Origin of the sequence: Proteus sp. fly-1008 (assembly GCF_040140305.1) — a bacterium.
Classification (GTDB): domain Bacteria; phylum Pseudomonadota; class Gammaproteobacteria; order Enterobacterales; family Enterobacteriaceae; genus Proteus; species Proteus vulgaris_B.
In genome coordinates this window covers 356,288-413,958 of the sequence record NZ_JBEEWH010000003.1, presented here as the reverse complement: position 1 = coordinate 413,958, position 57,671 = coordinate 356,288, and the positions used below count along the sequence as shown (strand labels likewise).

The 57,671-nt window shown below is 36.8% G+C and carries 50 protein-coding genes and 4 pseudogenes (2 of these 54 running past the window's edge); 19 read left to right on the top strand and 35 right to left on the bottom strand.

The features are described from left to right. From ABN256_RS08315 to ABN256_RS08230, 18 genes are all read left to right on the top strand, one after another. Positions 1 to 540 carry the end of a phage portal protein gene (locus ABN256_RS08315; protein WP_197269971.1) on the top strand. It extends 729 nt beyond the left edge of the window, so the window shows 540 of its 1,269 coding nt (coding positions 730-1,269); its start codon lies beyond the left edge, outside the window; it ends in the stop codon at positions 538 to 540. A gap of 17 nt (positions 541 to 557) precedes the next feature. Continuing rightward, positions 558 to 1,226, top strand: coding sequence for an HK97 family phage prohead protease (locus ABN256_RS08310; protein ID WP_197269972.1), 669 nt, complete (start codon positions 558 to 560; stop codon positions 1,224 to 1,226). A 3-nt stretch (positions 1,227 to 1,229) separates the two neighbouring features. Next, positions 1,230 to 2,402: a phage major capsid protein gene (locus tag ABN256_RS08305; protein ID WP_197269973.1), complete on the top strand. Its 1,173-nt coding sequence runs from the start codon at positions 1,230 to 1,232 to the stop codon at positions 2,400 to 2,402. 39 nt (positions 2,403 to 2,441) lie between these two features. Continuing rightward, a complete protein-coding gene (locus ABN256_RS08300) occupies positions 2,442 to 2,744 on the top strand; it encodes a head-tail connector protein (protein WP_064720832.1) in 303 nt (100 codons plus the stop codon). Beyond that, positions 2,741 to 3,070 carry a phage head closure protein gene (locus ABN256_RS08295; RefSeq protein ID WP_197269974.1) on the top strand — a complete coding sequence of 110 codons (330 nt, stop codon included), beginning with the start codon at positions 2,741 to 2,743 and terminating at the stop codon, positions 3,068 to 3,070. Before ABN256_RS08300 ends, ABN256_RS08295 begins: the two co-directional genes overlap by 4 nt. Next, positions 3,063 to 3,533 (top strand): HK97-gp10 family putative phage morphogenesis protein, encoded by a 471-nt coding sequence (locus ABN256_RS08290; protein ID WP_231619363.1) that lies wholly within the window; start codon positions 3,063 to 3,065, stop codon positions 3,531 to 3,533. The genes ABN256_RS08295 and ABN256_RS08290 overlap by 8 nt, the downstream gene beginning before the upstream one ends. Before the next feature lie 4 nt (positions 3,534 to 3,537). Further along, the gene (gp17, locus tag ABN256_RS08285) at positions 3,538 to 3,879 is read left to right on the top strand and encodes a tail completion protein gp17 (protein ID WP_064720829.1); all 342 of its coding nucleotides are present in this window, start codon (positions 3,538 to 3,540) and stop codon (positions 3,877 to 3,879) included. Between the two features lie 9 nt (positions 3,880 to 3,888). Further along, entirely contained in the window at positions 3,889 to 4,590 is a 702-nt protein-coding gene (locus ABN256_RS08280) for a hypothetical protein (RefSeq protein ID WP_197269976.1), read from the top strand. Between the two features lie 8 nt (positions 4,591 to 4,598). Beyond that, positions 4,599 to 5,012 carry a hypothetical protein gene (locus ABN256_RS08275; protein WP_064720827.1) on the top strand — a complete coding sequence of 138 codons (414 nt, stop codon included), beginning with the start codon at positions 4,599 to 4,601 and terminating at the stop codon, positions 5,010 to 5,012. 2 nt (positions 5,013 to 5,014) lie between these two features. Further along, positions 5,015 to 5,287, top strand: coding sequence for a phage tail assembly protein T (locus tag ABN256_RS08270; protein ID WP_231619365.1), 273 nt, complete (start codon positions 5,015 to 5,017; stop codon positions 5,285 to 5,287). Positions 5,288 to 5,329: 42 nt separating this feature from the next. After that, positions 5,330 to 8,596, top strand: coding sequence for a phage tail tape measure protein (locus ABN256_RS08265; RefSeq protein WP_349439356.1), 3,267 nt, complete (start codon positions 5,330 to 5,332; stop codon positions 8,594 to 8,596). Beyond that, positions 8,597 to 9,193 carry a hypothetical protein gene (locus ABN256_RS08260; RefSeq protein WP_197268902.1) on the top strand — a complete coding sequence of 199 codons (597 nt, stop codon included), beginning with the start codon at positions 8,597 to 8,599 and terminating at the stop codon, positions 9,191 to 9,193. After that, complete coding sequence (locus tag ABN256_RS08255) at positions 9,193 to 9,774, top strand: hypothetical protein (protein WP_197268903.1); 582 nt, start codon at positions 9,193 to 9,195, stop codon at positions 9,772 to 9,774. Before ABN256_RS08260 ends, ABN256_RS08255 begins: the two co-directional genes overlap by 1 nt. Before the next feature lie 27 nt (positions 9,775 to 9,801). Then, positions 9,802 to 10,263: a YebO family protein gene (locus ABN256_RS08250; RefSeq protein WP_349439355.1), complete on the top strand. Its 462-nt coding sequence runs from the start codon at positions 9,802 to 9,804 to the stop codon at positions 10,261 to 10,263. 61 nt (positions 10,264 to 10,324) lie between these two features. Further along, complete coding sequence (locus ABN256_RS08245; protein WP_197268905.1) at positions 10,325 to 10,723, top strand: DUF6950 family protein; 399 nt, start codon at positions 10,325 to 10,327, stop codon at positions 10,721 to 10,723. Continuing rightward, complete coding sequence (locus tag ABN256_RS08240; protein ID WP_349439354.1) at positions 10,723 to 14,178, top strand: phage tail tip fiber protein; 3,456 nt, start codon at positions 10,723 to 10,725, stop codon at positions 14,176 to 14,178. Before ABN256_RS08245 ends, ABN256_RS08240 begins: the two co-directional genes overlap by 1 nt. A gap of 23 nt (positions 14,179 to 14,201) precedes the next feature. Continuing rightward, positions 14,202 to 15,554 (top strand): phage tail fiber protein, encoded by a 1,353-nt coding sequence (locus ABN256_RS08235; protein ID WP_349439353.1) that lies wholly within the window; start codon positions 14,202 to 14,204, stop codon positions 15,552 to 15,554. A gap of 54 nt (positions 15,555 to 15,608) precedes the next feature. After that, positions 15,609 to 16,022 carry a hypothetical protein gene (locus ABN256_RS08230; RefSeq protein ID WP_161737893.1) on the top strand — a complete coding sequence of 138 codons (414 nt, stop codon included), beginning with the start codon at positions 15,609 to 15,611 and terminating at the stop codon, positions 16,020 to 16,022. Positions 16,023 to 16,105: 83 nt separating this feature from the next. On the opposite strand, the gene ABN256_RS08225 is transcribed toward ABN256_RS08230, so the two are convergent. The 34 genes and pseudogenes from ABN256_RS08225 to ABN256_RS08070 form a co-directional block, all read right to left on the bottom strand. Beyond that, a complete protein-coding gene (locus ABN256_RS08225; protein WP_228407138.1) occupies positions 16,106 to 16,270 on the bottom strand; it encodes a DNA polymerase III subunit theta in 165 nt (54 codons plus the stop codon). After that, on the bottom strand, positions 16,260 to 16,397 hold the full coding sequence (locus ABN256_RS19215) for a YnfU family zinc-binding protein (protein ID WP_353853201.1): 138 nt from the start codon (positions 16,395 to 16,397) through the stop codon (positions 16,260 to 16,262). Before ABN256_RS19215 ends, ABN256_RS08225 begins: the two co-directional genes overlap by 11 nt. A gap of 231 nt (positions 16,398 to 16,628) precedes the next feature. Next, a complete protein-coding gene (locus ABN256_RS08220; protein ID WP_197268908.1) occupies positions 16,629 to 17,855 on the bottom strand; it encodes a tyrosine-type recombinase/integrase in 1,227 nt (408 codons plus the stop codon). A 214-nt stretch (positions 17,856 to 18,069) separates the two neighbouring features. Then, positions 18,070 to 18,210, bottom strand: a pseudogene (locus ABN256_RS08215) (integrase); the annotation flags it as partial. Between the two features lie 578 nt (positions 18,211 to 18,788). Further along, positions 18,789 to 19,097 (bottom strand): helix-turn-helix domain-containing protein, encoded by a 309-nt coding sequence (locus tag ABN256_RS08210; protein WP_072070819.1) that lies wholly within the window; start codon positions 19,095 to 19,097, stop codon positions 18,789 to 18,791. A 570-nt stretch (positions 19,098 to 19,667) separates the two neighbouring features. Next, a complete protein-coding gene (locus ABN256_RS08205) occupies positions 19,668 to 21,404 on the bottom strand; it encodes a type VI secretion system baseplate subunit TssF (protein ID WP_349439352.1) in 1,737 nt (578 codons plus the stop codon). A 59-nt stretch (positions 21,405 to 21,463) separates the two neighbouring features. After that, complete coding sequence (locus tag ABN256_RS08200) at positions 21,464 to 22,795, bottom strand: VasL domain-containing protein (protein ID WP_196553910.1); 1,332 nt, start codon at positions 22,793 to 22,795, stop codon at positions 21,464 to 21,466. Between the two features lie 39 nt (positions 22,796 to 22,834). Next, a complete protein-coding gene (gene tssM, locus ABN256_RS08195; protein WP_349439351.1) occupies positions 22,835 to 26,386 on the bottom strand; it encodes a type VI secretion system membrane subunit TssM in 3,552 nt (1,183 codons plus the stop codon). Between the two features lie 2 nt (positions 26,387 to 26,388). Further along, complete coding sequence (gene tssA / locus ABN256_RS08190) at positions 26,389 to 27,843, bottom strand: type VI secretion system protein TssA (RefSeq protein WP_340893582.1); 1,455 nt, start codon at positions 27,841 to 27,843, stop codon at positions 26,389 to 26,391. Positions 27,844 to 27,848: 5 nt separating this feature from the next. Further along, positions 27,849 to 28,499 carry a type VI secretion system-associated protein VasI gene (vasI, locus tag ABN256_RS08185; protein WP_197268916.1) on the bottom strand — a complete coding sequence of 217 codons (651 nt, stop codon included), beginning with the start codon at positions 28,497 to 28,499 and terminating at the stop codon, positions 27,849 to 27,851. Beyond that, a complete protein-coding gene (locus ABN256_RS08180; RefSeq protein ID WP_196553914.1) occupies positions 28,496 to 29,293 on the bottom strand; it encodes a Fis family transcriptional regulator in 798 nt (265 codons plus the stop codon). Before ABN256_RS08180 ends, vasI begins: the two co-directional genes overlap by 4 nt. After that, complete coding sequence (tssH, locus tag ABN256_RS08175; RefSeq protein ID WP_349439349.1) at positions 29,290 to 31,926, bottom strand: type VI secretion system ATPase TssH; 2,637 nt, start codon at positions 31,924 to 31,926, stop codon at positions 29,290 to 29,292. The genes ABN256_RS08180 and tssH overlap by 4 nt, the downstream gene beginning before the upstream one ends. Positions 31,927 to 31,935: 9 nt before the next feature. Then, a complete protein-coding gene (gene icmH / locus ABN256_RS08170; protein WP_196553916.1) occupies positions 31,936 to 32,691 on the bottom strand; it encodes a type IVB secretion system protein IcmH/DotU in 756 nt (251 codons plus the stop codon). Beyond that, the gene (tssK, locus tag ABN256_RS08165; protein ID WP_196553917.1) at positions 32,684 to 34,042 is read right to left on the bottom strand and encodes a type VI secretion system baseplate subunit TssK; all 1,359 of its coding nucleotides are present in this window, start codon (positions 34,040 to 34,042) and stop codon (positions 32,684 to 32,686) included. The genes icmH and tssK overlap by 8 nt, the downstream gene beginning before the upstream one ends. A 2-nt stretch (positions 34,043 to 34,044) precedes the next feature. After that, positions 34,045 to 34,599: a type VI secretion system lipoprotein TssJ gene (gene tssJ, locus ABN256_RS08160; protein WP_349439348.1), complete on the bottom strand. Its 555-nt coding sequence runs from the start codon at positions 34,597 to 34,599 to the stop codon at positions 34,045 to 34,047. 1 nt (position 34,600) lies between these two features. After that, positions 34,601 to 35,842: a type VI secretion system-associated FHA domain protein TagH gene (gene tagH, locus ABN256_RS08155; RefSeq protein ID WP_349439347.1), complete on the bottom strand. Its 1,242-nt coding sequence runs from the start codon at positions 35,840 to 35,842 to the stop codon at positions 34,601 to 34,603. 5 nt (positions 35,843 to 35,847) lie between these two features. Then, on the bottom strand, positions 35,848 to 36,897 hold the full coding sequence (tssG, locus tag ABN256_RS08150) for a type VI secretion system baseplate subunit TssG (RefSeq protein ID WP_196553920.1): 1,050 nt from the start codon (positions 36,895 to 36,897) through the stop codon (positions 35,848 to 35,850). Further along, positions 36,861 to 38,645 (bottom strand): type VI secretion system baseplate subunit TssF, encoded by a 1,785-nt coding sequence (gene tssF, locus ABN256_RS08145; RefSeq protein ID WP_196553921.1) that lies wholly within the window; start codon positions 38,643 to 38,645, stop codon positions 36,861 to 36,863. Before tssF ends, tssG begins: the two co-directional genes overlap by 37 nt. A 1-nt stretch (position 38,646) precedes the next feature. Then, positions 38,647 to 39,084, bottom strand: a complete 438-nt coding sequence (tssE, locus tag ABN256_RS08140; protein WP_196553922.1) for a type VI secretion system baseplate subunit TssE — start codon at positions 39,082 to 39,084, stop codon at positions 38,647 to 38,649. A gap of 5 nt (positions 39,085 to 39,089) precedes the next feature. After that, positions 39,090 to 40,568 carry a type VI secretion system contractile sheath large subunit gene (gene tssC / locus ABN256_RS08135; protein WP_196553923.1) on the bottom strand — a complete coding sequence of 493 codons (1,479 nt, stop codon included), beginning with the start codon at positions 40,566 to 40,568 and terminating at the stop codon, positions 39,090 to 39,092. Between the two features lie 20 nt (positions 40,569 to 40,588). After that, complete coding sequence (gene tssB, locus ABN256_RS08130) at positions 40,589 to 41,086, bottom strand: type VI secretion system contractile sheath small subunit (RefSeq protein WP_196553924.1); 498 nt, start codon at positions 41,084 to 41,086, stop codon at positions 40,589 to 40,591. Between the two features lie 744 nt (positions 41,087 to 41,830). Further along, positions 41,831 to 41,992, bottom strand: a pseudogene (locus tag ABN256_RS19210) (hypothetical protein); the annotation flags it as partial. A 74-nt stretch (positions 41,993 to 42,066) separates the two neighbouring features. Next, positions 42,067 to 42,423, bottom strand: a complete 357-nt coding sequence (locus ABN256_RS08125) for an RHS domain-containing protein (RefSeq protein ID WP_340893578.1) — start codon at positions 42,421 to 42,423, stop codon at positions 42,067 to 42,069. 267 nt (positions 42,424 to 42,690) lie between these two features. Next, positions 42,691 to 43,071: a hypothetical protein gene (locus ABN256_RS08115; protein WP_196553925.1), complete on the bottom strand. Its 381-nt coding sequence runs from the start codon at positions 43,069 to 43,071 to the stop codon at positions 42,691 to 42,693. 367 nt (positions 43,072 to 43,438) lie between these two features. Then, positions 43,439 to 43,915, bottom strand: a pseudogene (locus ABN256_RS08110) (RHS repeat-associated core domain-containing protein); the annotation flags it as partial. Positions 43,916 to 44,140: 225 nt separating this feature from the next. Continuing rightward, positions 44,141 to 45,226: an ankyrin repeat domain-containing protein gene (locus ABN256_RS08105; protein WP_349439344.1), complete on the bottom strand. Its 1,086-nt coding sequence runs from the start codon at positions 45,224 to 45,226 to the stop codon at positions 44,141 to 44,143. A 168-nt stretch (positions 45,227 to 45,394) separates the two neighbouring features. Next, the gene (locus tag ABN256_RS08100) at positions 45,395 to 45,919 is read right to left on the bottom strand and encodes an RHS repeat domain-containing protein (protein ID WP_349439360.1); all 525 of its coding nucleotides are present in this window, start codon (positions 45,917 to 45,919) and stop codon (positions 45,395 to 45,397) included. A 334-nt stretch (positions 45,920 to 46,253) separates the two neighbouring features. Next, entirely contained in the window at positions 46,254 to 46,736 is a 483-nt protein-coding gene (locus ABN256_RS08095; RefSeq protein WP_311754043.1) for a hypothetical protein, read from the bottom strand. Positions 46,737 to 46,744: 8 nt separating this feature from the next. Further along, entirely contained in the window at positions 46,745 to 47,164 is a 420-nt protein-coding gene (locus tag ABN256_RS19205) for a hypothetical protein (protein ID WP_502929692.1), read from the bottom strand. Next, positions 47,144 to 47,488: pseudogene (locus tag ABN256_RS19200) on the bottom strand (RHS repeat-associated core domain-containing protein); the annotation flags it as partial. The gene ABN256_RS19205 and the pseudogene ABN256_RS19200, both read right to left, overlap by 21 nt. Then, positions 47,425 to 51,159, bottom strand: coding sequence for a DUF6531 domain-containing protein (locus ABN256_RS08085; RefSeq protein ID WP_349439343.1), 3,735 nt, complete (start codon positions 51,157 to 51,159; stop codon positions 47,425 to 47,427). The pseudogene ABN256_RS19200 and the gene ABN256_RS08085, both read right to left, overlap by 64 nt. A gap of 29 nt (positions 51,160 to 51,188) precedes the next feature. Further along, positions 51,189 to 51,614, bottom strand: coding sequence for a DcrB-related protein (locus ABN256_RS08080; protein WP_349439342.1), 426 nt, complete (start codon positions 51,612 to 51,614; stop codon positions 51,189 to 51,191). Between the two features lie 5 nt (positions 51,615 to 51,619). Continuing rightward, positions 51,620 to 53,866 carry a type VI secretion system Vgr family protein gene (locus tag ABN256_RS08075; RefSeq protein WP_349439340.1) on the bottom strand — a complete coding sequence of 749 codons (2,247 nt, stop codon included), beginning with the start codon at positions 53,864 to 53,866 and terminating at the stop codon, positions 51,620 to 51,622. Positions 53,867 to 53,967: 101 nt separating this feature from the next. Beyond that, on the bottom strand, positions 53,968 to 54,486 hold the full coding sequence (locus ABN256_RS08070) for an Hcp family type VI secretion system effector (RefSeq protein WP_196553929.1): 519 nt from the start codon (positions 54,484 to 54,486) through the stop codon (positions 53,968 to 53,970). Positions 54,487 to 55,461: 975 nt separating this feature from the next. Here ABN256_RS08070 and ABN256_RS08065 point away from each other — a divergent pair. Then, the gene (locus ABN256_RS08065) at positions 55,462 to 56,877 is read left to right on the top strand and encodes an NAD(P)/FAD-dependent oxidoreductase (protein ID WP_115350733.1); all 1,416 of its coding nucleotides are present in this window, start codon (positions 55,462 to 55,464) and stop codon (positions 56,875 to 56,877) included. A 43-nt stretch (positions 56,878 to 56,920) separates the two neighbouring features. Here ABN256_RS08065 and ABN256_RS08060 read toward each other — a convergent pair whose 3' ends face one another. After that, positions 56,921 to 57,671 carry the 3' portion of a type I restriction endonuclease gene (locus ABN256_RS08060; protein WP_197268921.1) on the bottom strand. The gene runs 404 nt beyond the window's last position, so the window shows 751 of its 1,155 coding nt (coding positions 405-1,155); its start codon lies off the right edge, out of view; it ends in the stop codon at positions 56,921 to 56,923.

The following is a 57,671-nucleotide window of genomic DNA, read 5'->3' as shown; positions in this document are numbered from 1 at the left end:
GAAGAGAATTTCAAAGAAATCGCAGGTGGTCCCGTTAAAAAACGATTGTGGATATTGGAGGGAGGGCTTAAAGCCGAAGATATTGGTGTTAGCCCTCAAGATGCAGAAACAATGGCATCGCGTAAGTTTCAAGTCAGTGAGTTAGCTCGTTTCTTTGGTGTTCCCCCTCATTTAGTCGGTGATGTTGAAAAGTCAACGAGTTGGGGAACTGGCATTGAACAGCAAAACTTAGGGTTTCTTCAATATACCTTACAACCCTATATCTCTCGATGGGAAAATTGTGTTTCAAGATGGCTTTTAAAACCGAGTGATATTGGTAAATACCATGCAGAGCACAATCTTGATGGGCTATTGAGAGGGGATTCTGCTTCTCGCGCGACCTTCATGAAAGCGATGGGAGAATCAGGTCTAAGAACTATTAATGAAATGAGACGGCTCGATAACTACCCGCCACTTGAAGGAGGGGATGTTGCATACCGACAAGCGCAATATTTACCAATAAATCAACTTAGCAAAGAGCCTCACGAAAGTGGGGCTTAATTATTTATGGGGGCAAAATGTCCGACATTAGAAAAACACTCGCCTTTGATGATGCAGAGATTAAATTCACCGGTGATGGAACCCAAGGCATTTTTGAAGGGTATGCATCTGTATTCAGTAATACCGATTCAGATGGAGACATTATTTTGCCCGGTGCTTTTAAGGGGGTTTTAGCAAATCAGAAACGCAAAGTAGCTATGTTCTATAACCATCGAGCATGGGAGTTACCAGTAGGTAAATGGGAACACATGGAAGAGGACTCAAAAGGATTGCTTGTTCGAGGGCAACTCACGCCTGGTCATAGTGGCGCTCAAGATTTAAAAGCAGCAATGAAACACGGTACCGTGGAAGGTATGTCAGTTGGTTTTGGTTGCGTTCGTGAGGATTTTGATGTGACTTCCTCTGGACGTATTTTTAAAAATATTTCTATGCTACGGGAAATCAGTATTTGTACTTTCCCTGCAAATGAACAGGCTCAAGTTTCGTCACTAAAAAGTGTCGATGGCCTATCCACTATTCGTGATATTGAAGATTGGCTGAGAGAGTCAGTAGGCCTGTCAAAATCAGAAGCGATTGGCTTCATCTCCCGCTTCAAATCAGCTATTCGGAGTGAGTCCGATGGCACTCAAAAATCTCAAGTAGATTCCATTATTAACCAAATTAATTCATTTAATCTGAAAGGATAAATTATGTCTGATTTAACCCAAATTCAAAAAGCCATCGAAGACTCACAAAAGAAAGTACAAGAGTTGTTCGATGCTCAGAAGAAAGAAATTGAAACAACAGGGGTTGTTTCAAAACAATTACAAACTGATTTGTCAACAGTGCAAGAAGAACTAAAAAAAGCGGGCGAACGCTTGTTTGATTTAGAGCAAAAAAGTGCGACAGGCGCTGATGATCCTACTGTTAAGAAGGACTTTTCAGAACGAGCATCAGAAGAGCTGATTAAATCATGGAATGGCAGTACTGGAGCCTATGATGTTAAAACGTTTAATAAATCACTCGGTAGTGACTCTGGATCAGCTGGTGCATTAATTCAACCTATGCAAGTACCAGGTATTATTATGCCCGGTATGCGTCGTCTCGTTGTTCGTGATTTATTAGCGCAAGGTCGTATTTCTAGTAATTCACTAGAATATGTTCGCGAAAAACTATTTACCAATAACGCTGCTCCTGTGAAAGAAAAGGCTCAAAAGCCTGAATCTGACCTGACTTTTGAAAAGCAAACCACTAACGTGATCACTATCGCGCACTGGATCCAAGCGTCACGCCAAGTTATGGACGATGCGGCACAACTGCAGTCTTACCTGAACACTCGTTTATTATACGGTTTAGCATTAGTTGAAGAAAATCAACTACTTAATGGTGATGGTTCAGCTGATAACCTGACAGGTGTTAACCAAGTCGCAACTGCGTACGACATCACGCTAAATGCCACTGGGGACACGCAAGCTGACTTAATCGCCCACGCTATTTATCAGGTAACAGAATCTGAGTTTAGTGCATCAGGAATTATTTTAAACCCGCGTGACTGGCATACCATTGCATTAATGAAAGATAAAGAAGGGCGTTATATTTTTGGTGGCCCTCAGGCATTTACTTCAAATGTCATGTGGGGATTACCAGTTGTACCAACAAAAGCACAAACACAAGGTGAATTTACTGTTGGTGCATTCGATTTGGCCTCACAAGTTTGGGATCGTATGGATGCAACCATTGAAGTGAGTCGTGAAGATCGCGATAACTTTGTGAAAAATATGCTGACTATCTTATGTGAAGAACGTCTAGCATTAGCACACTATCGCCCACAAGCACTTATCAAAGGCTCTTTTGCAACAGCGGAAGGTAAGTCAACAAAATAAATAACAGGCAGGGGGAGGCAACTCTCCCTAATATTGCTTATGGATATCTTAGATGTAGTCTCACTTCCATTGTTAAAACAACATATTGAGTATGACGATAATGATCGCGATGAACAAATTACATTCTATGCTCAAAGTGCTCTCGATTATTGTTTGAGATGGTGTGATGAGCCAGCATGGAAATTACCTGAAGATATTCCTCATCCAGTTAAGTCGGCCATGCTCTTAGTGCTCGGAGATATGTTTGAACATAGAACTAGTCAAAGTGAAATTCAATTATATGAAAATAAAGCGGTAGAACGGTTGTTATTTCAATATCGGAATTGGCGAGGTGCTGAATGAATCCTGGTCGATTACGTCATAATATAAAAATACAAAAACCAACATTAGCACCCGATGCCATTAGCGGTAATGAAGTAATTTGGGCGGATTTCTTGCCTAAGGTACGCGCCTCTATTGCACCTTATCAGGGGCGTGAATACTTTCAGGCACAGCAAGTTCAAAGTGAAGCCAGCACACGTATTCTTATTCGTTATGTGTCAGGAATAAACACGTCAATGCGTGTCGTTTATGGTGAAAGGGTATTCGATATCATCTCAATTATTGATCCGAAAGAACAACATCGAGAACTACAACTGATGTGCAAGGAAGGAGTTAATGATGGGTGAGATTAAAATCAGTGGATTGCCTGAAATACAACGAAAAATGCAAGAAGTTGCGCGCAAAGTTAGAAACCGTAGCGCCCGCAAAGCAATGAATGCAGGGGCATCGACATTAAAAAAGGAAATTAAGAGCCGTGTCCCTATTTTAAAAGAAGAGGTTCCACATCGACGCAAGGGGACAATTAAACGTAACGTTCGCTCTAAAACAAAGGTACAGCGTAACGGGCAAACAAAAACACGTATCTGGGTAAAGTCTTTACCGGGTAAAAAAATCACTGCATTCAAACAAGCGACAGGAAAAAGTGCAGCATTGAACCCGAATGATCCCTTTTATTGGTGGTTTGTTGAGTTTGGTACTTCAAAGATGCCGGCTCAACCTTTTATGAGACCGGGTTTTGAAGCTAAAAAAGAAGCCACCGCAAAAGTGATTGTTCAAACGTTAAAAGAGGAAATTGAGAAAACAAGGTAATAATATGATTTATCAATTAAAGGAAGCCCTTTCACCGCTAGTCGATGAAAGGGTTTTTTTTCAGGTATTGCCTGAAGGTAAATTGGTTTACCCCGCTATAGTGATCCAATTTTCCAGTATCACACCGAATAACGCGCTTGCTGAGATGGATCTTGATGATTATCGCGTCCAGCTCGATGTGTACGACTCTAACCCAAAAAACCTCACCGTAATGCGTAAGAAAATAAACTCAGTTATGACTGAAAGCATTCCTTTTTCTCAACGCATTAACACGTTTTTCGAATACGAACCCGATGTCAAATTACATCGGCTCATTCTGGAATTTATTATCTCATCAGATAAATAGGATATTGATATGGCAAAGCAAAAAAGTCATAAAGCAACTCCCTTCCTTGGCACGAAGCTGTTTGTTCAAACAGGATTAGGTGAAGAGGTTAGCATTACTGCTGCGACACTCTCTCCTGCCACGCTCACCATTGAAGGAAGTAAATTAAAAGCTGATGACATGATTGTGTTATCAGGTTTAGGCGAACTCGATGGGCGTTTTCCTGTCGCCAGTGTTGAAGGTGATAAGGTGACGTTGTGTGATGAAGTGGATTGGAGCGAGAAAACATTACCCACCGATTTCACCGAAGCAAAAGCACAACGAATTCAATGGTCAAATAATTTCTGTGCCGTAAAAAGCTTCAGTAAAGATGGCTCAACAACTGAACAAATTGATGTGACGACAATTTGTAGTGACGGCAAAGAATATGAGTCGGGTGACACTGAATACGGCTCAATTAAATTAACGTTCTTCTTGCAGTATAGCTCTAGCGCTGTTCAGCGATTATTACGTAAGTATGAAAATAGCAAAGAAAAATTTGCTGTAAAAATGGTGCTCACTCGCGATGAAGGCGCCATGTTCTACTTCGGCTCAATAGAAACAGGGATGAACATTGAGGGGAGCGTTGGACAGATGATGGACTCAGGTGTGTCGATTAAATTGTCTGGTCGTGACTATTTAAATGTTCCTTTAGCTTCTGTACAAAAAACTAATCTTAGCAAAACGAAATAAGGGGCACTATGTCAAGCGCATTATTACGTGAGTTGGTGTTAAATCAAGCACTTAAAATTACTCCTTTTACTTATCTAGATAATACCTTTTATGTTAAAGAACTGGATGTTGGCACCATGAATTACATTCAGCGAAAATTACGTCAAATAAAGATTAAGCTTGCAGAAGAGCAAGATATTTATTTAGACGAAGAGGATTCGGATCAATTCAATGAAGCAGTGAACCGTGTTTATGACGAGTTTGATGTGGCACGTATGCTGGCCTTTAAACTCTGTGATGAAAAAGGAGAGTTACTTTTTGATGCTGAAAATGAAGAGGACCTAAAAGGCCTTAATCGCTTAGGGCAAGGGTTCTCTAATGCTGTTTTTAATGCGGAGGCAGGTAACGAAAAAAACTCACAGACCGACGACAATTCCAAATAATATTGTCGTTGGCATTAGGTAAAACCCTTTCTGAAATAGAACAAATGCCAGAAAGCCATTTGTGTGAATACGAAGCCTTTTATCGCAAACAGCCCTTTGGTTTATGGCGAGAGGATTACCGAATAGCACAAGTGGCTCATCTTTTAGCAATAGCGAATTGCGATCCGAAATCTACCCCGCCTCAACTAACTGACTTCATGCCCATGTGGCAGAAAAAGCCCACAGAAGCTGAAGAGTGGGATAGCGTGACTCAGAATGTTTTAGCTCATCGTTAGCCCCTTAGTGGGGCTTTTATTTTATCGTTTTAAGGAGTTTCTATGGCAGGCGCATTGGGAACATTAAATATTGACTTAACGCTGAACACGGCTAGTTTCACCAATGCGATTAACCGTAGTCAGCATCAAACAGAACGATTTAATCAAAGTGTTCGTGTGAGCCTGCAGTCTATTACTGTTCAACAAGAACGCATGGCATCACAAACAGCAAAATCAGCCTCGTCATTTGCTAACTTTGCTAAAGTAGTGACAGGCGCACTTTCTGTTCATCAGGTGATCAGTTATGCCGATGGTTGGACGGACTTACAAAACAGATTGAAGTTAGTTACAAAAAGCACTCAAGAATTAAATAAAGCAACCAATGACGTCTATACCATCGCTCAAAAAACTTACCAATCTTTGGATGCTACGGCACAGGTTTATCAGCGTTTTTCTGATAATGCAGAACGATTAGGTATTAACCAGCAAAAAGTCGCTGAACTGACTGAAACGGTATCTAAAGCCGTCTCTCTTTCTGGAACCAGCGCAGCAGCTGCAGCAACGGGTTTAACACAATTTGGTCAAGCATTGGCGGCAGGTCGGTTACGTGGGCAAGATTTAAACTCTGTTATCGAACAAATCCCCGGTTTAGCACAAGCTATTGCCGAAGGCATGGGGATCAGTATGGGAGAGTTAAAACAAAAAGCTCAAGATGGTGAAACCTCGATAGATAAAATTATTGAATCATTAGAACGAGTGAAAGCCTCTGTTGATCAAAAGTTTGCCACTAGCATTACTACTGTTAGCCAATCCTTTACTAATTTACAGTCTGCAATGACGAGGTTTGTTGGTGAAACAAATCAAAGTACTGGTGCAACTCAATTATTAAATATGGGGTTATCTGCATTATCTAATAATTTTTCTGAAGTAATGAAAGTAGTAGAAGCATTAGCGGTTACGGCTATTGTGATAAAAATAACAAAATGGACTCAAGCTACTTATGCGCAAACTACAGCAACAAAATTAAAAGTCCAACAAGACCTGATTGCAGCTAAAGCGACGCAAGCAAAAATGACAGCAGAGTTAGAATTGGCTCGTGTTGAGATGCGTTCTTTGCAAGCACAACTTCAATTAGCTCAGACAGAAGCTCAGCGCAGTAGTATTAGAATGCGAATGAAAGCGCAATCTTCAATTATTGTATCGGCTACAAATGCCGAAACGTTAGCAATACAACGACTGAATGCAGCACAAAGAGCCAGTTCAACATTAGGGCGTGGATTTGGAGGGGCGCTTGCTTTTCTTGGTGGTCCATTAGGGATCGCGACGGGCCTATTGACAGCAGGTGCAATGGCTTATTATGAGTGGCAACAGCAAGCTGAACAATCAAGGCAAAAGGCTCTTGAGTATGCCGAATCATTAGACGTTGCAACAGAGTCATTGAAGAAATTAAGTGACGCAGAGCGTCAGGCGTCAATAGGTAAATTGTTTGATAGTTTTGACGCACAAATTGAAAAAATAGAAGAGCTAAAGAGAAAACAAGAGGATTTAAAAAAATCATCAGATTTTGGTGGAGCAAATAAAGGCATCTCTTTTTATTATACAGGAGATTACGAGTCATTTTCAGCGGAAGCAGTTAAGGCAAGGAAGGACGAAATCCAAGTAACTGCTGATCTTGAAACAAAGAATAGAGAATTAGAAGTTATACGTAAAAAAATGGCATTATTGCTTGATGCTGAAGTTCAAAAAAATGGAATGGTTTCTAATGCCTATGCACTTTATGCAAGTCGTATTTATGATGCATCGGTTAGATCTGATGAATTAATTGGTAAACTTCATCTACAAGGTTCTGCTTTTGATAATTTAGCGCAATCTATTCGCTCAGCCACTCAAGAGCAACAACAGTTTTCAGCGAATTCTTTAATCATCGTATCTGCTGATGCTCAAAAATCAATAGATGCCTCTCTCCGAGCTATTGAAAAAGCTAAGGCTACTGGCGAAGCATTAGCTAAACTGAACGCTGAGGATGTTCTCGCTAGTAGAAAAGTAACGCCTGATATGCAAGGCTATGATAAAGCGTTACAGGCTGAAATTGACGCACAACTTGCCTCACAATCTAAAAAAATCAAACCACCTAAAACGCCAAAATCAAGCATTGATTATGCCAAACAGTACACAAAACTCCTTTCTGATTTACAAGAAAAACAAGCTTCATTAATTGCAGATGGACAGAGTATTCAACTGTATGGCACCACATCTTCATTTAATGAATATAATTCTGCACTTGCCGATATCAAAAAGAATAAAGAAAAATTCGACGAAATATTAAAGATTGACCCAAAGGCAATCGAAACTATTAAAGAGAAAGCTAAAGCCATTGATGATATGGCTCGTGCTAATTCTGTTGCGCAATTTGCTTATGATCGCGGTAAAGAAGTTGAGCAAATGCAGTTTGAAACCTCTCTAATAGGAAAATCAAGGGCGGAACAGGAACGATTAAATGCCTTGAGGCAGGTTGATTTGCTTTATCAACAAGCAAAAGTTGATTTAGGAGATAAAGAACTCGCAAACTTACAGCGCAATGTTGAACTTACAAAGCAAAAAATTGATGCCGAATTACAAAAACGGGAGTTAATGAAATTAGATCCAGTCGAAGGGCTAAATCAGGGACTTTCAGATTTTAGTGATTCTGCTACCAATGTGATGGAAAACGTTAAAAATGTAACCGCTAATGCTTTGAATAATATGTCTGACTCTTTAGCTGATTTTGCTTTAACTGGTAAAGACAATTTTAAAGACTTTGCGAATGCTGTGATATCTGACATTACTCGTATGGTGATGAAAATGCTGGTTTTCAAAGCGATTGAAGCAGGAACCAGCTTTTTTATGGGGGGCGCTTCTGGCGGTGATGCTGGTGGAGGACCCGGAGGGCTTTTTGCTTATGGTGGATATACGGGGCATGGTGGAAAGTTTGAGCCAAAAGGCGTTGTTCATGGTGGTGAGTTTGTCTTCACAAAAGAAGCGACAGCAAAATTAGGAATCGGCAATCTTTATCGCTTGATGAATTCGACACAGGGCTATGCTTCTGGTGGTTTTGTTGGTTCATTGGCTGGAAAGGTGCCGTCAACACCAGTCACAACATCATCTTCATTAGGAGTTAATATCACGGTGGTAAATCAAATTACAGTGACAGGTAATGGTGATGCTGTTCTTGCTCAAGCAATGAAAGAAGCGGCAGAGCAAGGCACCGAAGCTGGCGCACAAAAAGCAAGAGCAATTATATTGCAAGATTTTCAGAGTAATGGAACTGCACGTAGAACGTTAGGAGTGTAGATGAATATTTTAGCATGGCCAGAAGATGTATGCCCTATTAATGAAGATTGGCAATTACTCAGTAATAGTAAAACGTTCACCTCTCCGTTTAATGGCAGTAGTCAAACAGTTCGTTTTCCGGGGAGCCGTTGGCGCTGTGAGTTAACGTTTAGTAATTTAAGTGAAGAAAAATCACGTAAACTTGAAGCTCTTGTTGCCGCACTTGATGGTATGTCAGGAAGAGTGAGAATATCGAGCTGGATTAGAAAAGGGAAAGAAGGGTACGGCGCTCCTAAAATTTCCTCTGCGGGGCAGTCTGGTAGTATTTTGCAAACATCAGGTTGGAAGCGAAATATGCGCGTTTTACAGCAGGGTGACCGCCTCACGATTGGGAATGAGTTGAAAATGGTAGTAGCCGATGTTGTTAGCGATAACGAAGGACGAGCTGTCATTTCAATTTCTCCCATGCTCAGAACTCCACCTGCATTGAACGAAGAGGTGATCATTAAAGCCCCTTTTGGGGTTTTTCGATTATCAGACAATGAGCAAGGGAAGTTTCAACATCGCCGACTAGGATACTCTAATGTTACCCTTTCTTTTGAGGAGGTACTGTATTAATGCAATATCATCCATTTTCTGACAGCATGGTTAAAGCAATCAACGAAGGCGCTTATATCGTGCTTGCAGCTCGACTGGATTTAAAATCGGGTATAACTTCTGCGCATACTGGCGTTGGTCAACTTGTGATTGCTGGAGAGACTTATTTAGGTGTTGGAAGTCTTGGTGAAATCAGCCAACTTAATGAAAACAAGACAACAAGTCCGCCTCAATTACAGCTTAAACTAGCTGGTTTTGACAAGTCTCTTGTCGGTATGGTGATGAATGAACAAAGCCGAGGGAGAGAGGTACGATTAATGATGGTGGCAATTGGAGAAGATGGTAAGCCACTATTAGCGGAAATATTGTTTGTCGGGCAGATCTCATCAATTAGTGTTGTTTCTGGTGAAGAGAACGCTGTTTGTGTTAATGTTTCTAATCGATTTGAACGATGGTCAATCGGTTTGCCTGACAGGTTCACTGATGAATCATGGTCATCAAGAAAGGAGGGTGATCGCATCTTTCGGTATGTTGCTCAAATGGCTGAGCGGGCTATTTATTGGGGTAGTAAGAAAGACGCGCCTGCATTCATTTATAAGTAACATTTATTTTATTAATTAGGACAAGACATGGATCCATTCTTTATTGTGTACATCATTCTTTTAATAATCTCTATTGTGTTTTGGTTTTTCTTAAATAGAGCCAGTGTTAGAGCCGATAGAGTAGTGGAATTATTAGAAGCTATTGATAAAAAAAACCGCAGGCAAGTTGAGTTACTAACGTCGTTATTAGAGTCATCTTCAATTACACTTAGTAATGAAGAAAAAGAAAAATTGGTCATTGATTACTTTCGTGAAGCACAAGTTATCGGAGATAATATTATTTCAAGTGATGGTAAGTTAAATGAATCAATGATTATTAAATTTGCTAAATATGGTAATAAATATATTGAAAGACAAAAATCACAAGGTGATGAAATTAGTGAGGCTATTGATTTATTTACCATGTTGAAAAATGAAAAATTCTCATTATTACCACCTAAAAACAAGAAGATAGCTAACGAATTATTTAAGAAAAATATAAGTTTTTAATAGTATTCTACTTTTCTTACAAACCCACTTCGGTGGGTTTTTTGTTTTTTAAGAGGTCTTAATGAAACAACCAAACTGGACACTCCAGTTACCAGAAACCATAAGGGCGGCCATGAGTCGCCCTTTTTCATGGGGTGAATTTGACTGTTGTATTTTTGCCTCTGAATGTATTTACGCACAATGTGCTTTCTCGCCAATAAAACTCTTTCTTGGGCAATACAAAACCAAAGCGGAAGCCTTCAACCTTATTAAATCTAAATTTGGCTCACTTGATAAAGCGGTTTCCCACTACTTTAAATCTATTTCTGTTGATTCTGTACAGCGTGGGGATCTTGTCATGTTCAAGGGTGATGATGGGGACAGCATGGCCGTAGTATGGGCGGGTAATTATTGGGGAGTTACTTCTATTGGTGTTAGACCCGTGCAAATTAACCCTATCAAAGCGTGGAGAGTGGAATAATGGGCGGTAGTGGTGGATTACTTACAAAAGTGGTTGGCGCTGGGTTGATGATCGCAGGGTTGTTCAATGGTGGGATCACCGCGCCGTTAGGTATAGCATTAATGTCGGCAGGTATCGTAGTTCAAGTTGCCGGCTCTTTAATATTCAAACCGAAAATCCCCTCAATGAATTATCGTGACACTAGCGAACGAAAGCAAATGTTACGTTCTCCTTCTGCGTCAGAAACGGTCATTGTTGGCAAAACCGTTGCTTCTGGATTACTTTTCTTTGCTGAAGAAGAACCAGGAGAACAAGAGGAAAATGAAAAAATCACACTGGCGCTTGCTTTAGCTGGGCATTCTATCGATAGAGTGGGAAAAATTTGGCTTGGTGATGACCTCATTGAGACTTTTGGTGACAAAGCTTCGTGGGAACTACATAACGATAGGAAAGATGCTGACCCCTTTATGCTAAAAAACTGCCCGTCATGGAAAGAGGATATGATTGGGCGTGGTATGGCTTGGTTACGGGTGACGCTCACATTTGACCAAGAGAAATTCCCTTATGGTTTACCCAATGTGAAATGTGAAATTTGGGGCAAAAAACTCTTTGATCCACGTACAGGGAAAACAGAATGGTCGAATAATGGCGCGTTAGTTATTCTTGATTATTATAGAGATTATTTAAAGGTTCCTGATAGCGATATTGATTTTGAGAGCTTTAAGCAATCCGCAGATTTATGTGATGAAAGCGTAAGTGATGCTGAAAATGGCTCTGAGCGTCGATACACATTAAACGGTGCTTATGATCTAAATGAAAGCCCATCTAGTGTATTGGAAGCAATGCATAAATGTATTAATGCGGAGCCTACATTTACAGCAGGAAAACACGGCATTCAAGTTGGTGCATATTATGGGCCAGCATTGAAAACTATTACAGAATCACAACTTATTGATACCGTAACTTGTACTCCTGAAACGGGGCTAAAAGATGCCACTAATGCGGTGTACGGTACTTTCATTGACGCTGAGCAACTCTATGCCAAGACAGATTTTACGCCTGTTATTGTCAATGAATGGATAGAAGAGGATGGTTTAGAAATCAGGGAAAATGTTGATTACCGCTTTGTTACCAGTCCTTATCAAGCACAGCGACTAGCACGACAATACTTGCGCAAAAAGAAAGCCGGTAGACGTGTTCAACTGACAATGAATTTGGATGGTTATGCGTATCGCCCCGGTGAAGTTGTTTTATTAGATTTACCTTCTTTAAATATTAGTGGGCTTGAGTTTCGTATTGCTGAATGGACCTTTCATGCTTTAGAGGGTGTTTCTCTTACATTAGAAGAAGATGGCGCTTATTTATATGAGGATGTGATTGGTAAACCCTTTGTTAGACCTCCATTCACTAAACTACCTACAGGTGGTGTAGCAGCACCCATTAATCTGGCCTTTGTTCCACTTTCTGTCACAGACATTGTTCAGGGATATATCTCATGGCAGAACGTGGCATCTGATATTCGTTATAACACAGTTAATATTCTCCAGAATGGCAAGGTTATACAGTCTATTCAGGTACCGGGGGAGCGTGTTGATATAAACGGTTTAACTCGAGGCACTTATCGTGTCGAAGTGAGAGCAATTAATGTCGCTGGTGCTATGTCTGCGCCTGCTATTAGTGATTTTGCAATTCAGGCACCGCCAGCACCAATCAGTGTTGAAATAACGCCAGGTATGTTCAGTTTAACGGCATCACCAAGACAAGGCGATAGTACTGTCTTTGGTTATACCTTTGAGTTTTGGTTTAGCGAGAAAAAACTCGCCAATCTCTCTGAAAATGAGGTGATCACCAAAACAAACAAAGTTGGCCAAGGAAACTTCTGGACGCAAGAGAATTTAAAAGCAGGACATACGTATTATTTTTATGTTCGGACAATCAACAGCTATGGCAAATCATCGTTTGTGGAAGCTTCGGGTATTCCAGTTTCATTGCCAGACGACATATTTGATGATTTAGATAACACAGTTAGAGAAACGGACGCGTTTAAAGAGCTCGATAAAAAGCTTGATTGGAATGCTGAGACAGCGATTATTTTAAGTAATACGAGCCATCGTAATCTTAGACAGCTGTTAGTGAAACATGCCGAATCTCAGGCCGGCATTAGTGAGCTATGGCAAGCTAACGCAACTCAAGAAGAAGCATGGGCGCAGGAAGTCAAAGAAATTTACTCTGCGGTTGGTGATAACACGTCTGCAATTAAAGAAACTCAAACGTCAATTACTGAGCTAAATAAGGCGTTCGGTCAAACAACTACGGAGATCCGCACAGAGTTAAAAACGGCTAATGACACAACAAATAAACGCATTGATAGCACTAACCAAGATTTAGCTAACACTAATCAGAAGTTAGGCAACACAGATAAGGAAATGGGGCGTATAGCTGCGGATGTTGTGACAAATAAGGAGGCTATTAGTAAAACAAATGAGGCAATGGCTAAATCTGAAGAGCAGGTACAAGCTCAATTCGGTGAACAGCAGGGCATGATTAACCAGAAAATGCAGGCTGAATTTAGTCAGACAGGCGATGGTGTTGTCACGCACTCAATTAATATCACAATTATTCATGACAAAGTTAAATATAACGCAGCAGGACAAGTGATCAGCGCTCAAGTTAAGAATGGAAAGCTTGAAAGTTTCTTTGGTTATAACGCGAATAACTTTGCTTGGTATAACCCAGCAAATGGCAAGATGGAATTATTCATGTATGCCAAAAATGGGCAATTGTTTATTCGAGATTTATTTATTGAAGATGGTTCTATTACAAACGCAAAAATAGGGAATGTTATTCAATCAAATAATTATGTGATGGGAAAATCAGGTTGGATAATTAATAAAAATGGGTTTGCTGAGTTTCAGAATATAAAAGCAAGAGGGGAAATAGAGGCAACTTCTGGACGTTTAAAAAATGTTGTTATTGAGAAGAGTTGTGAAATACTCGGAACGTTAAATGTTGAGAACTTAGAAGGGAATATAGTTACAGTTACTCAAGATGTTTATCGTAGTCTCTCTTTCCCTCATAGTGAAATTGTTGAATTATTTAAAGTTAAACGAAGAACTCAAAAGTGTTTTATATGGGTGCAAGGTGCATTAAATCCATACGAAAGAATACCAAATAATGGTGTCAGGGTAGAGAACAGAGCGGCATTTGCATACCGCGCACCCGGCTACGGTTATAATGGAGGAGAAGCCGATATCTATATTGATGGGATCATTCAGCCCAAACCTAACACCTACAACATGGAGGGGCTAGCATCGCCTGATTTTTATGCTGTAAATGAGTTTGTGCTGGAATTAGGCCCGGGTGAAGGTGTTGCCAGTATAGGCATAAAAATCCCTCGACTCGACAATCAAACGACACGTTTTATTATGCGAGCCAGAATAATCGTATTTCCAGATAATCAAGATGTTATTTTTTAATTAAACCATGGAATAAATCAATTATGATATACACAACAGGCACTGTTAACACAGTGTCAGGGTCTGCTATTGTCCGCGGAACTGGCACTAAATTTAAAAATAATAATCCCGCCATTAATATTGGAATGACGATTTTAATTAAATCGGGAAACACGAATATTCCGTATATGATTAAATCCGTTAATTCCGATACTGAATTAGTATTAGCACAACCTGCATTAGCCACAGCAACTAACACCACATTCTCAATTCATATTACTGAGCCAGATAATAATAGTGATGCAGCAAGAACCATGGTTGCAATAAATGCATACACACAATATTTCCTTGATGCAATGAATACATGGATGAGTGAAACAGGGCAGACAAAAATTGAGATGCCAAATGGTGAAGTTATCACACTCGATAGCATTAAGAAGATGCAAGGGGATATTAGTAGTAAAGCAGATTTAACTTTATCAAAAACACAATCATTCATATCAGCGATAGAAGCAACAACGAAGCTAACTTCAAAATCAGCGGATGGTAAAACATCAATATCATTAACGACCAGCAATGCAGGTGGAACCAATATAGAATTAAATTCTGCATCGGGTTATAACGGGATACAGATACCAAAAAAATCAGGTACTCTTATGCTTGTTGGAGACTACGGTATCGGCAATAGGGAACCGACTCTAGCTGATGCTCTTGAGCCAACAAAAACTATAGATAAAACCCAGCTTATCCGCTCTTATGGAGGTGGTAACTTAAGGTGGGGGGTTGGAATGCTTGGGTTTTATGCAGGATCTAATCATTGGGGAGCGTTCACGTTTAATGATTTTACATTTAATGTTCATTGGGATATGAATGGAACAGTATCACAATATTATGCATGGACTAGTAAAAATACAACCACTGACCCACAAGGCTTCATCAAAAAAGCCTCCCCAGTTATTAACATCAACCCCGATGGCACATTTACCACTAACGATGAATCAGAAGGCGCTACGGTTACTCGAGTATCCCAGGGGGAATATCTTATCGAAGGCGTTTTGGGCTTTAACTCAGATGCAGGCTGGGGCGGTGTTGATGGCGGTATTGAAATTCCACTCGATGTAAATAAACAACCACTTATTTGGGTGGATTCTGAAGTTAATGAGGACGGTTCGATTCTCGTCAAAACGTATCACCGAACTCATCCTAATGCACCTAAATTCGCCCGAAATGATATTGACGGCTATAATGACGGCGACCCAATTGATATCCCTGATGGTCGTTTTATTTCCGTTCGTGTGCAGATGCCAGAGCAATCAATCTATAACGTGAGAATGCGTAAGATGGAAGAAGCGCAGAAAGCGGAAGAGGAACGTAGACAACAAGAAGAGGAAGTTTAATATAATAATTAGAGTGCTACACTAAAATATTATCATGTATAAGTTAGGTGTTTTATGAAGATTAGAGAAAATGATTTTTGGGTTTATTTTTCATCTAAAAATGAAAGTAATAACACAAATAATGACAAAATTGGTAAGTGGATGTATTTTTTTAATGATGCGGAATTCACAGATAAAATATGTCAAAAAGCAATTTTAAATAGCGTAGTCGAGCATTGTAAATATACGAATAATGCTGAATCTGGAGTTGCGTGTTTTTACTTAAATATTGATGACATTGAAGGGCATAAAAAAGTTATTAAGTTTTTTTTAGATAATAAATTAATTCCTATAAATAAATCAGGTAAATTTAAGAATATATCATTCAAATTAGACATGCAGACAATGAATCGGGAATATGGAGACAAGTTTGAAGGTAAGTTGTCATTAGAGCATTTTATTGATTTGAGTTCTGGTATTTTTAAGTGATATAAAATCAGGACACCAATAAGACACCAAAAATTGATAACTGATTGATTATATAACTCAGTTGGCCCAATCGAGCATCGGCGCTACTCCGTTTTCAAATACTGCACTGAATTACCATCTGGCAGTTTCTTGCTTCTCTCACGATAAAACGCTAATCGTTCATTAAAATACTCGCGCAAATGTGCTGGTTGTTGTCGTTCAACGTCTACGGCAACAACTGGCATATTGAGTTTAGTTTTATATTTTATTGAAATAAAACATGTAACCGCAATTCGGACACAATAAGATTAGGTTTTTCTTAAGTTTATGTTTGTTTTGTTTGGCAACATAAGAACAACTTGGGCAGGTAACTTCTACTAGTGCGTCTTGAAACATTCTTATCACATTAAAAGCTTTCATATCTTTCACCCATTATAGGGATATCGTGATTCAGTGTACGTTACTTTGTACTAAAATGCTCAATTTTTGTTCTTTTATTTGTAGAGTTCAATGTTGATAACTGATTTCTATGACAATGACAGGCATATAGAGCCATTCTCATTTTTAGCATTCCTTATTGTGGGTTACATCTATCCGACAATAAGGAATTTAAATGATATATAAATACTATGCTTCTTTTAGAGACGATAGTTTTTCACACCATGTATCAAGCGTTTCTCGTTTTTCTCTTAAATAATCATATCTATCATAATGCTTTTGAGAAACTCCTGGTCTTTTGTGGTTTTGCACCATATCCCTTAACTCAGAACTTATTCCCATTTCTCCAGCCAATGTTTTGAATGTTCTTCTCACATCTCTAGGTGTAAATTTCTCAAACTCATTTTTCTTACAAAATTTATTTAATTGTTTAGCGTATTCAGACGTTAGCAAGTGTCTTTCTTTAGTATCAGCAGGGAAAAGATAATTTGATGTTGGATACAATAGTTCTTGGATATTAAGAATATCAATAGCAGACTGTACCAGTGGAATGACATGATAATCGCCTGTTTTTGAAATATGAGGTGGAACCGTTAATGTATTGTTCTTTTTATCCCAATTGTCGCGAGTATTGGCCAGAATTTCCCATGGCCTTTGTCCTGCGGAATAAACGCAAAATAGAAATAGACGCGCATAATCTGAGTTAATAGGGCATTCGATGGTGGGCTTATTGAATAGCTCTAATAATAGCTTCAACTCATCCCATGATAAAAATCTATCTAACGCTTTATCTGCACCTTTTTGTCTAGGAACCACAGTGACAGGATTTCGTTCCAATCCATAAATAACGCGCTCGTTTATTTTTGCTGGATCATTATCGGCAAACAAACCGAAGTTGAATACCGCATGTAGATTTGCTCTTACTTTGTTCGAACCTGCCAAAGCACCTCGGGAGATAAACTCAGAAAGTATTCTTTTTATATGATCTGGAGTCACATCTTTTGCAGGCATAGAGGCATCAATATGCTTACTATCTAGAACCTGATTTAGTCTGTTTTGAGTTTTATCATATGAACGCTTGCCTTGTCGTTTTTGATCTTCAATGTAATCATCAAAAAGCTGTTTTACTGTGGCGTGTTCATATTTTATTCTCTCTGGGGATGATGATTCGGTAGCAGCTGCTACGGATTTTACTGCAGCATCTGCTAGTGATAAATTAGGGTAATCACCAAGCGATATAAATTTCTCTTTTCCATCTTTGAAGTAGCGGTAGACGAAAACTTTTCTTCCAGATGGATATGTTTTTACACCAAGGCGTCCGGTGCCTCTAGTCGCTGATGCTTGCCAAGTATAATACGCAGATTTCTTTGGTTTCAGTCCTCGTATTTTACTATCAGTCAGTAATACGCTAGCCATAACTAATTTCCATTGCGGGTCAAGTAACGGGTCAAGTAACGAAGAAATGATATGAAACTAGCTGAAATCATGCAAGGTATATAAATCCTTGTAAATCAAAAAGATGAAATCTCATGAAATTATATAAAACTCAATGAAATCAGTATATAACGCCCTTCTAAGCCGTAGGTCACAGGTTCGAATCCTGTAGGGCGTACCATTTAAAATCAACACCTTACGCTAATTTCAATCCAACTTGGTTTTTGCTTTGTGTCGTATTTGTGTCGTTATCATTAAAAACGCCATCGATTTTACGTGCATGTTCTGTCAGATTTGGTGCTAAATGAGCATACCTTCTTACCATTTCTATGCTTTCCTAGCTTCGTATCTCTTGTATAGATTAAATTAACATCTATTTAAGTAGGTAATATAACTATTTATTTAAAAATGTGGTGCTAATGGCATCGTCTCAAAATACACTACTTCTTCTTTTTAATGTAATAAAATCAATAGAGTAAATTGTAAAAATTAATTAGATCTATATTGCGTAATTAATACATCTGTTTTTTTACTTTTATTTATTACTGTTTTTGATGATTAAGATAAAGGGGATGATGTAAAAAACTATTAATTGTTACTGTGCTATTTTTATTTCTAGTTGGCTGGATGAGTATTTTAATATTGAAGAATTTGATAATTTATCATCAAAAGAAATAGCGGCTTATTTGGTGGGAGATTCCAATAAAAAATTATCTTTTATACCAGAAATTTTATTAAAACATTTAACTCCTAAAAAATTAACAATTTATTTTTTATTTTAACAACAAATCAATCGATTGATTGTGTAAGTGGATAATATTTTATTTAATATAACGAAAGTAAAAATTAAGGCTTTTATTTGTTAAAATAGCTTAGATGTTAAATCAGCTAATATTAGACAAATTTCTTTATTTTTTATTTAAGACTACGACGCTTTCTATTTCTTGAGACAACAATATCACTTGATGATAAGGCTGTTTGAGCCCATGTATTTATCATGGGAGACATTACTTCAGAATGAAGCAATAAGCTTTGTGGAGAAACTCCTAATATTAGGGCTATGGTAATTAATTGATCTACCGTTATTTTTATGTGGCCATTTTCTAAACGTGAATAGTGTTGCTGGCTTATTCCAATTTTTCGGCCCATTTCAACACCACTTATTTTTAATTGTTTTCTTTTCTGCTTAATTCGTTGACCTACCACAATACTAATTGTGTTCATATTTATTTCTCCTTTTTAAAAGATAGTATCGTAAAAATACCTAAAGATCGATATTAGCGATCAAAAATCAGTTATTGATAGCTAATAACTATTAATATTTGCTTATTAAAAGATTTAAACCGTTTTACCTAAATCAACTATTTAGATAAATTATGTCAGCATTTAATGGTTTTTTTGTTTGTTAATGGCGAAATAAGAGTGTTAAATAAGAATAATATGATTTAAGAAAATTTGGTATGAGAAGTGAAACTACTCTTTTATAGAGTTGTGGTGATGAGGTGGATCAATAAATATACGTATTTTGTGCCTATGCCTAATAAACCAGTTTTCAATGATTCGGATTTTTATTATAAAATTATATTTTTGATGTTTTTTATGTCCAACTATAAACTCTGTTAATTGGTTTTTTAAAACTATATTTATATTAAAGTAATAAGTTTTTTATAACATCATTGTTGAAATAAAGAGATGTATTAGTTTCAATAAAAAATAGATCTGATAATTTATTATATTCTTTGTTTACTTGGAAAATAAGATTAAAAAAAGAGCCCTATTGAAGGCTCTTTTTTATCACAATAACGACTTATAACCCTTTAATGGGGATGGTGATAAAAACCATTTTATTTTATCATCATTTTTAAATTTAACCTTCATTTCTAATAACATATTCTCTGACAAACAAAATGGAAAAAAATGATAAAGATGCGAAACGAAAATAAATGCATCTCCTTCATTTTCAAAACAATCAATATCAATGGTTAAGGTTAAAGATAGGCAACGGTGTGGCTTACCTTTTAAAATGTAATCATAAGTATAACTATTTAAATCAATACATCCTTCTAATGATTTTTTTATTTTTCTTGTGATCTGTTTATCTAGTTCTGCATAAATTAAATAGTCACTAAGCATATTTTTTATTGTTGAAATAGACATTAGCATAAATGCATTAGCACTATAATGTGATAATAAATGCCAATAACATTTATCGTCAACAATAGGAGGGAAACATTCTGATAATGGTGTGATATTTTTAATTAATAAATTATCAGGCATATTTTCACTATGCGCATTTAATACACCAATACGGTTATCCTTATATTTTTCAAAGCCAATATAGGTACAAGAAAAATGTAAACTAGGTGGTGAGATAAGTGCTTCACCTTTGTTATCATAAAAATGAATAATGTAAAATGTGCGTCCAGTAATATCTTTATCTATAGTTAATGAGTAAAAAAGAGAATTTTGATATTGAGGTAGTAGACGAGATGCTGAGGTTAACTCTGTTATTGAATAAAAATGACAATAAATACCTCGTTCTTTTTCATGAGGTTCAAGTGATAGCATGATTTCAGATAAATTTGAAAGGTAGTGGTTATCAGGGATTGGCAATAAATAAGATGACTTATTCTCTTGGAAATCAAGAATAACGGTATGTTCTTTCTCTTTATCAACGGTAGGAACGCAATTAAGTAAAAAACAGTTTTGACACTGTTCTTTTGTTAATGAAATTTGCTTATTTAAATAGATATTAATCGTAAATATAGTGCTTTTTTTCCAATCTAATTCCTTGAGAATATTTAGAATATCTAAGCTAATAAAGTGATGAACATGAGGAAGATACAATCCTTCAAGTAATTGTTGTGGTGCTTTTGGGGTATTTTCTGATTGCGAAAAAATAGGATAGTTTTTACCTATTTGAGTATTAAAGCAAAATGTTGCGTTATCACCATGATAATTTTTATCTGCGTGTTTTAATTCAATATAGTCAAAATGTTGAGTTAGTCCAAGCAATAAAATATCAGCAATATTTTTGATAGGACTAAGAAATAAATTAAGTGAGCAAGATTGTGTATGCTCAATATTACCAAGATATTTAAAAGTCAAAGAGATACAGCTTTTATTGGGTTGATGTGTCACTTTCTTCTTAATAAGAGAATAAGGCTCAATATATAAATCACGACAAGTTGAAAAACATGCATTATTATCACCTAATACACTACTATTTTTAGGAATAAAATAACTGTAATTAATCTCTTTTTCACAACTAATTTGAATAATTGATGTTGATGGTACACCTTTAATTGCTTGAGAGCCTAATCGTTGTAATAAAGGAAGTGTAATTTCAGGAAATGCATCATCAATTTTTTCTTGTAAATGAGCAGAAAGAAAAGCAAATCCCTCCATTAAATAACCTGTTTGTGGATCGTCTGGTTCTAAGACTTCTGCTAAGTGTGGTTTTTTTTGTGCGTAGGATTTTGCCAGTTTTTGTAGGTATTGCCTTTCTTTTAAATATTTAATTTCACTCATGTTAATGTAATATCTGCCTTTTAATAATAAATAATATCTATTGTGATTTTTTGTTATTTTTAATAAGAGTAAGGTTTTAATCCTAATTCTTCCGCTTCTTTTTGAAGGAAATAATATCGTGCTAATAACCCATTAACGTCTGCATCAAGATTATTAATTAATGCGGGTGAAATAATCTGCTCTTTATTTATTGTCTGTGAAAATTCATACAGCTTATTTTCAATTGGAATAGCTTTGTTATGACTTTTTTGTATTTCATAAACAGCTGTTTTTAAATAAGAAAGAGTGAAACTGCCTCGATTACGTTCTTGTTGAACAATTCTGTCAGAAAGTTGTTGGATTAATTTATTGGTATCAGACCAACTGCTGTCAATAGGTGCATTTTCTAATCGTGTAGTGAGGGTATTTTGCCATTGTCGTGTTGCGTAAGATTGATCAGCATTATTAGGCCAAAGCTTTTTAGCCACATCCAACATATGCTCCGATTTTCTTAGTGCAAATAGAGGAGACTGTTTTTCCATTAAAATAAGATTATTTGCGTATGAACTGATATTAGGTTGATATAACCACTGTGTAATAGCACCTTCAGGTTGAGCAGTAATTGCGGAGAGTTCTTTTTGCATTGGTAGATAAATAGCCACACTAATAGCAACAAAAATAGCACTGCTGCTTAATAATCCAATAAAAAAGCCTTTTTTTGCACTCATGGTTTTTTTCTCAATAGGCGGATCGTCATATAAAACAACTTCGGCGATAGGATTAGGTTTAGAAACGTTATTTTCTTTCAGTTCATCAGATGGGCTGATATAGACAATAGGGGGGATCTTAACCGTGGCATTATTATTTTTTTGTGTTGTACTTTTTGTTGTTTGCTCTAAGGTTTTTGCTGCATTTTGGAAAAACCAGAGTAAATTTTCTAGCTTTGGTAATTTAGGCCAATCTGTATGAGTAATTTGATCAATAATTAATTGTAGCGCTCTTTCTGAACGATAAATTAAACGTAAATCAGAAGGGGAAAAGGTTAATTGACGTAATAAAGTACCCGCTTTGGTATTAAACCAATTTAATACATCACATCGATGATTTGATTGGAAAGGCCAAAGATTATCCCATTGACTCACCACAATATTGGCGAGCAATTCACATCCTTCTGTAAAACCATTTAGCCCATTAAGATGAAGGCGAGCAAGCGTATAATAAACACCACTTTGCAAGTCGATACCGTGAGTTTTAAATAACGTTAATGAAAGAGACTCAATAAGTGTCCAACTGATCTCAGGCTGAGAAGGATGATTGAGTTTATTAAATTCCGCTTTTAATGCGATAAATTCAGGGATATCTAAAGGAGACCCCGCAATTTTTATCACAAATTTTTCTTTTGGCGTATTCATGAAATATCCTATCCCCCCATAAATATGAGGGGAAATCAGTTAATAAAGGGTTTCTGGTAATTTGAAGCGCGTAAATAATCCACCAAAGAAAGGATTATTAGATTCATCGATTGTGATCCGATATGTCATATCACCACCATCAAGAGTGAATTTCACATCGAAAGAATGTGGTTTTATGTTGGTAAGTCTGCCACCATTAATCAGTCGCATTTGTGCCCAAGGACCGCTAAATAAAATAGCGCGCGGTGATTTATCGCCAGAAATGGGTACTAAGGTGAGTTTGCTTTCAACATTTGAACGCATTGAATTGGGCCAAACCATATGTACGGTATGGCTTCTGCCGTGTGAATAATCAAGTAATTGACCATCAAGATTTAAAATACTACGACGCTTATTGCCTGTTAGTGATAGTGCTTCAATGGCAAATTGTGCTTCTAAATTGCCTTGTGCATTGAAGAATGTATTTCTAATTCGATTTGCTATTTCAAGTTGTTCTAATACATCCGGACGAATAAGTGACTGACCATCGCTATTTTCAATTAAGTTATTTTCAACAAAAAGGCGTAGATTTTGCTGGTAGAAGCTATCTAATGTACCGTTAGGTTTAAAAAAGCGTTCAAACTCACTTAAAGGTACATCTTGTGTAGTAGCTGTGTTAAACGGATAACGACCTATAATGTAGGTATGATATTGCTTAACGACGGTTTCATTCCACTCAACTTCCATATAGCGAATTGCTTCTTTTTGCACAACATTCCAAGCTTGATCCGCTAATTGACCTACCCAACGATTCATTGGTTCAGGCAATGTTTTAGCCGATTGAGATAATTCAAAGATAATGTCACGATTATTATCGTCAAGACGGGATGTCACCGCTTTTAATGCGGCTTTACCTGGTACAGGTGAATTATAAATACCTAATAAATAACGATGCAGTTCATTTAATTTTTGATTGAGGTTCTGTAAATTCTCACCATTATTGCTGACAAGAATTTCAGTTTGAGGTGCAAATTCTTTATCTAACCGTATGAGTAATTTGTATTTTAATTCATCCATTAATGCTTTTTGGTCAGCAATAGGCAGTGAACTATCTATTTTTGGTAATGTTGTGTTATCTCTTAATACTTGTAATGCTCGCCGTATTGGTTGCTCACCACTAATAATTTGTTCTAATGCATTAATCTCATCTTGTAGTGATTCAAACTCTCTTATTTCAAGGTTACTGATAGCGGCACGCCATTGAGCTGTATAATCATTAAGATATTGTTCCGTGATTTGGCGTTGGATCTCTTTTCGATCATTTTCACTATATTGAGTATTTATACTTAAATTCAAGACCCATGCATCTAAAAAGGTCAGATCCACTAGCTCATCATTATGTTGAGTAAAGTAGTTTGTTAACCCATACAGAGTAAGAAGCTGAGGCATTTGAAGTTTATCTTCATTTATGGCAGCAAAAATATTGTCAAAACTAGGGCCAACTTGATGACGTATATTTAATGGCGATGAAAGCATTTGGTTCGCTTTAAGGCGTAATGTTTGGTAAACACGTTGATAAAGAGGTAGACGGCTCAACTCTTTTTGCGCTGTATTAATAGATTGAGTAAAGGGCGCAAAAGCATTAATTGCCGTTGTTTCTCCAGCTTTACGTTGAGCTTGCCAATCGGTATGTTTTAATGCGTATTGCAAATGTGACATTAATTGAAATTGGATATCACGCTGGCCCGTAAATAAGTGACTCCAATAATTAGCCATAAAGTTTTCAACAATCTCATTATTGCGTCCACTTTTGTCTTCAAGCATGCGCATAATGCGTAATATCTCTAGTTTTTCTTCGCTTCCAGCTTTTGCTTTATTTAACTCAATAAGTAAAGAATTCATTATTGAAGGCAAATAATGTTCTGTTATTAATTGAAGATAAACATTTTCGACGTAAGGGCCGACATTCTTTCCTTGATATAACCCAAGATCAGAAAATAGGTTATTTTTCTCACGATAATTACCGTAAGCTAATGTGGCATCTAATAATGGATTTAATACAGCAAGTTGCTCTTTTCCTGCGGTATTTGTTGTTATTGTGGTATCCGACGCGCGAAAGGCTTTAACTTCATTAAGTACATTTTCACCAGATTGATAGTTCTTGCTGTAATAGTGGCTCCAGCCATTCCACAAAGCGATAATACCAACAAAACTGATAGCAGAAGCTAATAGAACTCTTCTACGATGCTTTTTAAGCCAAAATTGACTTTCAGCAGCCAGATTGGGCTCTGATAGCAAAACATCTTGAAAAAGTGATTGTGTAAAATAGCTGTGAGTCTCAGCAATTGGCCAAGTCGCTAAAGGTGCTGTTGGTAAATGATATTGCACCGATGCTGTTTGGCTAAAGATATTATCAACTTGCCCGACTTGTGTTGCAGATGTGAGATACACACCACGTAATTGAATATCCTGTTGCTTATCACTAGATGTTAGCGCATCAATTAGATTGATTACGTTACTTTTCAATCCTTGAATTTGTCTAATAAAGCTAAATAATTTAGTGCGTTGGCTTTCATCTACACGATTAATCATCATCTCAGGAAGGGCGCTATTCATTTGGCTTACCCATTGGTCCCAAAATGTATTTAGCTCTTTTTCCCAGCTATTTTTGTTATTTAATTGAAATGTCACACCCAAAATTTCATCACGTTGTTTCGTTTCTAATGATTGGAACATCGCATCAAATCCCTGTAATAAATCGAGTTTTGTAAATACGATATAAATAGGTAATTGACTATTAAATGTGATGCGAATTTCTTGTAACCGCATATGCAATGAGGCAATAAATTGGCTATTTTTCTCTTTGTCGTTTGTCAGAAGTTGTAATAAATCGATAGTAAGAATAATGCCATTCATTGGTTGACGTGTACGATGTTCATTTAACCAACCTAGTAACTCATTCCATAGTCGGTGATAAAGTTTTGGTTTTTCTAAAATGAGATTAGGCTGTGTAATTAACTTCCCTTCAGGTATTAATAATATCGCTTGATCGGCGAGTTGCATGTTTATATGTAAAGACAGTTTTTGCTGTTCGTTAACAATATTTTCAATAGGCGCAATATCTAAGGTATTTAGGCTATTTTTTAATAAGGTATTTTTGCCACTTTCGTCAGTACCTAAAACAAAATACCAAGGCTTTTGATAAAGCGCATTAGTGTGTCCATTTTGATGTTTAATAAACTGCGATTTCCAGTAATTTAAATAACGAGTTTGGTGTTCAATATCATTACGGACAGGATCAACAATGGCTAATTCTACTTCTAATTTCAGTCCTTCAAGTTTTTTTACCCGAAGCCATGTTGCAATTCCAATCCAACTGACAACCACTAAAATAGTGATAACAGTAGCTAACCAACGTGCGCTAAGTGAGCGTAATGGATAGCCACCTTTAAATTCATAGTTTGCTCCCCACCACCAGATCCAAATAACAAACAACGCAGGAATTAAAGCAACTAAAAGTAAAAATAGGGATTTAATTTTTGATTTATCAGAAAAGAAAATTTTTTTTATAAAATCTGCTATTTTTTTTCCAGAAAGAAATGACCAATTCATTATTATTCCCTATGAGAAAACGAGTTCTGTTGATGTTCCATTTTTGATGCCAATTGATTTAATAAATTGGGTTCCCACTCTGATAATGAATACCGAAGCGCATCATGATAAAGCTGATTAAAATAAACATTTGCGATGGAACTCATTTTTGATGCTTCAAAAAGTTGTGCAGAAAGTAACTGTAGATAAAACCGTTGACGGGGTTCAGTCGTTACTGAAATAGCGTTATCAATCATTAATAACGCGGCATTAAGACCTTCTTGTTCAAAGCAATCCATAATTTCTTGTTGCTCATTGTGTAGTGATAATGAAGGGCTTGCTTTATTGTTAGCTTGATTTTCTAAACTCCCCAGCCATTGATGAGTTTCTTCTGAAATAAAAGGAGTCATATCAGCGAAATAGAGATGATTAAGCTGAGGTAATCTTATTAAAAACAGTGAAAGCTCTTGAGCAATTGCTGATGAAACATCAATTAGCCCTAATAATTGTGCGGTTTGAGCAGCCATAAAATGCCCATCTAACCAATAAGGCGCTAGCGTTAAGCTTTGCTCAATATCATTGAGTAGTGAGATAGACGGCTGTGAGAGTTGCGCTTTGTAATCGGTCACTCTATCAATTGCTACTGCGGCTAAGGGGGTTTTGCCTTGCTTATCATTTATCGGAAGTGTTTGAATGTTGTGCCAGATAGCATATCGGCGTAGACGATAACCAACCGCATCATTAGGGGCTTGTTCACAAAGAATGCCAGCGACTTTTAATAGTGTCTGCTTCCATTGGCGATCATCACTTTGATTAATTTCAACGTGAGGTTGCTCTGTCTGTGAAGTTGCGCTTACTGGTGTTTGAGGTGTTTTTTTTATTTCATTAACTGGTTCTGCTTTTACACTTTCTTCAACCGTAATAGTCGATTCTTGTATATTTTCTATATGTTGATACGCTCGGCTTAATTCATCCACTTGTGTAGATAAATTAGTCTGACTGGAATGCCAAAATTGTGCTAAATAAGCAAATTCACCTAAGATCTCATCGCGCTGTTCGGGCGTGGCTTGCTGGCAAAAATTATTTTTTACGGTTTCAAAACGTTTAAGAATTTGTTGTGCTAAACGAAGTTTTAACCGAGAGTGACTAGGATAACTGGTATCCCAATAATGTTGCATATAGGTACTTGCAATTGTTGATGCAATCACAAGCTCTTCGGGAATACCTGCGTGTTGTAGCGTCCTTAAAAAATGTACAAGCAAGCGAAAATCTTTAGTTTGTGTGGCAAAGAGTTGTAATGCTCGACGCTGAATATCATCAATATCTAAAGTGCTGTGGCTGAGTGAGCCAAATTTTATCATTTCACTTTCGATATATTCCCAATCAGGGCTATTTTCATCAAGTTGGCTACTCACTTTGGCTTCATCCAAAGGTGCTAAAAGTTGTTCTCTCCATGTACAGAGCGTTTTTGTTGTCATTATTATCACCAATGACAGGCTGAACGCAGAGGTTTTATCTCTTCGTTAATGCCTGAAATATTAAAGGTTAGTTGCTCATCATTTGCTAATTTGATAGTTAATTTTGTGCTAGAGAGCAGTTGCTTGATTTCATCTATACCAGAAAGCCCGCGACTCGCCTCAAGCAGATAACCATCTTCCCGTAGAAACCATTCACTACTTAATTGGGTCTTATCTGTTATTAGTAGGATATTTCCTGCTGTTTGTTTTTTTGCTAGAGCAATTTGCATACGGGTGATGTTATCGATACAACTCAACATAAGAATGGGGCGAGGAGGCAAATATCCCATTGCTGGAATAGTCATAATAACGGGATAAGTGCCTTTATTATGAACAGTGACCATAAACCCAGCGGTGTGATTTTCACGTTTCATTTCATGCTCTACCGCTAAACGCCAAATATTGCCCATCGCACTTACATCAACAATAGAAACTGGTTTGTTCCCAATGTTAATTTGGTCATAGCAAGATAAACGAATAAGTTGAGATGTCTCTTCACGACACTCAAAGAGAGCTAGTTCAGTATGGTTGGTTTTATTTTCTTGCTCTTGTGCAAAAACGTGACTTATTGAAAAGAGAGCGAGAAAAATGAAATAAACTGGTCGTGAATAAGTCATTTAAGACACCCATATTTTTTTAATTTATATAAAAGTGATCGCTTTGAAATATTTAAGTTTTCAGCGATTAAATTGAGATCGTCATTGTTGTTTTCTTGTTGGTAACGCAGAATTGAGGCTTCATAACGTTCTGTGGCTAAAGTAAGATCGTTCACCTCAGCAAAAGAATGAATTGGAATTTGTGTTGGAGTTAAATTTGATACGGATAATGAAAGTAAGGTTTTATTTATTTTCTCTTCTTTTTCTTGTTGTAATTTCAATAAATATTGCAGATCGGCAATTTTCTGTTGTGATTGAGAAAATGCTAAAATACTTTTTAATTGATGATGAAATACATTGCAGTAAATAGAAAAAATACCTTGCTCATAAACCGTTTCATCGAGATTTTCCCCTAACATAATAATTAGCCCATAAGGTTTATTATTAAGATCAACAAAGGGAATACTAAACAGTCCGCAATGCACAGGTTGTTTGGCGATAAATTGCTGTAAAGCATGATCGCTAATATAACTGCCTTGTTTTAAATCATTCCAGAGAATAGGTTGTGGTTGTGATAGAAGCTGGATCAACGGGTGATCTGCTTCTGTAATATCGACATCCAAATGTTTTTTCTCTACTTTTTCACTAAGATCAATACTCCAGCTCTCTAAGCGGTTCTCTGATTTATTAATCATTGAAACAATGAGTGCGCTGAATGGACTACGAGGCATACTCAGCTCAAGAAATTGGCTGGTCAGTGAGTCCACATCTAAACAAGTTAAGAGAGAGAGCGCATTTTTCAGTCTGTGCTTCATAGTTCTACATTGACCTCTGCAATGAATTGGTTATCTTGTGTTGATAACCGTACCGTCCTGATGTCTTCATTTTTCGCACTGTGTTGCAATAGAAGAAGTGAAAGAGGGGGTAATAACGCACCATCAATAATGGATTCTAAAATTCTTGCACCATTTTCTGCTCGTGAAGCACGTTGTAATATTTCATCGGAAACGGTCTCTTCCAGCTTGATCTCTGCGTGAAAACGTTGTGTAAGCAATTGGGTCAAACGAGTTAGTTTGTGAGTAATAATTTCTTTGAGAATAACCTGCGTTAACGGTAAGAATGGGATCACTTCCATCCGCGCTAAAAGTGCGGGTTTAAAGAAGGTAGTTAATTCGGGATAGAGTGCATCATGTAATTCATCTGGTTTGTCAGCATTAGCCATAATGACGTGATCACCTAAATTAGATGTCAGGAAAAATGCAACGTTTTTACAGTCAATAACACGACCTTCACCGTCGGCTAATTCTCCTTTATCAAAGGCTTGATAAAAAAGATTTAAAACATCGGGGTGTGCTTTTTCTACTTCGTCCAGCAGGACAACGGAATAAGGCTTTTTGCGAATAGCTTCGGTTAATACTCCGCCTTCACCATAACCCACATAACCTGGTGGTGAACCAATAAGGCGAGAAACAGTATGTTTTTCTTGAAACTCTGACATGTTGATCGTGGTGAGATATTGTGTTCCACCAAACATCAACTGAGCAATTTGAATGACGGTTTCTGTTTTACCAACGCCACTTGGTCCTGCTAATAAGAATGCCCCCAATGGCCGGCCTGAACGGCGTAAATCGGCACGAGCTGTTAATAAATGCTTATGAAGATGTTTGATTGCAAGTGATTGACCTTTAATGCTTTGCTCAAGGTAGGCTGGTAGCTCTGTCACTACTTGTAATGCATCTTGTGATAAGCGATTAAGAGGTACGCCTGTCCATTCCGCAATCACGGCAGCAATTTGTTTTTTATCTACATGAGGAGAGACTAATAGAGAGTGTTGATGTAATTCATTTAACTCTTCATTTAGCGCGTTTAATCGAGATTTCAGCTCATCATTATTATTTTCAGTGCTGTCACTGTTTGCTTCTTCTTCAAATGGTTCAGCTAATGTTGATAGTAATGTTGAACGTAATTCGATAATTTCACGAACAATATTTTTCTGTTTTTCCCACGCTTGTTGCAAAATATCTATTTGTGGATCTATATCAACAGATTGTGTTTCTAATATCACTAAACGTTCTGAGTGATCTTTTAAACCTAATTGCTGTTCACGCATTAATACGTCAAATTCCATCTTGGTTTGGTGACGTTGTGTTTTTAAGGCTGATAATTGTTTAGGGGGTGTCGAAAGATTGATCGCTGCGCGAGCACATGCAGTATCAAGTACATCAATGGCTTTATCAGGAAGTTGGCGTCCTGAAAGATAGCGTTCACTTAATTGTGCTGATGCACAAAGTGCTTCATCATCAATAAAAACGTGATGTGCTTTTTCATAAATAGAGCGCAATCCACGCATAATAATAATGGCTTCGTCTGCGGTGGGTTCTTTGACTTGAACAAGTTGGAAACGGCGCGCTAATGCCGCATCTTTTTCAAAGTATTTTTTATACTCACTCCATGTGGTTGCGGCAATGGTACTTAATTCACCACGGGCTAATGCAGGTTTTAGCAAATTGGAGATATCTAAGCCTCCTTGCTGATTTCCAGCACCAATCAAGGTATGGGCTTCATCAATAAATAAGATAATAGGAGTAGGTGATTGTGCCACTTCTTGCATAATGCCTTTAAAGCGTTTTTCAAATTCACCTTTAACGGCGGCACCAGCTTGAAGAGCGCCTAAATCCAACGTTAATAACTCACATTCTTTGAGTTTTTCAGGAATTTCACCCGCGATAATACGTAAGGCTAACCCTTCAATTAAGGCACTTTTACCGACACCCGCTTCACCGACAACCACGGGGTTGTTTTTACGACGACGGCAGAGAATATCAATCATTAAGTCAATTTCATGATCACGACATAAAACCGGATCTAGCTGGTTATCTCTTGCTTGTTGCGTCATATTTTGTGTAAAACGCGCAAGCATAGAGTCCGATTGAACATGACTATTGGATGATTTATTAGCTTCTGCTATTGGTGCTTCTGCTGATGTCAGCGTCCACTCATCAAAGTTGAGTTTGAGTTGTTCTCGATTAATTTGCGATAGTAATTCCGCCACCACTTTTGAGAGATAACGATGGGGCATTTGTAATAAAGTGAGTAATAACGCGCCTGAACGTAATTCGTTATGACTAAGCTCTGCTGAAGCCAATAACCAACTATCTTTAAGCCATTCCACTAATAGTGGGGAAAAGCTTGGATAACTTTGTGTCACGCTTTGGTGCTGTACAGAGTTAAGATCTAAAAGCGCTGTTAATTCAGTTGGATTGATATCAACTTTATTAAAAATAGTGCGGATATCCGTTAGTGGTGTTTCCAGCAGTTGTTGTAAAAATTGGTCTACTGTAATTTCAAGTTGCTGGTGACTTACACAAAACGCAGCCACATTTTCTAAAGCGTGTTTAGCAATAGGGTGAAGTCTATTAACTAATGTTGAGAGATCAATCTGGATCATAAGGGCGTCCTAGCTAAGAAGTGTATTAAGCTGTTCCAAAATATTGAGAGTTTGATGTCTCAATCTAGAAGCATAAATTGCATAAATAATCGTGGCGAAGATCAGTGAGCCAATGGCGATATAACGAACACCAAAGCGTTGTCCTAAACGATATTGATGTGATTTAGTGCCATTTTCTTTGTATAAAACAACGGGTTGAGACTCACCTTTAAGTTGTTGGATCTGTTTTTGAAGTTGGCGAAGTAATTTATTAAAGTCATCTCCATAGCCATTGCTGACTTTATAGCGACCGCGATAACCAAGGCATAAACAGAGATAAATAAACTCTAATAAATCAAGGTAACGTTTAGGCTCACCTAATAAGCGTTCTATTAATACGAAAACCTTTTCACCACCCCATGATTCATTATGAAAATGAACTAACAGGGATTGTTTTACCCAATCGTTATCTTGATCCCAGCCTAACTCTAATGCTGCTTCATCAATAAATGTGCATAACACATAGCGGAATGAAACAATGGCGCCCGGCTCATAACCGTGAGTTTGAAGTTGTTGTTCAATGGCTTGAATGTCAGTGACCACTTGTTGAAAAAGCTTTTCTGATAGCGGAGTTGCTGACATTGATTTCATTCTGATCACCATACCCAGCAATGGTGTCGCAGCATCAATCATTGGATTGATGTTGTTACCGCGTAATGGTAATTGATATGATTTATGGCTCACTTTTTTTTCAGTAAGTTCTTGTATTAATGATAAATCACTCATGTTGAGTTCCACTTCTTATTGCCCAAAGTTGAATATCAAGTTCAGGGAATTGTCCTGATACGTGGAATGCAATATTTCCGTGTTTCTGTATATCAGCCCATGATTCACCTTGAGGATCTAAGCGGAAATAGGTATAGCCTGAGTGATATGGCAATTGACGAGGTGCAGTTGATAAAGCAATAAAACCAACACCAGGCATTTGAACACTGACTAAATCACGAATTTGATTCACTGATGTGACTTTTGCCTGTTGCGCGAATTGGCGACGCAATTGCTCTTGAGGTAACTGAGCGCGTACCGCAATAATAAATTCAGCACTTTGCAGAAGTTGTCTGTCATGAATTGTTGCAACACGAATACCATGTTCTTGTTTTTGCAATGGAATTGGCACCGCTCTTGGTGTGAGAACCACACTTAGCGCTTGTCGAATAGATTTAATTAGAGGTAAAAAGCCCGATGCCAAGTCATAGTGTCGATAAATCGGTAATTTATCAGGTAAACGAGAGCCATTAGTAAATGTTTGAATTTCGCCACTAAATTGCAATAGTTCCCTGAAAAGCTGTTCTGGATGAACCACTGTCTGTTTAGATAAATGTGAAAATTGAGGATAAGCGCGATTAAGTAGCTGTAACATCATAAATTCAGCCACATCGGCAATTCCTTGCTGACCGGGGGAGCCTATTCGTTCGGCTATTTGACGGCCTCGTTCAAATAATGCACCTTCAACTTCAGCTAAAAATTCCGATAAAATAGGGCAAATTCTTGAATTTAAGCAGGTAGGAATGAAGTTTTTATCGAGAATTAAACTACCATCAGCACTGATTTCTCTTATTTTACAAATCGGAAGCATTACATAAGCGTCTAACTCTGTTTTTCCTAATTTCAAGATAGGATTGAGTTTCGCAATATTAAGTTGGCTAATGTCTCCATTCTCAGTATGCAAATCACGTACTTGTGTTAACACATCGCTATAACGGGCTAACAAATGATTGCCATTATGGGAATGAGAAATTTCACTAACTGTGCTGTTTTGTAATGGCAATGCTAAATAGACAACATTGTCACTGCCTTCATGAAGTTGTGAAATATCAATAGGTGAAGGAAGATTATCTTGTTGTGGAATAGAAAATAGCGTGCCATCAGGCATAATGCCGGCGGCTTCTTTCAGTCCAATACGACCAAGACTTAATAATTCAGTATTTAGCGTTAGTTGGCCTAGGCCATAGTAATGAGCGTGATAGGTTTTTATCAGCGTTTCAATAATATAATCTTGATAACGTTGCTGTTGCTGAAAATGTTGAGGTTTAATAAACAACCCTTCATGCCATATCACTTTATTTTTTGTTGACACTGTTATTGTTCCTCTTCTTTTCTAAATTCAATTTCATTTTCTTTGATATGGACTAGTAGATTGTAATGACGACCAATTCCATTGATTTTCAATACTTTTTTCCATTGAGTAATATTGACATCAGAGTAATAAGCAATGATCCCGATATATTTATTTTTTTTATCTAATTCAATGAGATCGAGAGGCTTATATTGATCAGGCAAAAGAGTGTAATCTTGATGATCGATATAATTTCTTTTTAATAGCTTTTTCAGATCACAATCTTCTTCAATAATTTGGTCTTGATCTAAAGAGGCAAAGATCGAATCTTCATTCATATAAACAATTTGTAATTGAACAGGGGTTGCCTCTCCTTGATCGTTAGGATTAATTTCAGGCTCTGCTAATAATGTGAATGCAACGACTGATGGTTGTTCTTTTTCGGCTCCTACAGGCGTTGAAGGGTCCCACATGACTTTGCCTATTTTTGATATTGCTTCAATCGGGCCACTACACCCACTAAGTTGAGTGCTTACAAAAATAAGAAAGAGACAAGCCATGAGTGTTTTTATCGACATATCACACCTCATCAAGCCCTTTTCTTAAGGCTCGGTCATAAGCGTGGGTATAAACCTCGTAAAACAGCTTTTCAAAACCTTTTTGGCGGGATGATGCCAACTCATTGTAATAATTGGTATACATATCCCAAGCCCAAGCACTGTCATTTGGATTGTTATCGTAACTACGACGATAATGAGAAAAGCGTTTTAATAAATGCTCTGGAGAAAATGCATCTAAAAGGGTAGCTAATGCAGCTGAAATCGCCTCTTGATTGGCATGATAATGTAGTTGCACATTATGTAGGCTTTCTGCCACGGCTGAGGGTGCAGATAAATGCACTGGACTACGTTCATCCGTAAACATTAAGCGCATTACATGGTCATATTGGTTATTTAAACGAAGAGGGTTATCTTCGATTGGCCGCAGTTGTTTATCTTGTAAATTACCTTGCTGCTGTAATGCCAATAAGCCTTTAATTGCTGATTGTGTTGTTTTTCCTAATTCAATGAGAAAATCATTCGCTTGCTGAGAGTTTTGCAAGTTAAGGTGTACACCTAGCCCCTTCATTAATGGATTAATCGCAACATAATCAACGTCTGCATTTATCTCATTATCCTGATATGTCATTTCGGGTAAATCCATAAATTCTTGAACCATAAAAGCTCCCTGATTATCTGAATGAGGCGAAGAAAGCGAGTGGTGGTGTGAGTTAGAATAAGATGACTGAATAAGCTCAAGGCTTTCTCTTTCAAGGGCTTTTAATGGATCATGCGTCATTGCACCTGAAACTGTTGGGGCTAAAGGCATATAATTTTCTGCTTTATGAGCAGAGGACGTGTTTTTTTGTAGTAAGGGATCTAACGGATTATCATCAGTCACAATCAAAGATTGTGGTGTCATTGCCATAAGATCCGATTTATCGTTTTGCGTTAAATTAATATTAACAGACAAGACTAATTGACCAATCTTGACTTGATCGCTTTGAGATAAACAAACAGCGCCAATATCTATGGGGATCAGAGCATTATTAATATAAATAGGTTCTGAAAGCGTTTTTAAACAAAACTGCTTATCTTGCCAAACAATAGCGCATTGTGTGGCAGCAATAGAAGATTGAGTATCTTGTATTACCCAGTGAGATTGTTGACTACTACCAATTGTGCCACCAAGTTGAGTAAATTGACTATTCGGCACATAGCCACTTTCAAGCAGCTCACTATTGATTAAGCGAAAAGAGATTGTGGGTAAATAATTATCCATAAATATTATTCCAAAATAGTCATTGTCATACTGGGATTGGCTTCAGGTTTTCCTAGAAAGCTTTGCCAACCTAATTGGTTGTGTTGTGCTCTGCCTAGGCAAACTCCATTCGTTTGTTTGTCCGCAATACGTAGGCGTAAATCCCACGCAAGTTGCTCGTGCATGATGTAAGAAACAAAAGTAATGAGTGACAAAAAATCTTTGCCATTGGGAAGAAACGACATATAGCGTTCAATGGATAATTCACTGATTTCAATAGTGCATTTTCCATTGCAATCATAGATATGAGAGCCAATATTAAAATTCTCACCTAAAACCATTTTAGGTCGAGATTTCTGTCCTGAATGACGAGTAACAATGCCTAAACGATTTTGTTGATCTTCTGGAATAGGTACTTTGCGTATTTCCCATCCGATTAATTCAACTTTCTCTAAATCAAAACAGTGAGAAATTAAGCTACAAATAACATCAGGAGAACGACTTGGGCTAGCAAGTAATCCGGCATAAGCAAGCATTTTGCTGTGGTTGATATTCATCATGCCACGATTGGTTTCACTACCTAACCCCACAAGTGAAAACATATAACGAGAAAATGCATCATGGCCACCATCTTCAAAGCAAATGTAATAGCGATATTTACGCCATATACGATGAAGTAATGTGACTAAGCGATGATTAAATAAATTAAGATAATCCGTTAATTGATTTGCTTGCTGTGCTTCCTCCCATGCGAAATGATCAAGGTAATAACCTGGTAATGGTGATTGGCTACCATGTAATCCTAAAAAGGAAACTTCTAAATCAAACAGACCTTGTTCATCTTGGCGCAAGGAAACAACATCTCGAGTTGGAAATGCCGTATTAGCGCTTGATCTAAACTGAATAAAGCTTTCATTATTGAATGCTGTTTTTTGAGTATGAAATTTATTAAGCAACTCAACTAATTGATAAAAACTGTATTCAGTAACAGATTTGCCCGCTTTTTTATTTAGCCAGCTTTGTATTTTATCAATATCTGTTATTTGAGTATTTGCTGGTTTATTTTCGCTGGCCAAAGATAAACTTCCTTATTATCTAAATTAATCACTTCCAACTCATGAAACATATTAACGCTGGTATAAAGAGTAAAAAATTGTGCTAATACAGAACAAAATAGATACATGGCGCCTTCTGAAATAAACGCATTTTGGTGTATTGATAATGTTGTTTTTACGCCTCGGACAGGCAAACCTTTATATAAGTATTCGATAGATTCTGTTTTTAAATCAGTGATTGCATCAAGATACTTTTGGGACTGACGTGCAGATTGTTGATAAAAAGTCGCTTTAAAATCATATAACTGTAAAATTTGTTTAAGTGCCGTCAAACTTAATAAAGATTGATAATTAATGGATAAATTAGTCAATTCAGACCAATACAGCGTATTTCCTAATAAAGGATAAAGCGCTTTTGTTGGTTTAATAATATTGCTAGTAGATGAAATGCCAGAAATAGCGGTATGCTCATCAAACCTTATTGAATGGGACGACAATGAAGAGGTTAAAGTACGATTAGTGCAATTCATTGAGACAGAAATACTCTCTTCACAGTCGAGTAAATTTTCTTCATTATTTCGTACAAAAGATAAGGTATGTTGATAACCATAATGTGATTTGTGGTGTGCGATTTTTAAGCGATAATAGCCCGTTCTTTCTGGGTTCTCTTGATTATTTTGATGATGAAAGCTTTCAAAAGCAGTGTAACGAGTAATATAGGACTTCTGATTAGGAATATAGCGCCAACCTTGAATGGTATTTATTGAAAAAATATCATAGCAATCTTGTTTTTTATGGCTTTTATTCAGAACATATTCCGTTTCTTTTCCCGTTAAATTAATCGCCTCACTCTCAGATTTAAATAGATTAACTGCAGGTACGCAATTAATTTTGATGTTTTCTTCAGTGATAAGCATTGCTTCTGGAATATCATATTCAAATTGAATTGATAATGTAAAAGCATCTGATTTTAAGGCTGGAGGGAGATTGTCTAATCCCTTTATGGCTAGAGACAAAAATGCTTCAGGAAAACAAAAATACTCTTGTAATAAGCGATATCCTTCATAGCTATTTTTAGGATAAGGCAAAAGGGAGTCTTCGGCATGAAAGCCAATAGGCTCAACAGAAAAATGTTCTAATGTAATTTGATGTTTAACTGTGGTTATTTTTGCTTTTTTGATTTTGCTATTTAATAAATAAAATAATTGGGTCGTTGTATAAGAGAACCCATTAAGGTAAATACACAGTTTCTCTAAGCCAACTGCTGCTAGCGACTGTAATTGGTTTAGAGAAAAATGAATATCCAGCGTATCTTTATTTTGGGTAATATGTGTTATTTGTATTGGTAGAACCCATAAATTGCGACATTGTGTAAATTGACATTGATGCCAATTATCATCATCATTTTGAGCCAAGTCATTTTGAACATATAATGGGTGGCTTATAAACGGTTGCCCTTTGGTTATTTTAATAGCGTATTCTTGAGATGGCTCTGTGCGATATTCCATAACCGTCATACTAGGAAATGGACGAGCGTAAGCAGGCCATAACATATTCACTAAACTGTTTGTTAGTTCAGGAAATTGTCTATCTATTTGTTCTCGCAAATTGCCTGATAAATAAGCAATACCATCTAAAAGGCGTGCTGCATCAGGATCACGCACTTTTTCAGATATTTGATTAATAAGTTGCGGTTTTTCAGTTGCAACATATAGTTCAAGCTTATCGAGATAGCTTAATTCATTATCAAAATAGTGATTTGAAGACATATTAAAATTGCGTCAATTGGTATCTACGGTTACTGTCTAATTGCACGTTAAATTCAATAAGCTGCTTTTGATTTTCTAATAAAATAAAAGCAGTAATACTAAATTGCAGTGACAATGGTTCTGCTTCATTTTCTATAAAATGAACAGTGACATTAGTTATTCTTGGTTCATAAGTGGTAATGCAATTCGCAATAATATTGGATAAATGAACCTTGAAATCGACTCCTGTTAATGTCGCATCATTTAAATCAGGAACGCCTAAAGTGGGAGTACTTTGGCAACCCAAAGGTCTACTATTTAAAACCTGATTCAAATTTTGCTTAATTGACATGAGTAACGCTTGGATTTTTGCGCGTTGGGAAGAGCCTACGCTCTTCCCTTGTATGCGCTCAAATAAACTGGAAGTGGGATTATCTTCCAAGTTATACAGAGCTGTCATCGCACTTATTCCTTATCTAAGCGACCAACAAGAGATAATTCAAAGTTTGCACCCATATATTTAAAATGAGGGCGAACTTGAATAGCCACTTGATACCAACCCGGATCACCATCAACATCCAAAACTTGGATTTGTGCTGAGCGAAGAGGGCGTCTACTACGAACGTCTGCTGGTGGATTTTCCTGATCTGCAATATATTGTTTTAGCCAGATATTAAGCTCCCGCTCAAGATCTTGACGCTCTTTCCATGAGCCAATTTGTTCGCGTTGTAGCACTTTAATATAGTGAGCTAAACGATTGATAATAAACATGTAAGGAAGTTGTGTTCCTAACTTATAGTTAGTTTCTGCTAATTTTCCTTCACGCGTATTAGGGTAGTTTTTCGGTTTTTGTACTGAGTTTGCAGAGAAGAAAGCGGCATTATCGCTGCCTTTACGCATAGTTAAGGTGATAAAACCTTCTTCTGCTAACTCAAATTCACGTCTATCAGTAACTAAAACTTCTGTTGGGATCTTAGTTTGTAATTCACCCATCGCTTCAAAGTTATGAACAGGTAAATCGCCTACGGTTCCGCCACTTTGAGGGCCAATAATATTTGGGCACCAGCGATATTTTGCAAAGCTGTCATTAATACAACTTGCTAATAAGAAAGCGGTATTGCCCCATAAATAATGCTCATGATCTTGCTTCACATCTTCAGAGTAATTAAATAATTTAATGGGATTCTCTGTCGGCGAATAAGGTAAGCGCACTAAAAAACGAGGTGCTGTTAAACCTAAATAACGAGCATCTTCAGACTCGCGTAATGAACGCCATTTCGTATGAGCAGGGCCTTCAAAAACAGATTTAAGATCTTTAATAGCAGGCAGTTCAGCATAGCTATTAATACCTAAGAAATTAGGTGAAACGGATGAAATAAAGGGAGCATGAGCCATCGCACCCACAGCACTAACATATTGCATTAATTTTAAGTCAGGTGTGGTGTTATTAAATGCATAGTTACCAATGACTGTCGCGACAGGTTCACCACCAAATTGGCCATAGCCAGAAGAGTAAACATGTTGATAAAAACCGGATTGAACAATTTCTGGTGAGAATTCAAAATCTTCTAATAGTTCTTCTTTCGTTGCATGTAAAATATTGATTTTAATGTTTTCACGGAAGTCAGTACGATCAACGAGTAATTTTAATGAACGCCATGATGACTCAATTTCTTGAAATTTTGGTGCATGTAAAATTTGGTCAACTTGGGCACTTAATTGAGAGTCCAGCTCAACGAGCATTTTATCAATTAAAAGCTTATTAATAGACTCTTCTTCTGACGGATTAGCAAAAATATTACTAATAAAAGCAGCAACGCCTTGTTTAGCAATATCATAGGCTTCCGTTTCTGGCGACATTCTTGATTGCGCCATAATTTCGTCAAGTAAAGAACCGCCAGATATTGCCACTTGTTCTTGTTGAGCTTCATTAACTAAAGACATAGGGTCATCCTCTGTAAACATTATTTTTGGCTAGCAATATCAAGTTCTTTCAATAATTGTTCGCGCGTCGCTTCATTTTCCAGAAGTTCTTGCAGACGTTTTCTAAAAGCGGGGATATTGCCAAGAGGGCCTTTTAACGCAACGAGCGCTTCTCTTAGTTCTAATAGTTTTTTTAGCTCAGGAACTTGGCGTGCAATATTATCAGGAGAAAAATCTTGTAGTGATTTAATCTCTAAATTGACATTAAGATCAGATTCACTTTTTTCATCTAAGGTATTTGGAACCGCAATATTTAGGTTAATACCTGCGCTTTCCATAACTGAATTAAAGTTGTTCTGATTAATAGAAATAGTTTTACGATCTTCAATAGGTGTTTCTTCCGCCTTTCCTTTTATATCACCCACAATAAGCATATTTAAAGGCAATTCGACTTCAGATTGAACACCACCATCATTTGGGATGTATTTGATATTAATACGTTCTTTGGGGGCAACACTACCAAGAGTATTTTTACTCATTTAAACTAAGCTCCTTATTTAGCTTAAGTTCTTAATTAAATACTCAGCGTCTTGATGAATAATTTAAATTAAGAAATACCTATCCTAGGCAATAATATAATTACCTTATATGAGTTTAATTTTCCTGGTAGAAATAAAATAATAACTAAAAATAAAATAATAAGTAATTTTTTCTAATATATACATTTAGTTTTATATAAAACCGTCCTTGAGTCAATAAGAAATATTTAATGTTTTTTACTTTTCATTACATTTAATTAGTATCGTATTTAATTTAAATATAATGATTTAACTTTATAAGTAAGTTTTTTCATCTATTTTACTCATATTATGCAACTTGATAGGAATAAATTAATTTATATTTAATTTAAATTATAAATATGAAAAATAGAAATTTCATTATGAATTATTTATTTCAGCTCTACATATCTTACTGATATATAGCAGTAATTTGGTTTATAATGTGGTAATTTGATTTTTTTTATTTTTTTTAAATTAATATTTTTTTGATGAAAAATAGAACGGTACTATAAATAATAATAATGTTACATAGCGTTATTGTTATAACCTAAAATTAAAAATAATATAAAAAACAGCATTAAGTTAAATTATTTAATAAAAACAAGAAGGAAATCTTATGTCAATTTGAATATGATTGATAAAAATTAAAATAATATATTATTTATCTATAGCTTATAGAGGGAATGTTATTTTACTTAAGGTAAGATAATTTATTCGTTATTATTATTCTTTATTTCGTTTATGGAAATCTTTCCACTCGATATCATTATTGAAGTTTGAACGATAGTGGCAGACGATAGATCCTGAATAATTCCACGGATCGTAAGAGACACTGATATGCATTTGTTGACTTGCAATCGGGCGTTTTATTCCAGTCTCTAAGTGAAACCATTTTTTAGATCCTCAGTGACTTTTCCTTTCGGATTATTTTGTATTCCATTCATTAATTTTTCAGGTACTCATTGCCAAAAGCTTAACGTGCTAGTGTCATTATGAGATTGCCAAAACGCCATTTTCCCCCACGTATTTAACCGTCCTGCCCAGCTGACAATGCCTTTTTCGCTAAAGATTTCGCGTGGCGTGCCTTGATGGTCCGTGACGACATAATGCAGTTTTCCACGTTGATAACGTGCCGTTGGGGTGATTTCATTGGGTTGATAGAGCCACTGAATTTGAGCGTCATAAGCCAGTGTACCATCAGCATAAACTGGCGTTTCTTGCACCATCTGGTCGCCAGACCACAGGTAATCGACACGCTGAACGCGTTTATCTTTAAAGGGCGAGTTTAAAGGTGGCGCAGGGCGATTATCGACCACTTTGTGCTTACTAAGTCGTCGCCCAAAAGCATCATAGGTATAACGCCAACATTCTCCCTCGGGATTAAAACAGGCGATAAGTTGGTTAAGGGTATTCCATTGGTAATACCATTTTTTACGGTGAAGAATCAGAGCTATGAAGCAACATCACTAACAATGGCAAGATACGAGACTGATGGCAGAATATGCCAGCAGTTAAAAGGGAAATTGATCCATTTTTAAAGACAGTTCAGTCAGAAGATTTTAAGATCTTCTGACTATTCTTAATTACTTAATGAATACACTATCTCTAATTTTTCTAATTTCTGGAGTTAATTCAAAACAGTCTTCTAATGGCTCATCATCTAAAGACCAGTGTTCTATTAGTTGTAAATGAATCCGATTATTATCAGATAATAAAGTTAAAACTTTTATTATCAAATCATCATTCTTATTATTTTGAATCAATAAATCATTTACAATGTCAAGCATCAATTCCATTAATTCATTCTTTTCAAATGTATTATATTTATCATTCGAGTATGCTTGAATATATTTTTTTAGCCATTCTTTTGTACGATATGATTCTGATAATTCATAGCTCCAATCTTGAGTGTATTCATCCCCTACTGGTAATTCCAAGTCTATAGCTAATTGATTTATATTCATAAATAAGGGTCTCCGTTTAATTGGGATGAGATGAGTTGTATGGAAATGATGTTCTAATCGAGCCATCAGGCTTTACGACTACCCTGGCCATATCTGGTTTTATTTCCACTCCATTAGGTAAATAACCGCGACCATTTATATTATTGGGCAAAGGAACATCATGAACACCAGGTCCTTTTTTAGCAACATCAGAAATAAAATTAGCAGCCGCGTTATCATCTAAATATTGTCCTATCTGATGATTTTTAGCTCTGGCTCTATCCATAAGTTGCAGAGGTTTTAATTTTTGGCCATGATCAATAAATGTATGTCCATAAGTTGGTTTGCTTTTAGGGTTTCCCCATTTCAACTTATCACAATTCTCACCCGCCAACCCAAACGGATCAACCCATCCCGTTGGACAATGCACATACCCATACGGATTAAAGCCACCTAATAATCCGATAGGGTCTGGTGAAATATATTGCCCAGTGTCCTTATCATAGTAGCGAAAGCGATTGTAATACAAGCCACTTTCTTTATCTTCATATTGTCCGGCAAACCGAAAATGACATTCGGTGTATTCAGGGTCGTTATCGGCATGATCTTCATGAGATTGCCAAAACGCCATTTGTCCCCAGGTATTTAACCGTCCAGCCCAGCTAACAATGCCTTTTTCGCTAAAGATTTCGCGTGGCGTGCCTTGATGGTCAGTGACCACATAATGCAGTTTTCCGCATTGATAACGGGCGGTGGGAGTGATTTCATTGGGTTGATAGAGCCACTGAATTTGTGAATCATAAGCGGGGGTGCCATCGGCATAAATCGGGGTTTCTTGCACCATCTGGTTGCCCGACCACAGGTAATCCACACGCTGAACGAGTTTATCTTTAAAGGGATAATCTAAAAATAAAGAAGGGAAATAATAGTGTATTTATTTTTATTTAGTTATTGAATTATGAATATTATAGATAGTGTATTAACACTCATTTTTTATTATACTACTTAGTAGTTTTTATCGTATATCTTAATTACTAATCCTTATAAAAGCACTGTTAATACAATGCCTATCTTCTAAATAAGAAATAATCTATTTTTCTGAAAGCCAATCACTTTTAAATGAAATACTTTTCCATGATGCTGTTCTTTTTCTTTTTAGCCATTTTTCTAATTTTTCCCCACTTGGTTTTCCTGCTTTAGTATATTTCATTGGGATTAATAGTAATAAATTAACCTCTTCATCTTCAGGAAGAAATATTTCTTTTTCTTGATGGCCGAAAGCGTAATTAACAGTAACGAGTGCATCGATTTCGTCAGGCCAATGAAGGTGTTTCCATTGCTCGTCATTTTTATCTAAAATAAAACCTTCTTTAATAATTTCACTTTTTTTATAATATTCAGAGAGTGAGGAAAGTAATTTCATTGGAAAATTATCTTTATAATCACTTTGGAATATTGCCCGATTAATTGGCCAATTATAAGGCAAACAGATTAAAAATTCAGTGTGAGGTAATCTTTTAAAATTGCCGAAGGTAAAAAATAATTTATGGTAATTACCATTTCCTACCCATGATGTCATTAATCTAATGTTATCAGAATAATATTCATTAGTCAGAATAGGGCCAACATTTTTATAAATATGGGAGAGAATACCATCACCTTCAATGATGCCAGCTTGCATTTCTTCGAATGCTTTTCGTCCTCCCATCGATTGTAAATATTGAGCAACATCGGTATGTCCATAGGATATAGCGAGATCTAAAGCCGTACGATTGAAATTCATCTGTAAGCGGTTAATATCTGCACCAGATTTGATAAGTAATTTGACAATGTCTAAATGACCACCACATGATGCCTCAATTAATGGTGTTGTGATCCCTCGAGGATCTCCATCAACCCATGCTTTATTATTAAGCAAAAGAGCTAATATATTTATATATCCTTCAAATGCGACCTCAACAAGTGGTGTTAGATAGCTACTATCTATTACATTGGTATTGAAACCTTTTTTTATTATGAAGTCACATAATAAATATTTACCTTCTTCAGAAAATCTATGTAATAGTGATTTATCAAATTTAATTTCAGATAAGTTTAAATCTTTTAGATATTCTGATAATTTTTCTACATCTTCGTCTTTTATTATTTGATATATATCTATGTTATTTTCTTTCATAAAACTTACCTTTTATCATTTCTTTCCCTAAATCATTTAAAGCTTCCTTTACAGCATTTTTTCCTTGAGGTACCGCAGTTATTATTTTTTCGTGAATATGCCGTGCTGCTTTTATTGTATGAGCACCACCACCATTTCTAGCCCAAGTGAAATTTCTTAAATCCGTATTTAGATTAATGCCATAGTATTTAAGAACATCTTGTGCTGAAGTATATAATCTCGATTTTTTTTAGACCAATTTGAAGGTGCATTTTCTCGAACTTTATGGTGTCTATGTGAGTTTTTCATTCCGTCAGGTGCGGGTCCTAGTTTTTCTAGATCTTCTTTATATAAACGACATTTTTCCCAACCCCAAGGATCTACCCACACCAATCCATTAGGCGCATATTGATACAGATTTAACCCGCCAGCTAACCCAATAGGGTCATGTTGAGTAAATCGACCAATATCAGGATCATAATAGCGAAAGGTATTATAGTGTAAACCTGTTTCTCTATCGAGATATTGCCCCTGAAAACGTAAGTTTTGATCACGATTTTGGGGATAATAATGAAACTCCCCTAATTCAATTTCTGTTTTACCCCAAGAGGTAAAACGAGCTTGCCATTGAATATCACCGTTGTCATCAACTAACGCATCAGGTGAACCATTAGGTTGACAATGAAAATAAAAAACAGTTTGTTTATTTTTAATGTATCAACGCACGCTAAGGGTGAGTAACTGCCCACATCTTCATAGATATAGAGCATGTCAACGCCGTGTCGATATTCACTTAATAATCGCAAGCCTTCCCATAAAAAGGTCGTTGTACCACAAGTGTGCTTTTAAAGATAAACGTTGTTGTTCTTGTGGAAGTTGGATAATACTTCCAGCCATAATACGTTATTTTTTATGGTGATTAAATATTGATGGTACCAACCTTCAACATGTGTAATCGAAAGTGGGTGACCAACAATATTATATCCAATATAAGGAGATTTGTATTTTTCATTTTTTATTTCGATGAGTTTATTGCAAAAGTATTATATTAATTTTTTAATTCTCTTTGAGCTGATTTACCAAATATTTTGTGAGAAATCATGGAAGATAAAATATTTTTTGCTAAAGGTAATTTTTTATGTGAAGAAATTAAAGAGAATGCAGCTTCTTTTACTAAGATATAATCATTACCCATAATTATTTTTTGGGAAAGACTGAGAGTATCATCGTCCATGTCCAGTATTGATAACGTATTTATAGAATAAATTTTAATTTCTTCATCTTCATTAGTTGATAAGATAAGTAAGGTTAATTGTTTTTTTATTTCTGTATCATTATACTTTCCTTTGTATAGACCAACTATTTTTATAGCTTCAATTCTTACATCTATATCTTCAGACTTATCCATCGCTATACTTATAAAAAAAAGTGCTAAATCTAAATCTAAAGTTGAGCTAAAATCAAGGAGAGATTTTAACTTATCATTGTTATTCAATAGGTTAAATGATTTAATAATTTCATTTCTTTTCATTAAATAGCCTAATTAATTGATAATTTTGATGTTAATTTTATAATGTCATCAGACATATCATTTATTTGACGAGCAATACTAGGTGCATTGCCTCCAATAATTGAGTTTTCACGACTTAATCCCACTCGTGTTACATCTTTAGGCAAACCGCCTACTCGCATGTCTGGTTCATGTAACCAAACTTTTCCATCGCCTGCAGAATTGAGTGTTCTAATATAGTCTCTACCTTCTTTCTCTAAAGTAGCACTATAGTTATTAATTCTTTTTTTTAGCCCAATCATACCTTCTGTTTTTAATATTTTGTTAAATGCCCTTATTTGCCCTCTTATTTGGCGCTTAAGCTCTCTTGTATTTGTTGTTTTATTAGGCTTGGTTTTATGATTATATTTTATAATACCACATTTCCAACCCCAAGGATCTACCCACACCAATCCATTAGGCGCATATTGATACAGATTTAACCCGCCAGCTAACCCAATAGGGTCATGTTGAGTAAATCGACCAATATCAGGATCATAATAGCGAAAGGTATTATAGTGTAAACCTGTTTCTCTATCGAGATATTGCCCCTGAAAACGTAAGTTTTGATCACGATTTTGGGGATAATAATGAAACTCCCCTAATTCAATTTCTGTTTTACCCCAAGAGGTAAAACGAGCTTGCCATTGAATATCACCGTTGTCATCAACTAACGCATCAGGTGAACCATTAGGTTGACAATGAAAATAAAAAACAGTTTGTTTATTTTTAATGTATCAACGCACGCTAAGGGTGAGTAACTGCCCACATCTTCATAGATATAGAGCATGTCAACGCCGTGTCGATATTCACTTAATAATCGCAAGCCTTCCCATAAAAAGGTCGTTGTACCACAAGTGTGTGCCTTTAAAGGTAAACGTTGTTGTGCGTGTGGTAGTTGCAGAGCAGGAAGATATTCGACGGTTTTATGTAAACGACGTCCTAGTGGGTCGTAATCAAATTGGACAAAACATCGTTTTTCTTCTGGATTAACAGGATGATGAAGTACCGTTTTTAAACGATGCTCAGCATTATAGGAATAAGTCCAAGAGCCAGTATCGGTGCGTTTCTCAATCGTCCTACCATAAATATCATATTGATAATAAATGCCTTTATATTCAGTAAGGCGATTATGTTGACAAGGGGAGGTTGCTCTTTCTTGTAATAAGTTAGCCGCAGCATCGTAATAATAAGTTTCAGGCGAATAACGATCACTTTGACGCTGTGTTAAGTTATCGGTCGCATCATATTGATAATGCTTCCAGCCATAAGGGGCTGTTTCTTCTTGTGTGGTGGTTAAATTATGGCGTAAATCATAATCCCAACGAGTTTCATTGATAGGGCGTATATATTGCCCTTGATGATATTGAGCTTGTCGAGTTAAACGACCTAGGCGATCATAACTGCGCCAATTGACTCTTTTTCCTTGAGTTCGACTAATTTCTCGATGCAAATTATCACGAGTAAATTCAGTAATAACTGTGTCGTCAAGATTAATTTGTAGCGCATGTCCACTACCATAATAAAGTATTTTGAGTACTTTTCCGTCAGGCAGTATAGTGGATGTTTTATTACCTAATACATCATAGGTATAGTGAATTTTGCCGCTTAAAGTATGTTCTTTTGTGAGTTGCCCTAATTTGTCGTACTCGAAATGGGCAAATTGTGAATAGGGTGATTTACCTTGTGATGTAAAGCGAGAATGAGTTAGCTGCCCACCTAGAGTATATTGAAAATAGGTAATACCATCAGGTGTTTGTTTTGTAATAAGTTGGCTTAATGCATTATAACGAGCAGAATGAGCAAAGGCTTGTGGTGTATTAGCTGCGAATATTTGTTGGATCACGCGATCACACACATCATATTGGTACTCGGTTGCAACACCATCTAAACCTATTTCAGAAAGTAGGCGGTTATTTTCACCCCAGATAAAGTGATAAGGTTCATTATTTTCATTGTATAACGAGAGTAATCGACCGCGTTCATCATAGTGACGAACGATGGAACCTTGTTTAGGATTAATGGACTTATAAAGTAACCCGTAATCATTCCATTGATAACGAGAGATAGAACCATCAGCTTCTTTAAATTGATAAAGTCGTCCACAATTGTCCCAATAAAATTGATGGCACCAACCTTCAGCGCGTGTAATTGACTGTGGGCGACCTGCAATATCATATTCGATATAAGAAGATCCGTGTTCAGCATCTTCTGTTTCAATAAGTTGGTAGCGAGAGTTATAGCGATAATGGGTAATTTTATTGGAGCAATCTTGGTAACACGTCATTTGACCACGCGCATTATAGGCTATATGAACCTTTCCATTATTAGCATCAATTTGAGTTATAACTTGACCAAAAATATCTCGTTCAAATATGGTTGTTTGGTTTAACGCATCAGTTTCAGCAATTACCCCATGATGAATATCATAATGAAAAGAGGTTTTGCTACCGCTAGGTAAGGTGACACTACTAATTAAGTCACGAGTAGATAACCATGATGTCAGCGTCGTCTTACCATGGGGATCTGTTTCTTCTGTTAAACACCCGTTTTCATCATAATGGTATTGCCATTGTTCATTTAATGGTGAAATGGTTTTGCTGAGTAACCCAAGCTCGTTCCATTGATATTGCCATGTATTATTGGCTTCATCGATATACTCTGTGACTAAAAATTGCTCATTCCAAATATGGGTATGGGATAGACCATTAATATGAGTGACTTTTGTGGTTTTGCTATCGATTTGATAATCAATAACGCAGTGTTCGCCTGCGTTTGTTTTATAGTCAACAACGCGCCAATCATCAAATTTATCCCATTGATAATCACAAACTAACCCTTGTGGTTTGGCATGTTGTATTAATAAATTGTGGTCATTGTAGCGATATTCTCTGGTAATAATATTGCTCGCATCAATAACTTTGGTGAGTTGACCTTGTTTATTGTAATGGTAAGTTGCTAAGCAAATATTTTCACTTTCATTATTTTGTTCATAAATATGGGTAATACGCTGAGAATGTAAAGGATCTTGGTATTGAAAAATAACCAGAAGCGATTCTGCTGTATCTGTGATTGAACTTAGCTTTTGTTGTTCATCATAATGTAGTAATAATCCATTACCATATTCATCACTAATGGATAATAAAGAAAGCGTTGTACTATTTTCAGTTAAAGGACCAAATAAGCGCCAACAAGAGCCATCACTATCACCAAGAGTAAGATAGCCTTTTTCATTAGCGGCAATAATCAGACCTTCAGAAGGACTGAAATATTGAATTTCAGGCTCAATGGATGAAAAACGTAGCTCTCGTCCACCCATATCATGGTAACAATAGCCTTTATTTTCTCGTATAACACAGGTTTCAAACGCGGTACTCCAACCTTGTCCAAATAACCCATTATTTTTATTACGGCTATTATAAATTCTTTGCCAAATAAACGAATATCTAGACGGAAGAGTAAAGTCGAGTTCATCTTCATATAAAATCTTCGCCCCCGTTGCCGCATGAACAGGATTGAAGACCGCACTGACAGCATTAGTTAACCTATCAATTCCCATACCTATGCCTGACATCGCTAGCATACAAGGCATATTTTTGAAGATAGTCTTAGGTTTCCCTCTCAGCATTGAAGCTGCCATATACACCAATTCTAAACCGGGTAGTTTGCCACTTTTTATGGGACGAACAACAACCTTTCCCCCTCCGATGGCGACATTAGTTGAAACAATTTCTGAAACTTTTGCTTCACACGTTGATCTGTCATTAGCGCGTACTGCTGGTAGGTCGTTGATCGAGACTTTATCCGATCCTTCTGCCATATATTGTATTGGTGGATGTTTATCACAAAGGATACGGTCATTATCTGCTTCAGTGGTGGCACCTTTCGGTACATCAACTGTGGGTTGAATAAGTTCAGAAACGAAGGTTTTACCTGTATTAAGCACCATACTGGCATAATCTAAAAAAGAATCAGGTTCTTTTGCTGGAGGAATATTAGCCGTTTCTGTTTCTGTGAGTAAACGACCCGCAGCACGAGCGGCTCGTTTGTCGTTGATAAGAACATTATTTGAGCCTGTGGCAATTTTTCCTGCGGGTGAAGGTGGAAAAATTGCATTAGCAAAATTGGAGCAGCCTTGGGAAATAGAATCCCCTAATTTGCTTGCACTAATGATAGCTCCGGCAATAAAACCAGAAGCGATACAACTCCCACCAACAGCGGTCGCTACCGTGGCCGCTGATGCGCTAACAAGTCCTAGTGCAGGGGCTGCAACTACAGCAATTGCGGCAACAGCAGCACCTGCGGCAGCATAAACAACACCTTCAGCAACAATAGAAACAATATCAGCCCACACACTAGTATGAATAATTTCATCGTGCTCTCTGGCAGCGTTAGGAAGAGTCATAAAAGCATCCTTTCTTTTTTATTTAATGATTAATCCGTTAGTACTATTGAGTTTTTAAGTTTTACCCAATATTGTTCATCCTCATCATTAAAAGGTTGAGGTGATGTATAACTAAATAAAAGAATGCGATTATTATCTGCTAATAAAATGGCAAGTTGACGTTGATAAAATTTACTACCACTACGTAAGAAAGAAATATTAGTTTCTAATGCCTCAATATAATTAGTTTCGTTAAGAGTAATAATATTAAAAGGAGATATTGTTATATTAGTGGCAACTTGTTTTAGTTGTTCACATTGTATTTTTAATTCTTCTTTAAATGTTTTTCCTTTAGATAATTCACTTCTTGCTACAATTAATGAACATTGTGAGTGAGGTTCACGGAAAACATTCATACTAGAGTCTTTCCAAGTGGTGGAAGGTATAAGAAATTGTGCTTCATTGATTGTGTACATAGTGATTATTTCCCTTCACTTGAAAAAATATTGTTAACAGCGGTTTGTAAACTGGATTTATCACCAATACCATTAGCAGAGACACAAGGTGATGGCGTACTTGGATTTAACCCTAAGACCCCTCCAATCGTGTTAATTTCCCCTCCATTATCAACGGTGATATTGAAAGATTTTCCTTTTAAATTAATGGCACCAGAGGCGCTGAGTTCTAATACACTTTCTCCACATTCCAAACGAATGCATTCACCAGAACCAATAAAATATTGCCCTACTGCTTGATCGGTACGATATCCTCCGGTTAAAAGAGAGGAGTTTCCTTTTATTGCAATATCTTGTTTTATAACAACTTTTGTGTTTTCAACGCCTTCAATAGTGTTACTTTCATTACCACCAACGTTCTTGGTTTTATTTTGAAAAACAGTAAGAGATTGGTCATTTAAAACAGTGGTATTCATATCCTTCTGCGCATGAATAAAAATCTCCTGCTTACCGCCGGCATCTTCAAAGCGCAGTTCATTAAAACCGTCACCCTTATGGGTTTTGGTTTTGATTGTGGTGCGAGTCATATTTTCAGGAAATTTCAACGGTGGCGCGTTGCGACCGTTATAGGTGCAACCCGTGATAATCGGTCTATCAATATCGCCATTTAAATAAGAGACAATCACCTCTTGCCCGATACGCGGTACGGCAGAAAAACCATAGCCATTGCCGTTCCAACCCATCGCCACGCGCACCCAACACGAGGCACTGTGATCGGGTTTGCCATAGCGATCCCAATGAAAATAGACCTTCACCGCACCCACTTCGTTGACGTAAATCTCTTCACCCGGAGGACCTACCACAGTGGCAACTTCATCGCCATCGGCAGTGGGTTTATAATGATGTGGAGGACGCCATTCTTGCGTACCGGGAATAAATTCGACGCTATTAGACAGTTGAGTCCCTTCGCCACCACCGTTATCCGCTAACGGCTGAACACCATGATGCGAAACTTGAATGACTTGCCAGTTGTCATTCATCATTAAATTAGGGTGGTTGCTTAGCGAGAAAATCTTGCCCGGCATTAAGGCAAAACAGTTGGTGCTGGCGCGTCCCACTCGACTGCCGTTGCGCAGTTGTTCAAAACGTATGGCGGTGAGAGGTGCTGCTTGTGCATCTTCTTGAAAGCGTCCATAGCTTTCAAACACGCTATGCTGACCGCCTTTTTCTAATTTGGCTTGATGGGCTAACGGGTAAGAAGGGCGGATAAAGTTATTGTCTTTTTGAATGGTTTCATCAACACAGAGATATTCACCGTATTGCCATGTGGTTGCCGTGCTGTCGGTAATATCACTTTCCGCTTGCGGGTTATAGGTCAGGTGAATGCCAGCCGTCATCCCCATATGTTCATCGCTATAAAACAGTTGGTTCTCTTCAAACCAAAAGTTAATCCCTTCTTCAAAAGCTAAACGGCACCAAAACGCATAGGCGGATTCCCGTTTTTGTGTGATATAAGGGCGTTTTTGGTGTAAATCTTCACGGTAAAATTTGCTGTCTGCTTTGATATGGGCTTCTTCTAACAGCGTTTTTAAAATCTCAGGCACTTTTTTATGCTGAAAAATACGGCTGTCTTGATTCAGCGTCATTACCCACATTTCAGGGCGAATATCAAAGTGATACCACGTTTTTACACCATCAGTATTCCCTTGCACGGCGCCCGCTAATATTCCACGCACGGTGCGGACTTCTTTACCGTTGCGTTTAACGGTTAACGAGGACGCCACACCTAACAGCGACTGAAAATCGATAAAAGGCAAGGTAGTGACCGCGCTAATGGATAGCGAAAATAAACGTGATAACCCTTCGTTTAAATTAAATTCAGTGACTTGAAAAGTGCTTTCCGGTAAACCAGCAATTTGGCAGGTGAAGACCAAACCAGAAGGCGATACTGCGCCTAATAGCGAATCTAACAGTTGTGCATACGCTTTATTTTTCGCTAATCCTTCAGAGAAGGTGAGCCCTGGTACATCGTCATTATTTATTCCACTGGCAAAACCGCTGCCAGGAATAAGCGCTGAGGTTTGAGAGGCCATTGATGTGGCTTGCAAAAGCCCTTGTTGTGCAGTTTTTGCTGTGGTGAGGGCTTGCTGAGTGGAGGCCGAAAGTGTTGATGTTGCTTTAGCAATGGCTAATTCTTGCGCTTTATCGAGCGCTTTCTTCTTTAATCCACCAAGTTGAGAGGTTGAATTATTTTTTTTATCTTTCGCAAACATCATTCGCTCCAATATCCACTGAGCAAGCTACCGCTTGTTTTGTCCATTAAGAAAACGCAAAGAAACACCCACACACCTTGGTGTGCAGGTGAAAAAAAGGATTAACCTTCAAGAGGAGCGCGCCAGTCGTCAGAGCCAGACGTGCCTGCAACCGTGTGTTCCCAATCAATTTTTCGATAAGAAAGGGAGACTTCGATTAACTGTGTGAAGTCTGATTTTGCTGGATCTTGACAGTGAGGCATTTGGCAATCGATGTTGACGATAGTCGCATCGGTTAATGTGGTGGTGAAGAAATGCTCTTGTTTCCCTTCAACCGAAGTGCGATACCATTTTAATGTGGTTTTTGGCAGCATTTCGCCTGAGGCTAATGCGTTATACAGCAGAGGAACCGCTTTATTTAACGCCACAGTGAAACGGAATGGTTTATGGGCACGTTGGCCTGAAGGCTGACCGGATTGTGGATCAGTCGGCACTGTCACTACGTGAGAAAATGCTTGCACCAGCATTTCATCTTCGTGCCCTTGAACATAAATATTACCGACGGATCCCGCAGTAAATGCACCCGCAGTGATGTTACCTTGAGTTTTCCCTTCGATAGAGATATAGCATGGAGTTGGCATGGCAAGTCCTTAATTTACAGTGAGTAATCGTTTCTCAACAAAATCATTTTGTTGAAGTCCTTTCGATAAAAATCAGCCAGTGCGCACTGCGATTTGATAAGAGTAGCTTAAGTAATTTTGGAAGGAAGTAAAGAAAGGGGCAGAGAGAAAGGGCGTTGTATCCTCGTAGGATAAGTGACTTAGCGTAAAATAATTGTTCATACGATATTTACTGCTTTCGTTTATTATAATAAGTGTATTTACTTATACGATTCACTTTCGTAAATGTCCGAAATCTCGCTAAAGCCAGTCTGTTCTAATGTACATGGATTTTTAATATGTAACAAAATGTGTATTTTGTTTCAAATTGTAACGGCGTTGATTTATAAAGAAAAAATTAAGCTACTTTGATAAAAATAATCAAAAAAAGATTTTTTGCACTATTGGTTTAAAAATGAACACTTAAAATTTGGTTATGTATAGAGATAAATATAATCTTAAGTGTGGTCATTTTAACTATCTCCTTATTTTCCTCTGAATCACCATCAAATAACTAGTCCATTGTTATGTTTCTTATTCTTATCTCCTTCTTATGTGCTCAATTTATTGTCTTAATAACATTAGTTATCTTGTGGATTATTTGTTAATCAATTTATTTGATTTAGCTTATCTATTTGCAATTTGAATGTGTCATAAGCCCACGCTTAACAAATTGGTCGTAGATCTTTAATAGTGAAAAATTTTATATTTCGACGAAGAAACCAAGAAAAAAACTAGCTGAATATCATTTCGTTTTACTTAATGCGCTTAAATAATCGATAAAAAACAAAATGATGATTAATCCCCTTCTTTGCATAAGTAAATTAAATAGTACGGATTTTTAAGAAAAAAACAGACGAAAAGATTTACAAATACTTTACTAATAGTTTACAAATGAAATAAGATAACGTTATTGTTTTAATGCTAATAATTCATTGAGTAAAAGGAACGAGTAAAATGGCGATATCTAGAAGAAAATTTATCATTGGTGGAACAGTCGTAGCTGTAGCGGCTGGTGCGGGTATTTTAACACCAATGTTAACTCGCGAAGGGCGCTTTGTTCCGGGTACACCAAGACATGGTTTTGTTGAAGGTACGGAAGGGGCTTTACCAAAACAAGCTGATGTTGTTGTTATTGGTGCGGGTATTCTCGGTATTATGACCGCCATTAATCTTGTAGAACGTGGCTTATCTGTTGTGATTGTAGAAAAAGGTAATATCGCCGGTGAGCAATCTTCACGATTCTACGGTCAAGCAATTAGCTATAAAATGCCTGATGAAACGTTCTTATTACACCATTTAGGCAAGCATCGCTGGCGTGAAATGAATGCGAAAGTCGGTGTTGATACCACTTATCGTACACAAGGCCGTGTAGAAGTTCCTCTTGATGAAGAAGATTTAGTAAACGTAAGAAAATGGATTGACGAGAGAAGTAAAAATGTTGGCTCAGATATTCCATTTAAAACCAAAATTATTGAAGGCGCTGAATTAAAACAGCGTCTTCGTGGTGCGACAACCGATTGGAAAATTGCAGGATTTGAAGAAGATTCAGGAAGTTTCGATCCTGAAGTGGCAACATTCGTTATGGCAGAATACGCCAAAAAAATGGGCGTTCGAATTTACACCCAATGTGCGGCTCGTGGCTTAGAAACACAAGCTGGTGTGATTTCTGACGTTGTAACAGAGAAAGGCGCAATCAAAACTTCTCAAGTTGTTGTTGCTGGTGGTGTTTGGTCTCGTCTATTTATGCAAAATCTTAATGTTGATGTTCCAACATTACCTGCATATCAGTCTCAACAGTTAATTAGTGGTTCACCAACGGCACCGGGTGGTAACGTCGCTTTACCGGGCGGTATTTTCTTCCGTGAGCAAGCTGATGGTACTTATGCAACTTCTCCTCGTGTTATTGTGGCACCAGTAGTGAAAGAATCTTTCACTTATGGTTATAAATATTTGCCATTATTAGCACTGCCTGATTTCCCAGTGCATATTTCTTTAAATGAACAATTAATCAATTCATTTATGCAATCAACGCATTGGAACTTAGATGAAGTTTCTCCGTTTGAGCAATTTAGAAATATGACAGCACTGCCGGATTTACCTGAGCTAAATGCATCATTAGAAAAATTAAAAGCAGAATTCCCAGCCTTTAAAGAATCGAAATTAATTGATCAATGGAGTGGTGCAATGGCTATCGCACCAGATGAGAACCCAATTATCTCAGAAGTTAAAGAGTACCCTGGCTTAGTGATTAATACAGCAACAGGTTGGGGTATGACAGAAAGCCCTGTATCAGCAGAATTAACAGCTGATTTATTACTTGGTAAAAAACCTGTTTTAGATCCAAAACCATTTAGTCTTTATAGATTTTAATTAAATAGAAATAAAAGAAAGCCCTCATTATAGAGGGCTTATGTTAGCTGGTTTTTTTTCTAAAATTATCATCATTTTTTACATATTCAAATGAATCTAAAATAATTCCTGTTATTCTTAATATATCTTCTGGCTCATTAATATTTATTCTATTATTAACCAATGATAATCCAGCTCTAGATATTTCATTTTCTAAAATATTAGTAATTTCAATTGGAACTATAATATAAGGATTGTTTTTATCATAAAACCTAACAATCCATCTATTTGTTTTACCTTGATATAATATACCAAAATATGATTCGGTATCTTTATACTGAATATCATCATTGCCAATAATCAGTTTTATTTTTTCAAATAACATTAATTCATTTTTTGTTGTAATAATATTAGGGTTGTTTGGATCGATGATATCTACAATTTCAGTCGTTTTAATATTGGCAGTATTATCTTCTTTAACTTCAGTTGGATCATCAAAAGTCATTGCTTTATTGGATAACCCAGATACAACCATCGCACTAACAGAGCGTTCGACTGCTTGCTTTACCAATGGTGTTATGGAGTCTATGAATCTTTGGTTTAATTGTCTTTCAACATTAGAGCGGCTAGCAACATATCTTACAAATTCATTATCTACATCTCGTAAACTTGAGCTAATTGTTTTTGTAAAAGCCGATAAATAAACACTTTCTTCAGCTAAGGTTCTTAGTGCTTCCGGTTTAAATTTATCATGTCTAAATCTAAATAATTGACTGGCATCTGAATCACTTACCTCATCCATTCTTATTCTTAAG

What these genes read in the sequence shown, in the direction of transcription:
- ABN256_RS08310 (WP_197269972.1), top strand. Translation starts at nt 558, where the DNA reads ATGTCCGACATTAGAAAAACACTCGCCTTTGATGATGCAGAGATTAAA.
- ABN256_RS08305 (WP_197269973.1), top strand. Translation starts at nt 1,230, where the DNA reads ATGTCTGATTTAACCCAAATTCAAAAAGCCATCGAAGACTCACAAAAG.
- ABN256_RS08300 (WP_064720832.1), top strand. Translation starts at nt 2,442, where the DNA reads ATGGATATCTTAGATGTAGTCTCACTTCCATTGTTAAAACAACATATT.
- ABN256_RS08295 (WP_197269974.1), top strand. Translation starts at nt 2,741, where the DNA reads ATGAATCCTGGTCGATTACGTCATAATATAAAAATACAAAAACCAACA.
- ABN256_RS08290 (WP_231619363.1), top strand. Translation starts at nt 3,063, where the DNA reads ATGGGTGAGATTAAAATCAGTGGATTGCCTGAAATACAACGAAAAATG.
- gp17 (WP_064720829.1), top strand. Translation starts at nt 3,538, where the DNA reads ATGATTTATCAATTAAAGGAAGCCCTTTCACCGCTAGTCGATGAAAGG.
- ABN256_RS08280 (WP_197269976.1), top strand. Translation starts at nt 3,889, where the DNA reads ATGGCAAAGCAAAAAAGTCATAAAGCAACTCCCTTCCTTGGCACGAAG.
- ABN256_RS08275 (WP_064720827.1), top strand. Translation starts at nt 4,599, where the DNA reads ATGTCAAGCGCATTATTACGTGAGTTGGTGTTAAATCAAGCACTTAAA.
- ABN256_RS08265 (WP_349439356.1), top strand. Translation starts at nt 5,330, where the DNA reads ATGGCAGGCGCATTGGGAACATTAAATATTGACTTAACGCTGAACACG.
- ABN256_RS08260 (WP_197268902.1), top strand. Translation starts at nt 8,597, where the DNA reads ATGAATATTTTAGCATGGCCAGAAGATGTATGCCCTATTAATGAAGAT.
- ABN256_RS08255 (WP_197268903.1), top strand. Translation starts at nt 9,193, where the DNA reads ATGCAATATCATCCATTTTCTGACAGCATGGTTAAAGCAATCAACGAA.
- ABN256_RS08250 (WP_349439355.1), top strand. Translation starts at nt 9,802, where the DNA reads ATGGATCCATTCTTTATTGTGTACATCATTCTTTTAATAATCTCTATT.
- ABN256_RS08245 (WP_197268905.1), top strand. Translation starts at nt 10,325, where the DNA reads ATGAAACAACCAAACTGGACACTCCAGTTACCAGAAACCATAAGGGCG.
- ABN256_RS08240 (WP_349439354.1), top strand. Translation starts at nt 10,723, where the DNA reads ATGGGCGGTAGTGGTGGATTACTTACAAAAGTGGTTGGCGCTGGGTTG.
- ABN256_RS08235 (WP_349439353.1), top strand. Translation starts at nt 14,202, where the DNA reads ATGATATACACAACAGGCACTGTTAACACAGTGTCAGGGTCTGCTATT.
- ABN256_RS08230 (WP_161737893.1), top strand. Translation starts at nt 15,609, where the DNA reads ATGAAGATTAGAGAAAATGATTTTTGGGTTTATTTTTCATCTAAAAAT.
- ABN256_RS19215 (WP_353853201.1), bottom strand. Translation starts at nt 16,397, where the DNA reads ATGTTTCAAGACGCACTAGTAGAAGTTACCTGCCCAAGTTGTTCTTAT.
- ABN256_RS08220 (WP_197268908.1), bottom strand. Translation starts at nt 17,855, where the DNA reads ATGGCTAGCGTATTACTGACTGATAGTAAAATACGAGGACTGAAACCA.
- ABN256_RS08210 (WP_072070819.1), bottom strand. Translation starts at nt 19,097, where the DNA reads ATGAACACAATTAGTATTGTGGTAGGTCAACGAATTAAGCAGAAAAGA.
- ABN256_RS08205 (WP_349439352.1), bottom strand. Translation starts at nt 21,404, where the DNA reads ATGAGTGAAATTAAATATTTAAAAGAAAGGCAATACCTACAAAAACTG.
- ABN256_RS08200 (WP_196553910.1), bottom strand. Translation starts at nt 22,795, where the DNA reads ATGAATACGCCAAAAGAAAAATTTGTGATAAAAATTGCGGGGTCTCCT.
- tssM (WP_349439351.1), bottom strand. Translation starts at nt 26,386, where the DNA reads ATGAATTGGTCATTTCTTTCTGGAAAAAAAATAGCAGATTTTATAAAA.
- tssA (WP_340893582.1), bottom strand. Translation starts at nt 27,843, where the DNA reads ATGACAACAAAAACGCTCTGTACATGGAGAGAACAACTTTTAGCACCT.
- vasI (WP_197268916.1), bottom strand. Translation starts at nt 28,499, where the DNA reads ATGACTTATTCACGACCAGTTTATTTCATTTTTCTCGCTCTCTTTTCA.
- ABN256_RS08180 (WP_196553914.1), bottom strand. Translation starts at nt 29,293, where the DNA reads ATGAAGCACAGACTGAAAAATGCGCTCTCTCTCTTAACTTGTTTAGAT.
- tssH (WP_349439349.1), bottom strand. Translation starts at nt 31,926, where the DNA reads ATGATCCAGATTGATCTCTCAACATTAGTTAATAGACTTCACCCTATT.
- icmH (WP_196553916.1), bottom strand. Translation starts at nt 32,691, where the DNA reads ATGAGTGATTTATCATTAATACAAGAACTTACTGAAAAAAAAGTGAGC.
- tssJ (WP_349439348.1), bottom strand. Translation starts at nt 34,599, where the DNA reads ATGTCGATAAAAACACTCATGGCTTGTCTCTTTCTTATTTTTGTAAGC.
- tagH (WP_349439347.1), bottom strand. Translation starts at nt 35,842, where the DNA reads ATGGATAATTATTTACCCACAATCTCTTTTCGCTTAATCAATAGTGAG.
- tssF (WP_196553921.1), bottom strand. Translation starts at nt 38,645, where the DNA reads ATGTCTTCAAATCACTATTTTGATAATGAATTAAGCTATCTCGATAAG.
- tssE (WP_196553922.1), bottom strand. Translation starts at nt 39,084, where the DNA reads ATGACAGCTCTGTATAACTTGGAAGATAATCCCACTTCCAGTTTATTT.
- tssC (WP_196553923.1), bottom strand. Translation starts at nt 40,568, where the DNA reads ATGTCTTTAGTTAATGAAGCTCAACAAGAACAAGTGGCAATATCTGGC.
- tssB (WP_196553924.1), bottom strand. Translation starts at nt 41,086, where the DNA reads ATGAGTAAAAATACTCTTGGTAGTGTTGCCCCCAAAGAACGTATTAAT.
- ABN256_RS08115 (WP_196553925.1), bottom strand. Translation starts at nt 43,071, where the DNA reads ATGAATATAAATCAATTAGCTATAGACTTGGAATTACCAGTAGGGGAT.
- ABN256_RS08105 (WP_349439344.1), bottom strand. Translation starts at nt 45,226, where the DNA reads ATGAAAGAAAATAACATAGATATATATCAAATAATAAAAGACGAAGAT.
- ABN256_RS08095 (WP_311754043.1), bottom strand. Translation starts at nt 46,736, where the DNA reads ATGAAAAGAAATGAAATTATTAAATCATTTAACCTATTGAATAACAAT.
- ABN256_RS08085 (WP_349439343.1), bottom strand. Translation starts at nt 51,159, where the DNA reads ATGACTCTTCCTAACGCTGCCAGAGAGCACGATGAAATTATTCATACT.
- ABN256_RS08080 (WP_349439342.1), bottom strand. Translation starts at nt 51,614, where the DNA reads ATGTACACAATCAATGAAGCACAATTTCTTATACCTTCCACCACTTGG.
- ABN256_RS08075 (WP_349439340.1), bottom strand. Translation starts at nt 53,866, where the DNA reads ATGTTTGCGAAAGATAAAAAAAATAATTCAACCTCTCAACTTGGTGGA.
- ABN256_RS08070 (WP_196553929.1), bottom strand. Translation starts at nt 54,486, where the DNA reads ATGCCAACTCCATGCTATATCTCTATCGAAGGGAAAACTCAAGGTAAC.
- ABN256_RS08065 (WP_115350733.1), top strand. Translation starts at nt 55,462, where the DNA reads ATGGCGATATCTAGAAGAAAATTTATCATTGGTGGAACAGTCGTAGCT.